The 57223-nt window shown below is 65.4% G+C and carries 51 protein-coding genes (1 of these 51 cut by a window edge); 33 read left to right on the top strand and 18 right to left on the bottom strand.

The window, feature by feature from the left end:
* The 3 genes from rpsI to DY468_RS00245 form a co-directional block, all read left to right on the top strand.
* On the top strand, positions 1-407 hold the 3' portion of the coding sequence (gene rpsI / locus DY468_RS00255; protein ID WP_164601266.1) for a 30S ribosomal protein S9. The gene continues 76 nt to the left of window position 1, outside the view; only the last 407 of its 483 coding nucleotides appear in the window; the start codon falls outside the window, past its left edge; it ends in the stop codon at positions 405-407.
* Positions 408-699: 292 nt separating this feature from the next.
* Positions 700-1935: a GGDEF domain-containing protein gene (locus tag DY468_RS00250; protein WP_164601264.1), complete on the top strand. Its 1236-nt coding sequence runs from the start codon at positions 700-702 to the stop codon at positions 1933-1935.
* Positions 1936-2018: 83 nt separating this feature from the next.
* Complete coding sequence (locus tag DY468_RS00245) at positions 2019-2321, top strand: antibiotic biosynthesis monooxygenase family protein (RefSeq protein WP_164601262.1); 303 nt, start codon at positions 2019-2021, stop codon at positions 2319-2321.
* Here the strand turns inward: DY468_RS00245 and DY468_RS00240 are convergent.
* Positions 2305-3462, bottom strand: coding sequence for an AI-2E family transporter (locus tag DY468_RS00240; RefSeq protein WP_164601260.1), 1158 nt, complete (start codon positions 3460-3462; stop codon positions 2305-2307). The two genes, DY468_RS00245 and DY468_RS00240, sit on opposite strands and share 17 nt — an antisense overlap.
* Positions 3463-3699: 237 nt before the next feature.
* Between DY468_RS00240 and DY468_RS00235 the strand changes: the two genes are divergently transcribed.
* On the top strand, positions 3700-4647 hold the full coding sequence (locus tag DY468_RS00235) for a septal ring lytic transglycosylase RlpA family protein (RefSeq protein WP_164601258.1): 948 nt from the start codon (positions 3700-3702) through the stop codon (positions 4645-4647).
* Positions 4648-4676: 29 nt separating this feature from the next.
* Here the strand turns inward: DY468_RS00235 and DY468_RS00230 are convergent, their stop codons facing one another.
* Entirely contained in the window at positions 4677-5624 is a 948-nt protein-coding gene (locus tag DY468_RS00230) for an alpha/beta fold hydrolase (protein WP_164601256.1), read from the bottom strand.
* Between the two features lie 146 nt (positions 5625-5770).
* On the opposite strand from DY468_RS00230, the gene DY468_RS00225 reads away from it, so the two are divergent.
* The 7 genes from DY468_RS00225 (at position 5771) to DY468_RS00195 (ending at position 13992) form a co-directional block, all read left to right on the top strand.
* A complete protein-coding gene (locus DY468_RS00225) occupies positions 5771-7012 on the top strand; it encodes a D-alanyl-D-alanine carboxypeptidase family protein (RefSeq protein ID WP_164601254.1) in 1242 nt (413 codons plus the stop codon).
* Positions 7013-7014: 2 nt separating this feature from the next.
* Positions 7015-7707 (top strand): dTMP kinase, encoded by a 693-nt coding sequence (gene tmk, locus DY468_RS00220; protein WP_164601252.1) that lies wholly within the window; start codon positions 7015-7017, stop codon positions 7705-7707.
* Positions 7704-8759: a DNA polymerase III subunit delta' gene (locus tag DY468_RS00215; RefSeq protein WP_164601250.1), complete on the top strand. Its 1056-nt coding sequence runs from the start codon at positions 7704-7706 to the stop codon at positions 8757-8759. Before tmk ends, DY468_RS00215 begins: the two co-directional genes overlap by 4 nt.
* 80 nt (positions 8760-8839) lie before the next feature.
* On the top strand, positions 8840-10384 hold the full coding sequence (gene metG, locus DY468_RS00210) for a methionine--tRNA ligase (RefSeq protein WP_164601248.1): 1545 nt from the start codon (positions 8840-8842) through the stop codon (positions 10382-10384).
* 5 nt (positions 10385-10389) lie between these two features.
* Positions 10390-11178: a TatD family hydrolase gene (locus DY468_RS00205; RefSeq protein WP_164601456.1), complete on the top strand. Its 789-nt coding sequence runs from the start codon at positions 10390-10392 to the stop codon at positions 11176-11178.
* Between the two features lie 25 nt (positions 11179-11203).
* Complete coding sequence (locus tag DY468_RS00200) at positions 11204-12004, top strand: MBL fold metallo-hydrolase (RefSeq protein WP_164601246.1); 801 nt, start codon at positions 11204-11206, stop codon at positions 12002-12004.
* Positions 12005-12261: 257 nt separating this feature from the next.
* Entirely contained in the window at positions 12262-13992 is a 1731-nt protein-coding gene (locus DY468_RS00195) for a putative bifunctional diguanylate cyclase/phosphodiesterase (protein ID WP_164601244.1), read from the top strand.
* 142 nt (positions 13993-14134) lie between these two features.
* Here DY468_RS00195 and DY468_RS00190 read toward each other — a convergent pair whose 3' ends face one another.
* The 3 genes from DY468_RS00190 to DY468_RS00180 are packed head-to-tail and all read right to left on the bottom strand — an operon-like array spanning position 14135 to position 18752.
* Positions 14135-15784, bottom strand: a complete 1650-nt coding sequence (locus DY468_RS00190; RefSeq protein ID WP_164601242.1) for an acyl-CoA synthetase — start codon at positions 15782-15784, stop codon at positions 14135-14137.
* Between the two features lie 54 nt (positions 15785-15838).
* A complete protein-coding gene (locus DY468_RS00185; RefSeq protein WP_164601240.1) occupies positions 15839-17722 on the bottom strand; it encodes a TRAP transporter large permease in 1884 nt (627 codons plus the stop codon).
* 10 nt (positions 17723-17732) lie between these two features.
* Positions 17733-18752 (bottom strand): TRAP transporter substrate-binding protein, encoded by a 1020-nt coding sequence (locus tag DY468_RS00180; RefSeq protein WP_164601238.1) that lies wholly within the window; start codon positions 18750-18752, stop codon positions 17733-17735.
* A gap of 686 nt (positions 18753-19438) precedes the next feature.
* On the opposite strand from DY468_RS00180, the gene DY468_RS00175 reads away from it, so the two are divergent.
* The 8 genes from DY468_RS00175 to mnhG all read left to right on the top strand — a co-directional run bounded on the left by DY468_RS00175 (position 19439) and on the right by mnhG (position 30331).
* On the top strand, positions 19439-20662 hold the full coding sequence (locus DY468_RS00175) for a metallophosphoesterase family protein (RefSeq protein ID WP_164601236.1): 1224 nt from the start codon (positions 19439-19441) through the stop codon (positions 20660-20662).
* On the top strand, positions 20659-24111 hold the full coding sequence (locus DY468_RS00170; protein WP_164601234.1) for an ATP-binding protein: 3453 nt from the start codon (positions 20659-20661) through the stop codon (positions 24109-24111). The genes DY468_RS00175 and DY468_RS00170 overlap by 4 nt, the downstream gene beginning before the upstream one ends.
* Before the next feature lie 192 nt (positions 24112-24303).
* On the top strand, positions 24304-27222 hold the full coding sequence (locus tag DY468_RS00165; protein ID WP_164601232.1) for a monovalent cation/H+ antiporter subunit A: 2919 nt from the start codon (positions 24304-24306) through the stop codon (positions 27220-27222).
* Positions 27222-27563, top strand: a complete 342-nt coding sequence (locus tag DY468_RS00160; protein ID WP_164601230.1) for a Na+/H+ antiporter subunit C — start codon at positions 27222-27224, stop codon at positions 27561-27563. Before DY468_RS00165 ends, DY468_RS00160 begins: the two co-directional genes overlap by 1 nt.
* Positions 27560-29194 carry a monovalent cation/H+ antiporter subunit D gene (locus tag DY468_RS00155; protein ID WP_164601228.1) on the top strand — a complete coding sequence of 545 codons (1635 nt, stop codon included), beginning with the start codon at positions 27560-27562 and terminating at the stop codon, positions 29192-29194. Before DY468_RS00160 ends, DY468_RS00155 begins: the two co-directional genes overlap by 4 nt.
* Entirely contained in the window at positions 29191-29679 is a 489-nt protein-coding gene (locus DY468_RS00150; protein WP_164601226.1) for a Na+/H+ antiporter subunit E, read from the top strand. The genes DY468_RS00155 and DY468_RS00150 overlap by 4 nt, the downstream gene beginning before the upstream one ends.
* Positions 29676-29957: a K+/H+ antiporter subunit F gene (locus DY468_RS00145; protein WP_164601224.1), complete on the top strand. Its 282-nt coding sequence runs from the start codon at positions 29676-29678 to the stop codon at positions 29955-29957. Before DY468_RS00150 ends, DY468_RS00145 begins: the two co-directional genes overlap by 4 nt.
* On the top strand, positions 29954-30331 hold the full coding sequence (mnhG, locus tag DY468_RS00140; RefSeq protein ID WP_164601222.1) for a monovalent cation/H(+) antiporter subunit G: 378 nt from the start codon (positions 29954-29956) through the stop codon (positions 30329-30331). Before DY468_RS00145 ends, mnhG begins: the two co-directional genes overlap by 4 nt.
* Before the next feature lie 16 nt (positions 30332-30347).
* Here mnhG and DY468_RS00135 read toward each other — a convergent pair whose 3' ends face one another.
* The 3 genes from DY468_RS00135 to pdxR form a co-directional block, all read right to left on the bottom strand.
* On the bottom strand, positions 30348-31130 hold the full coding sequence (locus tag DY468_RS00135) for a YggS family pyridoxal phosphate-dependent enzyme (RefSeq protein WP_164601454.1): 783 nt from the start codon (positions 31128-31130) through the stop codon (positions 30348-30350).
* Between the two features lie 20 nt (positions 31131-31150).
* On the bottom strand, positions 31151-32455 hold the full coding sequence (locus DY468_RS00130) for a serine hydroxymethyltransferase (protein ID WP_164601220.1): 1305 nt from the start codon (positions 32453-32455) through the stop codon (positions 31151-31153).
* Between the two features lie 154 nt (positions 32456-32609).
* Complete coding sequence (gene pdxR, locus DY468_RS00125; RefSeq protein ID WP_164601218.1) at positions 32610-34100, bottom strand: MocR-like pyridoxine biosynthesis transcription factor PdxR; 1491 nt, start codon at positions 34098-34100, stop codon at positions 32610-32612.
* A gap of 105 nt (positions 34101-34205) precedes the next feature.
* On the opposite strand from pdxR, the gene DY468_RS00120 reads away from it, so the two are divergent.
* Entirely contained in the window at positions 34206-35438 is a 1233-nt protein-coding gene (locus tag DY468_RS00120; RefSeq protein ID WP_164601216.1) for a benzoate/H(+) symporter BenE family transporter, read from the top strand.
* Positions 35435-36301, top strand: a complete 867-nt coding sequence (pdxY, locus tag DY468_RS00115; protein ID WP_164601215.1) for a pyridoxal kinase — start codon at positions 35435-35437, stop codon at positions 36299-36301. The genes DY468_RS00120 and pdxY overlap by 4 nt, the downstream gene beginning before the upstream one ends.
* Before the next feature lie 52 nt (positions 36302-36353).
* On the opposite strand, the gene DY468_RS00110 is transcribed toward pdxY, so the two are convergent.
* A complete protein-coding gene (locus DY468_RS00110; RefSeq protein ID WP_246700833.1) occupies positions 36354-37160 on the bottom strand; it encodes a DUF3471 domain-containing protein in 807 nt (268 codons plus the stop codon).
* Between the two features lie 247 nt (positions 37161-37407).
* Positions 37408-37905: a collagen-like protein gene (locus tag DY468_RS00105; RefSeq protein ID WP_164601213.1), complete on the bottom strand. Its 498-nt coding sequence runs from the start codon at positions 37903-37905 to the stop codon at positions 37408-37410.
* Positions 37906-38150: 245 nt separating this feature from the next.
* On the opposite strand from DY468_RS00105, the gene DY468_RS00100 reads away from it, so the two are divergent.
* Positions 38151-40217 carry an ATP-dependent helicase gene (locus DY468_RS00100; protein ID WP_164601212.1) on the top strand — a complete coding sequence of 689 codons (2067 nt, stop codon included), beginning with the start codon at positions 38151-38153 and terminating at the stop codon, positions 40215-40217.
* 72 nt (positions 40218-40289) lie between these two features.
* On the opposite strand, the gene DY468_RS00095 is transcribed toward DY468_RS00100, so the two are convergent.
* The 3 genes from DY468_RS00095 to DY468_RS00085 all read right to left on the bottom strand — a co-directional run bounded on the left by DY468_RS00095 (position 40290) and on the right by DY468_RS00085 (position 42510).
* Positions 40290-41033, bottom strand: coding sequence for a hypothetical protein (locus DY468_RS00095; RefSeq protein WP_164601211.1), 744 nt, complete (start codon positions 41031-41033; stop codon positions 40290-40292).
* A 343-nt stretch (positions 41034-41376) separates the two neighbouring features.
* A complete protein-coding gene (locus DY468_RS00090) occupies positions 41377-41700 on the bottom strand; it encodes a YdhR family protein (RefSeq protein WP_164601209.1) in 324 nt (107 codons plus the stop codon).
* A gap of 72 nt (positions 41701-41772) precedes the next feature.
* The gene (locus DY468_RS00085; RefSeq protein WP_164601208.1) at positions 41773-42510 is read right to left on the bottom strand and encodes a PA4824 family protein; all 738 of its coding nucleotides are present in this window, start codon (positions 42508-42510) and stop codon (positions 41773-41775) included.
* A 63-nt stretch (positions 42511-42573) separates the two neighbouring features.
* Here DY468_RS00085 and nthA point away from each other — a divergent pair, with 63 nt between their 5' ends.
* From nthA to DY468_RS00065, 4 genes are all read left to right on the top strand, one after another.
* Positions 42574-43212 (top strand): nitrile hydratase subunit alpha, encoded by a 639-nt coding sequence (gene nthA / locus DY468_RS00080; RefSeq protein WP_164601206.1) that lies wholly within the window; start codon positions 42574-42576, stop codon positions 43210-43212.
* Positions 43209-43865: a nitrile hydratase subunit beta gene (gene nthB / locus DY468_RS00075; protein ID WP_164601204.1), complete on the top strand. Its 657-nt coding sequence runs from the start codon at positions 43209-43211 to the stop codon at positions 43863-43865. Before nthA ends, nthB begins: the two co-directional genes overlap by 4 nt.
* Positions 43865-44254, top strand: a complete 390-nt coding sequence (locus DY468_RS00070) for a nitrile hydratase accessory protein (protein ID WP_164601202.1) — start codon at positions 43865-43867, stop codon at positions 44252-44254. The genes nthB and DY468_RS00070 overlap by 1 nt, the downstream gene beginning before the upstream one ends.
* Before the next feature lie 156 nt (positions 44255-44410).
* Entirely contained in the window at positions 44411-45547 is a 1137-nt protein-coding gene (locus tag DY468_RS00065; RefSeq protein WP_164601200.1) for a GNAT family N-acetyltransferase, read from the top strand.
* Here the strand turns inward: DY468_RS00065 and DY468_RS00060 are convergent.
* Both DY468_RS00060 and queC read right to left on the bottom strand, forming a co-directional pair.
* Positions 45520-46803 carry a serine hydrolase domain-containing protein gene (locus DY468_RS00060; RefSeq protein WP_205511731.1) on the bottom strand — a complete coding sequence of 428 codons (1284 nt, stop codon included), beginning with the start codon at positions 46801-46803 and terminating at the stop codon, positions 45520-45522. The genes DY468_RS00065 and DY468_RS00060 overlap by 28 nt on opposite strands.
* Positions 46804-46890: 87 nt before the next feature.
* The gene (gene queC / locus DY468_RS00055; protein WP_164601198.1) at positions 46891-47604 is read right to left on the bottom strand and encodes a 7-cyano-7-deazaguanine synthase QueC; all 714 of its coding nucleotides are present in this window, start codon (positions 47602-47604) and stop codon (positions 46891-46893) included.
* Between the two features lie 115 nt (positions 47605-47719).
* Here queC and mazG point away from each other — a divergent pair, with 115 nt between their 5' ends.
* From mazG to DY468_RS00040, 3 genes are all read left to right on the top strand, one after another.
* Complete coding sequence (gene mazG / locus DY468_RS00050) at positions 47720-48544, top strand: nucleoside triphosphate pyrophosphohydrolase (RefSeq protein WP_164601196.1); 825 nt, start codon at positions 47720-47722, stop codon at positions 48542-48544.
* A gap of 78 nt (positions 48545-48622) precedes the next feature.
* Entirely contained in the window at positions 48623-49918 is a 1296-nt protein-coding gene (locus tag DY468_RS00045; protein ID WP_164601193.1) for a hemolysin family protein, read from the top strand.
* The gene (locus DY468_RS00040) at positions 49915-50280 is read left to right on the top strand and encodes a hypothetical protein (protein WP_164601191.1); all 366 of its coding nucleotides are present in this window, start codon (positions 49915-49917) and stop codon (positions 50278-50280) included. Before DY468_RS00045 ends, DY468_RS00040 begins: the two co-directional genes overlap by 4 nt.
* Positions 50281-50396: 116 nt before the next feature.
* On the opposite strand, the gene DY468_RS00035 is transcribed toward DY468_RS00040, so the two are convergent.
* A complete protein-coding gene (locus DY468_RS00035) occupies positions 50397-50900 on the bottom strand; it encodes a single-stranded DNA-binding protein (protein ID WP_164601189.1) in 504 nt (167 codons plus the stop codon).
* 478 nt (positions 50901-51378) lie between these two features.
* On the opposite strand from DY468_RS00035, the gene DY468_RS00030 reads away from it, so the two are divergent.
* The 4 genes from DY468_RS00030 (at position 51379) to DY468_RS00015 (ending at position 56499) form a co-directional block, all read left to right on the top strand.
* Positions 51379-52140, top strand: a complete 762-nt coding sequence (locus DY468_RS00030) for an outer membrane protein (RefSeq protein WP_164601187.1) — start codon at positions 51379-51381, stop codon at positions 52138-52140.
* A 268-nt stretch (positions 52141-52408) separates the two neighbouring features.
* Complete coding sequence (gene uvrA, locus DY468_RS00025; RefSeq protein WP_164601185.1) at positions 52409-55498, top strand: excinuclease ABC subunit UvrA; 3090 nt, start codon at positions 52409-52411, stop codon at positions 55496-55498.
* 96 nt (positions 55499-55594) lie between these two features.
* A complete protein-coding gene (locus DY468_RS00020; RefSeq protein ID WP_164601184.1) occupies positions 55595-56137 on the top strand; it encodes a hypothetical protein in 543 nt (180 codons plus the stop codon).
* A gap of 152 nt (positions 56138-56289) precedes the next feature.
* Complete coding sequence (locus DY468_RS00015) at positions 56290-56499, top strand: hypothetical protein (RefSeq protein WP_164601182.1); 210 nt, start codon at positions 56290-56292, stop codon at positions 56497-56499.
* Here the strand turns inward: DY468_RS00015 and DY468_RS00010 are convergent, their stop codons facing one another.
* Together DY468_RS00010 and DY468_RS00005 are read right to left on the bottom strand one after the other, a co-directional pair.
* On the bottom strand, positions 56500-56844 hold the full coding sequence (locus DY468_RS00010; protein WP_041807294.1) for a DUF5615 family PIN-like protein: 345 nt from the start codon (positions 56842-56844) through the stop codon (positions 56500-56502). It lies immediately after the preceding gene.
* Positions 56841-57068, bottom strand: a complete 228-nt coding sequence (locus DY468_RS00005; RefSeq protein ID WP_013502391.1) for a DUF433 domain-containing protein — start codon at positions 57066-57068, stop codon at positions 56841-56843. Before DY468_RS00005 ends, DY468_RS00010 begins: the two co-directional genes overlap by 4 nt.
* Positions 57069-57223: the final 155 nt, after the last annotated feature.

Raw genomic sequence — 57223 nt, 5'->3', positions numbered from 1 at the left:
ACACCAAGAAGGTCGACAAGTTCGGTCGCGCCTACGCGACCGGCAAGCGCAAGGATGCGGTCGCCCGCGTCTGGATCAAGCCGGGCGCCGGCAAGATTATGGTCAACGCCCGCGAGGTCGAGGTCTATTTCGCCCGTCCGGTGCTGCGCATGATGATCCAGCAGCCGCTGGTCGCCGCGGCCCGTGCCGGCCAGTACGACGTGATCTGCACCGTTGCCGGCGGCGGTCTGTCCGGCCAGGCCGGTGCGGTTCGCCACGGCATCTCCAAGGCGCTCACCAATTTCGAGCCGGAGCTGCGCAGCGTGCTGAAGAAGGGCGGCTTCCTGACCCGCGACAGCCGCGTCGTCGAGCGTAAGAAGTACGGCAAGGCCAAGGCCCGCCGCTCGTTCCAGTTCTCGAAGCGCTGATCTTTCCCGGTCTCACCGGTCGATCAAAAGGGCGTCCTGCGGGGCGCCCTTTTTTGTTGCGGGCGAAGAGCCGGCGAGGGGCTGCACACATCATTGATCCGAAGCGACCGGCGAGCCGCGCTTTGCAAGCAAATTGTCGGAAATTTCCGGCGAGTTATCGGATAAATCGGAGCTTTTGCACAAACGCGATTTCAATCCAGCCTGGGTCAAATCGGCAGCATGAGGGGATCAGTGCCGCACCCGCGGTGTTGAAATGCCGTCACCGGAAAAGTCACCCACCGAGTACCCCACTATGTCACTCGACATTTCGACACTGTTCCTCGTCGCAACCCTGATTTGCGCGTTGCTCGGTGTCATGCTGCACTACTTCGGCCGCCAGGAAAAAATCCCGGCATTGAATTGGTGGGGCAATGCATATCTGCTCGGTGCCCTCACCGTGGCGCTCTGGACGGTTCTCCGCCCGGTCTTCGGTGAGACCGTTACTTTGGCGATGGCCGGCGGTGGCTTTATCGCCTGCGGGATGGTGTGGAACGCCGCGCGGGTCTTTCATGGCTTGAAGCCGAGCTGGCCTGGGCTGCTGCTCGGCGCGCTGGTCTGGTTCGCCGCCGTTGCCAGCCTGCCAGCCGAGCAGGAAGCACTGCGGATGACGATCGGGGCAGCGATCGTTGCTGTCTACGCCGGATTGACTGCGAACCAGCTCTCTGCCGAGCGGCGCAAATCGATGCAGCGGCGCTGGCCGACCATCGTGGTGCCGCTGCTGCACGGCACGGTTCTGATGCTTCCGATCGTGCTCGCCGATTTGTGGCCGTCGTCGCACTCCGGATTCGTCGGCAATGCCTGGGTGACGTTGTTCGCGGTCGAACTGGTGCTGTACGCGATCGGCACCGTGTTCGTGATCTTCATGCTGGTCACTGAACGCACCGTCACCATGCACAAGACCGCCGCTTCGATCGACCCGCTCACCGGAATGCTCAACCGGCGCGGCTTCTCCGAAGCCTGCGCGCGGATGATCGACCGCGAGGCCAATGCAGGGCGCCCGGTTTCCGCGATGATCTTCGATATCGACCACTTCAAATCGATCAACGACCGGTTTGGTCACCCGGCCGGCGACGAAGTGCTGAAGCTGTTTGCCGCCATCGTCGCCAGCTCGCTGCGGATCTCGGACCTGTCGGGGCGGATCGGCGGCGAGGAGTTCGCAGCGTTGTTACCCTGCTCGATCGACGAGGCGGTGACTGCAGCCGATCGGGTGCGCGAGGCTTTCCAAAATTGCGGTATCGAGGTTGACGACGCCCCGGTGGCGACCACCGTGTCGATCGGCGTCGCCGGCGGACCGGCTGGCGTCGAGCTCGACGTGCTGCTCGCCGCAGCCGACACCGCGCTGTATCAGGCTAAACGTGGCGGCCGGAATCGCGTCGTCGCAACGGCTGAGCAGCCGGTGTCGCTGGAAGAGAGCCGGCGCAAAGCGGCGCAAACGCGCGAACATCAAGTAGTGGCACGCGGCGGTTCGGTCGGGCAGGCGGTCGCCTGAATCTGACCTTCGTTCGATCCGCTTCAATTGCGACGCGCTGTGCGATAAAGACGCCCGTCCCATCACCGACGAGGCGCAGACGCATGATTACGGAAATCGCACAGATCGACGTCAAACCCGGCAGCGAGGCGGAGTTCGAAGCCGCAGTCGCCAAGGCGCGCGAGGCATTCGGCCGCTCCAAGGGGTTTTGCGGCTTCGAGCTGCATCGGTCGATCGAGAAGCCGCAGCGTTACCGGCTGATGGTGAAGTGGCAGACGCTGGAAAACCACACTGTCGATTTCCGCGGCTCGGAGAACTTCACCGAATGGCGCGGTCTCGTCGGCGGGTTCTTCGCAGCGCCGCCGGATGTCGAGCACACCGAGACGGTGCTTACGTCTCAGGTGTAACGGCGAGCGCCATCGGGGCGGTGGCGGCCGGTGCGGCGGACTCGTCCGGCTCTTCGCCGCGCAGATGGTCGATCACCACCCGGCCGATCGCCATCAGTGGCAGCGCCAGCGCAAGCCCCCAAAGACCGAACACGATGCCGAGCAGGATCTGGGTGGCAAACAGCGTCGCCGGCGGGATATCGATCGCCTGGCGCTGGATCAGCGGTGTCAGGATGTAGCTCTCGAGCGCATGGACGCCGAGGAACAGCACGAAGGCGCTGACCACTGCGATCCATCCGGAGCCGATCGCGGCGAGCACGATGACCAGCCCGCCGAGAATTGCGCCGACGGTCGGAATGAACGCGAGCAGGCCGGCCTGGATGCCAAGGATGAACGCGCCGGGAATCCCGATCAGCGACAGGCCGATTGCCGTGACCGCGAACACCGCGATCATGGTGATGAGCTGAGCCAGCAGCCAACGCTTGAGCATCTCGCCGGTGTCGCTGACGATGACCTCCGCTTGGCTCCGGTGGCGCCGAGGCACCATCCGCACCAATCCGTTGCGGTACACCTCCGGCTGCGCCGCGAAGGCGAGGCCGAGAAACAGCACGATGAAGAAGTTGCCGACGGCTCCGATGGTGCCGAGGATCAGCTTCAGCGTCTGGCTGACGATGGCGCCGCCGCCGGAGGCGATTTCGCCTGCGCTCGGCAGGTTACGCGGCTGCGCCGGAGCCGTCTCCGAATGGGCGCCGCCGCCGTTGCCGCCACCCAGCTCAAGGAAGCTGGTGTCGACGCCGTTCCGCTCGAGCAGAGCCTTCACATTGACGATCTGCGTCTTGATCGTGCCGGACAGCGCCTTGGCCTGCTGGCTGATCGTGTTGCCGCCGAGCACGGCGATGCCGAAGAACAGGCCGCTCAGGACCACACAGACCAGCGCCAGCCGAAGCCCGTGCGGACCGCCGACCAGTTTGCCGGTCAGTTCGGTGAGGGCGTTGAGAAAAACGCCGAACAGCACCCCGGCGAAGATCAGGAACAGCGTGCCGGCGAATTGCCAGGCGCCGTACAGCAGTGCCGCGAACGACACGGTGGCGATGCCGCCGAGGGCGATCGCCCAGGTAAGGTCGGTACGGGACGGAACGCGATCGGAAAGAGGGGCGGTCACATGCGGTCCTTTCGGCTGTCGACACTCAGTGTTCGCGAATCGCCATGTCAGAGCAAGCTCCTGATTCCCTTATCAGACCTTGGTAACCATACTTCCGCCAAAACCTGTTCGTCCCATTTTCGCCTTGTTCGCTCTGCGATATGGTCATGCTTCGATGCGGAAGTGGGTGTGCGTCGAGGTCGCGACCGGGGAAGGTCCATCTTGGGCCGATGTCGCGAGAATGGTATTTGGGGACTTATGGGGATTCGCGAGCGAGATTCGTTGGGCCGCGCCGCGCGGGTGGCTTTCGCCGCTGGCGCCTGCCTCGCCCTCGCCAACTGCGCGCAAAACGGCGCCTTCAGCCGGGTCGACCCGAAGTACGGCGTGTCGTCGAGCCCCCGCGTGGTCGCGTTCGGCGAGCCTGTGCCGAAAGGCGGCGGGACCTATCGGGTCGGCAAGCCCTATGTGGTGGCCGGCCGCACTTATGTTCCGGAAGAGAATCCGCATTACCGCGCCGAAGGACTGGCGTCCTGGTACGGCACTGATTTCCATGGCCGGCTCACTGCCAATGGCGAAGTGTTCGACATGGCGTCGCTGTCTGCGGCACACCCGACGCTGCCGATCCCGAGCTATGCCCGGGTCACCAATCTGGCCAACGGACGTTCGCTGATCGTGCGCATCAACGACCGTGGCCCGTATCACGGCAACCGGCTCATCGACGTGTCGAATAAAGCCGCCGAACTCCTTGAATTCAAACACAGGGGCACCGCGCGGGTGCGGGTCGAGTATGTCGGCCGGGCACCGCTCGAAGGCTCCGACGACCGCCAGTTGATGGCGACGCTGCGTCAGGGCGAGCCGGCACCGGCGCCGACCGGCGTGCGGATCGCTTCCGCCAAACCTTTCGTTCCGGACTTCGGAGCAGGCAGCGGCGGTGGGCGGATTCGCGGCGACGTGCCGATGCCGGAAGGCCGGCCGTATTCGCTCGGAAACACTTCGGTGGACGTCGCCTCGGTCGCCGCGACTTCGGAAGTCTCAGCCTCGCGCAGCACACGATCGAACCGCCAAACGCTTGCGCCCAATCCGCGCGCGGTCTCCTACGACGCCGATGCCCGAGAGGCGAGGGCGGAGTACCGGCCGGTCAGCACCGCACCGTCCCGCGGCAATGACGAGATCGGCAATCTGCTGTCGGCCCGCGGGCTCTACTAACCCGCGAACCCGGGCGGGCTGCGGCTCTCTCAATAGTTCTCCTTCAGAAACGCGGTCAGCGCCGCATTCACGTCGGCGGGCTTCTCCTGCTGGATCCAGTGGCCGGCGCCGTCTATGATCAGCTTGTGCTTCAGATTGGGCAGCACCCGCTCGATCGCGGCGAGATGCTTGCCGCTCATTTTGTCGGAGATCACCGGATCGTTGCTGCCGGCGATGAACGCTGACGGCTGCCGGATCTGCGCGCCCTGCCAGGGGGCGGTCAGCTCCCAGTTTCGGTCAATGTTGCGGTACCAGTTGAGGCCTCCGCGGAAGCCGCTTTCTTTGTAGCGCTCGACGAAGAAGGCAAGTTCGGCCTCGCTCAGCCATCCCGGTAGCGGAAGCGTTGCGGCCGAGCGGCCGATGAAGCCGCGACCTTCCGGAACGAACAACGACCGCGCCGGATCGGCGAACCCACCGCACAGCATGCCGCGCATCGTCGCGGCGACGTCGCGCTCGAATTCGGCCTCGGCGACGCCGGGCTTCTGGAAATACTGCCAATAGAAATTGGTGATGCCCGCGGCGCGCAGCAGCTCCAGCGGCCGGCCCTTGCCGCGCCACGGCGGCGGTACGCTGAGGCCCGCCACCGCGGCGAACAGGTCCGGCCTGAACAGCGCGGCGTGCCAGGCCACCGGTGCGCCCCAGTCATGGCCAATGATTGCGGCGCGGGTTTCACCGAGCTCGCCCACCAGTCCGACCATGTCGCCGACCAGATCGAAGATGCTGTAGGCCTCGACCGGTTGAGGAGCCGAGGACCGCCCGAAGCCGCGCATATCCGGCGCCACCACCCGATATCCGGCATCAGCCAGGGCTGCGATCTGATGCCTCCAGGAGTACGACAATTCCGGCCAGCCGTGGCACAGGATCACCAGCGGACCCTGTCCCTGTTCACGCAGGAACAACTCGATGCCATTGACGGTGATCGTGCGAGTGGAAGCCATGATGTGTCCGCCCTGTTTGATTTTTTGAGTTGATCTGGAAGCGAGCTTGCGCCCACGGTAGGATCGATCGTCCGTACCTACAATTGAAAACGGCCGTGTCGGTTGCCTTGCCGACGCGGCCGCAAATCTAGTTGGAAATCCGATCGATGGCCCTCCCGTCTTCGCTGTTTCCTCCGCGCTCGTCGCTCTGGCGCGGCCTGTTGGCGGGCCTGATCGCCGTCGCGCTCGGGACAGGCCCGGTGACGGCCGCCAATCAGAGCGTCCAGGGCGCCAAGAAGGACGACGGCGGATACGAGACCGAGGCGCCGACCGCGATCCTGATCGACGCCGAAAGCGGCAGCGTGCTGTTCGAAAAGAACGCCGACGAATTGCGTGCGCCCTCCAGCATGATGAAGCTGATGACGGTGGAGGTGGTATTCCACCTGCTCCAGACCGGCGAATTGCAGCCGACACAGGAATACCGCGTAAGCGAGAACTCCTGGCGTTACGGCGGCGCTCCGGCCGGCAACTCGACGATGTTCGCGGAGATTCACAGCAGCATCTCGGTCGACAATCTGCTGCGCGGGGCCGTGATCCAGAGCGGCAACGATTCCTGTATGGTGCTCGCCGAAGGCATCGCCGGCAGCGAGGCGTCGTTCGTCGAGCTGATGACCAAGCGCGCACGGCAGATCGGGCTGACACAGTCGACCTTCGGCAATTCCACTGGGCTGCCCAATCCCGAGAACAAGATGAGCGTGCGCGAGCTGGCCAGACTCGCCCGCCACATCATCCTGACCTATCCGGAATTCTATCCGCTGTTCGGCGAGAAGGAGTTCACCTGGAACAAGATCAGGCAGACCAACCGCAACCCGCTTTTGAATTCGCTGGCCGGCGCCGATGGCTTCAAGACCGGCTACACCAAAGAAGGCGGTTACGGCATGGTCGGCTCCGCGGTCCAGAACGGGATGCGGCTGATCGTGGTGGTGAACGGACTCGAGGATGCCGACGACCGCGCCAGCGAGGCCAAGAAGCTGCTGGAATGGGGCTTCCGCAATTTCGAGTCACGGGCGTTGTTCGCCGATGGAGCAACACTCGGCTATGCCCGGGTGTTCGGCGGCCAGACCCGCTACGTGCCTCTGACCCCGGCCAACCCGGTGCGGGTGATGGTGCGCAAGAACGGCAGTGACAAGCTGATCGCACGGATCGTGTATCAGGGGCCGGTGCCGGCGCCGGTCGAGGCTGGGCAGCGCATTGGTCTGGTGCGGGTGTGGCGCGGCCCCAATGTCGCCGTGGAGGTGCCGTTGAAGTCGGCTGAGGCCGATCCGGTCGGCTCGACCATGCGGCGCGCGGTCGACGGCGCCAGCGAGCTGATGATCGGTGTGCTGCGCGCCGGTATGGCGAAGCTCTGAACATGGTTGAAAAGAAGCCGATAAAGTCTTCGATGCGCGGGCGCTTCATCACCTTCGAGGGCGGCGAGGGCGCCGGCAAATCGACCCAGATCCGGCTGCTGGCGAAGCGGCTGGAAAAGGCGCGGCTGCGCGCGCTGGTGACCCGCGAGCCGGGCGGCTCGCCCGGCGCCGAGGCGATCCGCAGCGCGCTTCTCGCCGGCATCGGCAAGCTGATCGGCGGCGCCGACGCCGAGGCGCTGTTGTTCGCCGCTGCGCGCGACGATCACGTCCGCACCCTGATCGAGCCGGCGCTGACGCGTGGCGAATGGGTACTTTGCGACAGGTTTTACGATTCGACCCGCGCCTATCAGGGCAAGCTCGGCGCCGTCAGCCTCGGACTGCTCGACGCCCTGCAACAGGTGACGATCGGAGACATGAAGCCTGACCTCACCGTGATCCTCGATATTCCGGTCGAGATCGGGCTGGCGCGCGCCGCGGTTCGCCGAGGCAGCGACACACCGGACCGGTTCGAGTCCGAAGCGATCGATTTTCATCGCGGCCTGCGCGAGGTGTTTCGCCAGATCGCAGTGGACGAACCCGAGCGCTGCGTCCTGATCGACGCCAATGCGGAGCCGGAGGAGGTCGCCGACCGGGTCTGGCAGGCGGTGCGCTTGCGCCTCCTCGAACCAGCGCGCGCCGGGGCGAAAACGGCATGAGCGCGCGCAAGACCGCCGCTAAGGCTCAGCCGCAGGAGTCCGCCGTCCGCCATCCGCGCGAGACCATGGCGTTGTTCGGCCATCATGCCGCCGAACAGGCGTTGCTCGATGCCTATCGCGGCGGCCGGATCGCGCATGCTTGGCTGATCGGTGGCGCACTGGGCATCGGCAAGGCGACGCTGGCCTACCGCATGGCTCGGTTCGTTCTGGCGCATCGCGAGCCGCAGTCGGAGGCCGTGCAGGGCGCGGCCTCACTGGCGGTCGATCCCGACCATCCGGTGACGCGCCATATCGCCGCCGAGGCGCATGGCGGCCTGCTGACGCTGGAGCGGTCGGCGAACGAGAAGGGCGTGCTGCGCAACGTCATCACCGTCGATGAGTCGCGCGAGACGATTTCGTTCTTCGGCGCCACCGCCGCGGTCGAAGGCTGGCGGGTGTGCATCGTCGATACAGTCGACGACCTCAACGCCAACTCGGCCAACGCGTTGCTCAAGGTGATCGAGGAGCCGCCGCAACGTTCGCTGTTTCTGCTGCTGTCGAATGCGCCGGCGCGGGTGTTGCCGACGATCCAGTCGCGCTGCCGCAAGCTGATGCTGCGCCCGCTCGCGACTGCCGATGTGATGGCCGCGGCGATCGATGCGACCGGTCTCGACCCCGACGATCCCCAACTCGCCGAGGCAGCCGCCGCGTCTGAAGGCAGCGTCGCGCGGGCGCTGATGCTGATGGGCGGCGGCGCGCTCAGCCTGCAGCAGACCACGACCGCGCTGCTCGACAGCCTGCCAAACGTCGATCCGCGGGCGCTGCATGCGCTCGGCGATGCGATCGGCGGCACCGACCGGGCGACCCTGGCTGCGTTCATCGACGGCATCGACCGCTGGGTCGCCGCGCGGCTGCGCACGCCCGATCCCAACGCGGAACTGCCGCGCCTTGCACGCTTGGCGGAGGTATGGGAAAAGATCGGCCGCGCCGCACGCGACACCGAAGCCTACAATCTCGAGCGGAAACCGCTGGTATTTTCGGTGTTCGGGCTTCTCGCGGAGGCGGTGCGCTGACGCCGATCCGGCGATCGATCGCCCGGCATGGTCAGCGCCGCCGCGCTCAACCGATCCAGATTTGAAAGGCGTCCGCGCAGATGGCGCAGCGAAATTCTTTCTACATCACCACCGCGATCGCGTACCCGAACGGCGCGCCGCATATCGGCCACGCCTACGAGGCGATCGCGACCGACGCGCTGGCGCGCTTCCAGCGGCTCGACGGCAAGGACGTGTTCTTCCTGACCGGCACCGATGAGCACGGCCTGAAGATGATCCAGACCGCGCAAAAGGAGGGCCTGACGCCGCACGCGCTCGCCACCCGCAATGCCGGCCGCTTCCGCGAAATGGACGACCGCCTCGGCGTCTCTTACGACCGCTTCATCCGCACCTCCGAAGAGCAGCATCACGCATCCGTCCAAGAAATCTGGAAGCGGATGCAGGCGAACGGCGACATCTATCTCGACAGCTATTCCGGCTGGTACTCGGTTCGCGACGAAGCCTACTACGCCGAGGACGAAACCGTCGTCGGCGAAGACGGCGTCCGCCGCGGTCCGCAGGGCACTCCGGTCGAATGGGTCGAGGAGAAGAGCTACTTCTTCAAGCTCTCGGCGTATCAGGACAAGCTCCTCAAGCTCTACGAGGAGCAACCTGATTTCATCGGCCCGGATTCGCGCCGCAACGAAGTGGTCAGCTTCGTCAAAGGCGGGCTGAAGGATCTGTCGGTGTCGCGCACCACCTTCGACTGGGGCGTCAAGGTGCCGGGCGATCCGGAGCATGTGATGTACGTCTGGGTCGACGCGCTGACCAATTACATCACCGGCGTCGGCTTCCCCGACGAGGCCGACGCCAAGTGGCACTATTGGCCTGCCGACGTCCACGTCATCGGCAAGGACATCATCCGCTTCCATGCGGTGTACTGGCCGGCGTTCCTGATGTCGGCGGGCATTCCGATCCAGAAGCGCGTCTACGCCCACGGCTTCCTGTTCAACAAGGGCGAGAAGATGTCGAAGTCGGTCGGCAACATCGTCGACCCCTTCAATCTCGCCGACCAGTACGGCGTCGATCAGGTGCGCTACTTCTTCCTGCGCGAGGTGCCGTTCGGCTCGGACGGCAGCTACAATCACGAGGCGATCGTCAACCGCATCAACGCCGATCTCGCCAACGACCTCGGCAATCTGGCGCAGCGTTCGCTCACCATGGTGGCCAAGCAGTGTGAGGGCAAGGTGCCTGAGCACGGCGCGTTCAGCGAGTCCGACAGCGCCATCCTGGCGATGGCCGACGCCATGATCGGGCAGGCGCGGACCGCGATGGCGACGCAGCAGATTCATCAGGCGCTCAACGCGGTGTGGGCGGTGGTAGCGGAAGCCAATCGTTACTTCGCCGGCGAAGCACCGTGGGCGCTCGCCAAGACCGATCCGGCGCGGCAGAAGACGGTGCTGTACGTCACGGCGGAAGTGCTGCGGCAGATCGCGATCCTGGCGCAGCCGGCGATCCCGACCTCTGCGGCGAAGCTGCTCGACATCCTCGGGATCGCGGAAGGGTCGCGCGACTTCGCGGCGCTGGCGACGCGGATCGTACCGGGTACGCCGCTGCCCGCGCCTGCACCGATCTTCCCGCGCTATGTCGAGCCGGCGACTGCATGATGCCGATGCTGGTCGACAGTCACTGCCATCTCGACTTCCCCGACTTTGCCGACGACCTCGCCGGCATCGTCTCCCGCGCGGAAAGCGCCGGGGTGGGGCGCATGGTGACGATCTCGACGCGGGTGCGGAAGCTGCCGGACCTGCTGGCGATCGCCGAGCGGTTTCCCAACGTGTATTGCTCGGTCGGCACCCATCCGCACCAGGCCGATGAGGAAGACGGCATCACCACGGAAGAACTGGTGAAGCTGGCACAGCACCCGAAGGTGGTGGCGTTCGGCGAGGCCGGGCTTGATTACTTCTACGAGATGGGCTCGCGTGACGCGCAGGAGCGCGGCTTTCGCGCCCATATCGCGGCCGCGCGCGAAACCGGCCTGCCGCTGGTGATCCACACCCGCGAGGCGGATGAGGACTGCGGCAAAATCCTCGAAGACGAGATGGGGAAGGGAGCTTTTCGCGCGGTGCTGCATTGTTACACCGGCGGTCGCGATCTCGCGATGCAGGCCATCGACCTCGGACTGATGATTTCCTTCACCGGCATTCTCACCTTCAAGAAGTCGCAGACGCTGCGCGATCTCGCCGCCGAACTGCCGGCTGACCGCGTCATGGTCGAGACCGACTCGCCGTATCTGGCGCCCGGCAAATATCGCGGCAAGCGCAACGAGCCGTCTTACGTTGTCGAAACCGCCAAGGTGCTGGCCGAGGTCCGGGGCGTGCCGCTCGACGAGATCGCGCGCCAGACGACCGAGAACTTCTTCCGCCTGTTCGGCAAGGTGCCGGCGCCCGCCGCCACATGACGCCTTTGATATCCGGGGTCGCCGCATGACGCTGACGCTCACCATCCTCGGCTCGGGTTCCTCCGCCGGCGTGCCGCGCCCGGCACTCGGCTGGGGTGCCGCCGATCCGTCCAATCCGAAGAACCGGCGCCGTCGCTGCTCGCTGCTGGCCGAGCGCGTCACGCCGGACGGCATCACCCGGGTGCTGATCGACACCTCGCCCGACTTGCGCGAGCAACTGATCAGCGCCGACGTCGATCATGTGGACGCAGTGTTCCTCACGCACGAGCATGCCGACCAGACCCATGGCATCGACGACCTGCGCTCGGTCGTGATGGCGATGAAGCGACGCATTCCGGTCTATCTCAACCAATCGACCGGCGAACACGTGCTGTACCGCTTCGCCTACTGTTTCGAACAGGCGCCGGGCAGCTCGTATCCGGCGATCCTTGAGTCGCGCAGCATCGAGGCCGGCGAGAGCAAGACCATCGCCGGCGCAGGTGGCGACATGACGCTGACCGCGTTCCTGCTCCAGCACGGCGACATCCCGGCGCTCGGCTATCGCATCGCCGGCGCGGCCTACACACCCGACGTCCACGACATTCCGGACGCGAGCTTCGCCGCCCTCGAAGGCCTCGACCTCTGGATCATCGACGGCCTGCGCTACAAGCATCACGCCAGCCACTTCAACATCGAAACTGCGCTGAAGTGGATCGCCCGGTTCCAACCGAAGCGCGCCGTGATCACCAACATGCACGCAGACATCGACTATGAGACGCTACGCAAGGAACTTCCGGACGGCGTGGTGCCAGGGTTCGACGGGATGCGTCTCGACATCGCCGGCTGACGCTTCGCTCGTGCGATCAGGCTCGGCCCATCATTCTGCGCTAACCGAACAGCGCGCCCAGAGAGGCACCTTTGATACGCGGTCTGGTTCCGCCCAGTATCGTGAATTAGACGTCCGAATTCGCGAGACATTCCGATGATTTCGCGCAGATGCGGATGTCAGATGCGCCCGACGCAGACCGGGCCGGACGTTGGTCGTTCTCTCTTTTTCAACCGGTCTTCGGCCTAAGTGGACCTTCGGACAACGGAGGACGGGGCGTGCGCGACCTGTGGTTCTACGACTGGATGTCTCGGCGGGTGCGACTGAGCTATCGCCTGAAAATCATGACCGTCGCCTTCATCGGCACGCATATGCCCCTGATTGCGGTGGCGATCTACATTGCGGCGGCCCATACGTCGGACTGGTCGGACTTCGTCTCGACCGTGCTGACGACGCTGGTCGCGACGGTCGCGGGAACCGCGTTGACGCTGTTCGTGCTCGATCAGTTGCTGCGTCCGGTTTTGCTGACTGCGCGGACGCTGGAGATCTATCGGAACGCCCGCGAGGTGAGGGCGCTGCCGCGGCACTACACCGATGAAGCCGGCTTGTTGATGGCGTGCGCGGCCGACACCATCGTACATCTCGAGCAGACTCTCGATCAGATCGAGAACCGCGACGACGGCACCGGCCTGCCAAACAGCAAACAGCTGCTGTCGATGATGGCCACGTTCATCGCCGACCGCGCGCCGTTCGCCCTGGCGATCGTGCGGTTCACGGACTATCAGCGGGTGAAAACCGCCTATGGCAAAGACGAAGCCGAGCTGGCGATGTCACTGCTGGCCCGCCGGCTGTCGTCGCGAGTCGCCGAAGGCAAGGTTCTGGCGCGCCCCGGACGCGCCGAGCTGGCAGTCCTCGGACCGACCGACGAAAACGCGATCGCGCACGCTGCGCTCGCCGGACGCATCCGCGACGTGCTGGAATCGGCCGCAGGCGAACTGGCGATCGGTTCCGTCGTCTTGGAGCCGGAACTACAAACCGGCCTTGCGTTCTATCCAGCGGACGGCGAGAGCGCCGAGGCTCTGCTCGACGCCGCGTCCGCCGCGGCGCTGCGGAGCAGCCCGGCAGCACCGCTGGTATTGCATTCGGACGCCGACCGCCGCGCGGCGCAGTCGCGCTTCGAGCTCGAACAGGATCTGCGCCGCGCGGTGACGGACGATCAGTTCACGCTGTACTACCAACCGGTCGTCGATCTCGCAGCCGAACGCATCATCGGCGCCGAGGCGCTGCTGCGCTGGCGCCATCCGGAGCGCGGCATGGTGTCGCCGACGGAGTTCATTCCGATTGCCGAAGCGACCGGCCTGATCCAGCCGATCGGGCTGTGGGTGCTGGACCAGGCTTGTCAGCAGATCCGCAACTGGTCAGACAGCTCGCTCGGCGACATCAGAGTTGCGGTCAATCTTTCGGCGCGCCAGTTCCTCGATCGAGACTTGCTGCGGCATGTGCGTGGTGCGCTCGACGGCGCGGGGGTCACGCCGGACCGGCTCGAGATCGAGCTGACCGAGACCGCGGCAATGGCCGACCACTCCCACACCCGACGCATGTTCGCCGCGCTGCGCGATCTCGGCGTCGGCATCGCGATCGACGATTTCGGCGCCGGCTACGCCAGCATGAGCTACTTGCGCAAGCTGCCGTTCAACAAGCTGAAGATCGACCGCGAATTCGTCAGCCACGTCGACGCCTCTTCGGAAAGCCAGGCGATCTGCGACGCGCTGATCGCACTGTCGCGCGGGCTCGGCCTCGACGTGCTGGCCGAAGGCGTCGAGCGCGAGGAGGAGGTGCGGCATCTCTATGCACGCGGCTGCACTGTCTTCCAGGGCTATCTCTTCGCCCACCCGGTCCCGGCCGACGAGATCGAGCACACCATCGGCGTCGCCCAGCTCAGAATGCTGCGCCGGAAGATGGCGCCACGCGAGCAAGCTCCGGCACTCCGCAAACGGGACGCAGGCTGAGCGCACAACGATGAACTCGCGGAGCTACCTGCTCGCTGCGATGAACGACTTTTACGCCGTGCTCTTCAGCTCGTCATTCCGGGGCGCGAGCCAGCTCGCGAACCCGGAATCCATATGTCGCAGCGGCGCGATATGGAAGTAATCACTCCAAGATCGCCTTCGCCGACTTCACCTGATCGCGCAGCATGAACTTCTGGATCTTGCCGGTCGAGGTCTTGGGGATCGACGAGAACACGATGCTCTTCGGGGTCTTGAAACCGGGGAGATGTTCGCGGCAATAGGCGATGATCTCGGCTTCGGTGGCGCTGGCGCCGTCCTTCAGCTCGACGAACGCGCAGGGGACTTCGCCCCATTTCGGATCAGGCTTGGCGACCACCGCGGCGAACAGGATCGCCGGGTGCTTGTACAGCACATCCTCGACCTCGACCGACGAGACGTTCTCGCCGCCCGAGATGATGATATCCTTGGAGCGGTCCTTGATGATGACATAGCCGTCGGCATCGAGCACCCCGAGATCGCCGGTGTGAAACCAGCCGCCGGCGAGCGCTTCCTTGGTGGCCTTCTCGTTCTTCAGATAACCCTTCATCACGATGTTGCCGCGGAACATGACTTCACCGATGGTCTCACCGTCGCGCGGCACTTCCTGCATCGTCTCCGGATCGAGCACGGTGACGGCTTCCTGCATCGGGTAGGGCACGCCCTGGCGCCGCTTCAGCTTGGCGCGCTCGCCGACCGGCAGATCGTCCCAGCCCGGCTGCTCAGCACAGACCGAGGCGGGGCCGTAGACTTCGGTCAGGCCATAGACGTGGGTCAGCTTGATGCCGATGGTCTCGGCGCCGGCCAGCACCGCCATCGGCGGTGCGGCGCCGGCGATCAGGCCGACGACGGGCTTGGCCGCAGCGCCCTTCGGCGCTTCCGGCGCATTGATCAGCGCGTTGTAAACGATCGGCGCGCCGCACATGTGGGTGACGCCGTGCTTCGGGATCAGCTCGAAGATCTTGGCCGGATCCACCTTGCGCAGGCAGACGTTGATGCCGGCCGCGGCCGCGAGGGTCCACGGGAAGCACCAGCCGTTGCAGTGGAACATCGGCAGCGTCCACAGATACACCGGATGCTGGCCGAGATTGCCGGCCAGGATGTTGCTGACGGCGTTGAGATACGCGCCGCGGTGATGCGTCACCACGCCCTTCGGATTGCCGGTGGTGCCGGAGGTATAACCGAGCGAGATCGCGTCCCATTCGTCCTCGGGGCGATGGCCCGCAAAGGTCGGATCGCCGGACGCGACGGCGTACTCGTATTCCAGTTCGCCGATGCGGTGACTGCCGGGATACATCTTGTCGTCGACGTCGATCACCAGCGGCTTCGGCTTGGTCATCAACGTCAGCGCCTCGGCGACGACGCCGGCGAATTCCGGATCGACCAGGATGATCTTGGCGCCGCCATGGTCGAGCTGGAACGCGATCGCCGTGGAATCGAGCCGGATATTCAGCGCATTCAGCACCGCGCCGGCCATCGGCACCGCGAAGTGAACCTCGACCATCGCCGGCACGTTGGGCAGCATCACCGCGACGGTATCACCGCGGCCGATGCCGCTCCGGATCAGCCAGGACGCGAAGCGGCGGCAGCGCGCGCGGGTCTCTTTCCAGGTGTAGTGGCGGCCTTCGTACACCACGGAGGTCAGCTCCGGGTAGACGTTGGCGGTGCGCTCCAGGAAGCTCAGCGGAGACAACGGCACGAAATTGGCCGGGGTCTTGTCCAGACCGATGCTGTAGTGACCTTGCGGGGTGCTCATGACGACCTGCCTCTCACTTCACGACGGCGCCGCTGCGTTCTCCCCGCAGCGCCTCTACAAGAATCCAATCGAGATCCACGGGATCGCCGCGACCACGATCAAGCCGATCAACAGCGCCAACAGATAGCCCCAAATCGGGCGCATGCCTTCGGCGGGATCGACGCGGCCGATCGCGCAGGCTGCATAATAGCCGACGCCGAACGGCGGCGCGAACAATCCGATGCCCATCGCCAGGATCACCACCATGGCGTAGTGCACCTCGTGGACGCCGACGGCGCGGGCGATCGGAAACAAGAGCGGCCCGAACAGCACGATCGCCGGAATGCCTTCCAGCACGCTGCCGAGGATCACGAAGGCGACGATCGACACCGCCAGGAACGTTGCCGAGCCGCCGGGCAGGCCGGTCATCGCCGCTGCCAGTGAGCGCGAGAATCCGGACTGCGTCAGGCCCCAGGCCATGCCGGTAGCGGTACCGATGATCAGCAGGATCGCCCCGGACAGCGCCGCAGTCTCGACCAGCATCGGCCGCAGCCGGCGCCAGTCGAACTTGCGGTACACCAGGATGCCGACCACCACGGCATAGACGATGCCGATGGTCGAGACCTCGGTGGCGGTAGCGACGCCTTCGACCACGGCGGCGCGGATCACGAACGGCAGCGCCAGCGCGGGCAGGGCAACGATGAAAGCCTTGCCGATCTCGCTGCCGCGGGCGCGTTTGACGTGGCTGAGGTCTTCGCCGCGATAGCGCCACCACACCAGGCCGCACAGCATGATCGCCAGCACCACGCCGGGCAGCAGGCCGCCGGTGAACAGTGCCGAGATCGAGACGCCGGTGACCGAGCCGATGGTGATCAGCACCAGGCTCGGCGGAATGGTTTCGGTCTGGGCACCGGTGGCGGAGAGCAGGGCGACCAGATCGCCCGGTTTCGCGCCGCGTTCCTTCATTTCTGGAAACAGCACCGGCGCCACCGCGGCCATGTCGGCGGCCTTGGAGCCGGAAATGCCGGACACCAGATACATCGCGCCGACCAGCACATAATGCAGGCCGCCGCGAACATGGCCGAGCAGGCTGGCGAGAAACGCGACCATCGCCCGCGCCATCCCGGTCATCTCGATCAACAGGCCGAGGAATACGAACAGCGGCACCGACAGCAGGATGAGGTGGCTCATGCCCTCGTCCATCCGCCCGACCAGGATCAGCAGCGGCGTCGTGGTGGTCAGCGCCAGATAACCGTAGATCGCCAAGCCGAAACCGAATGCGATCGGCACGCCGGCGAACACGCAACACGCGACAACGCCGACGAAGAAGATCACCAGATTGAGGTTGCCGAGCGGCTTGAACAGCGGCTGCGCGACATAGAACGCGCCGATCAGCAACAGCACCGTCAGCGCAGCGCCGAACACCAGCTTCAGATCACCGAACCGGATCAGCCGAAACAGCGCAAATAGCGCCATCAGCGCAATGCCGACCGGCAGCGCCGCGGCGCGCCAGCTATTGGCGAGCGACAGCGCCGGCGTGGTGATGTAGCTCTCTTCGTAGGCGTATTCGTAGGCCGGCGCGGCGATCAGCAGCAGAAACGCCAGCGCCGCGCAGATGCCGACCAGATCGAGCCAGGCGCGCAGGCGCGGGGAGGCCCCCGCCACCATCGCGGTCATCCGCATGTGCTCGCCGCGACGGAACGCCACCGCAGCGCCGAGCATCGCCAGCCACAGAAACAGGATCGACGCCAGTTCGTCGGACCAGATCAGCGGGCTGTGGAAGACGTAACGCGATACCACGCCGGCAAACAGCACGACGACCTCGACGACGACCAGGATCGCCGCCGGAATCTCGACCAGCAGGCCGAGCGCAGCCTCCAGCGCGCCAATCAGCGTCTTGCGCTGCGGCGCGTGGAGCCGTTCACCGGCGGTGAGCTCGGAAGCGTCGGCGCTCGCCATCGGCCAGCCGTTACGCCAGCTTGCCGACGGACTTTTCGAGCAGCGACCACGCCTGATCGCCGTATTTGCCTTTCCACTCGGCATAGAAGCCGGCGCTGCGCAGCTTATCTCGGAACGGCATCACCGCCGGCTGATTGAAGATCAGGCCCTTGGCGGTCAGCTCTTCCTTGACGGTGGCGTTGAGCTTGGCTGTGTCTTCGCGCTCCTTCACCGCAGCGGCGTTGATGTTCTTGGCGACGATCGCGCGGACGTCGGGCGGCAGCTTTTCCCAGGCACGGCGGTTGGCCAGGAACCAGAAGCCGTCCCACATGTGGTTGGTCAGCGAGCAGTATTTCTGAACTTCGTACAGCTTGGCGGTCGAGATCAGCACCAGCGGGTTTTCCTGGCCTTCGACCACCTTGGTCTGCAGCGCCGAATAGACTTCGCTGAAATTGATCGAGGCGGGGGCCGCATCGAACGCCTTGAACATCGACGTCCACAGCGGCGACACCGGCACGCGGATCTTGAAACCCTTGAAATCGTCCGGGCCGTTGATCGGCTTGGTCGAGGAGGTGGTCTGGCGGAATCCGTTGTCCCAGATCTTGTCCATCACCATCAAGCCGGCCTTCTGGATCTCGCCGCGGACATGGGCACCGAGTTCGCCATCCATGGCCTTCCAGACCGTCTCATAGTCCGGGAACGCAAAGCCGATGCCGTTGATCGAGGCCGCCGGCACCAGGGTCGACAGGATCAGACCCGACAGCGTGAAGAACTCGACGCCGCCGGCGCGAATCTGGCTCAGCATGTCGGTGTCGGAGCCGAGCTGGTTGTTCGGGAAAACGTCGATCTGGACCTTGCCGTCGGTCTCGGCCTTGATCGCCGCCGACATCTCGCGGGCGCGAACGTTGAGCGGATGGGTGTCGGGCAGGTTGTTGGCGTATTTGTATTTGAACTCGGCTTCGGCCGCGCGCGCCACCCAAGGCGCACCGATGCCGCCGATCGCGGCTGCCGCCGCCGACGCCTTCAACAAGCTCCTGCGTGAAAAACTCATCTCGCTTCCTCCTGCCCGCATGTTCTTTTTTGTGAGAACGCAACCGAAATGTCGACGCGCCCTTGGTCATCATTTCGACTGGTCCGGTCAAGCGATTTTGAGCCATCGGTGGACGGCCGGGCTATCGGCTCCGCCAGGGTGACGCCAGGCAGGCTTGGCGCGCCGGACCGAGACGGACCGGAGTTGGCGGACGCCGCAGGCTCCGGGCGCCGGAGGCCGGACGGCTTGGGCCCCAGATCGCGCAAGCCGCCAGAGGCTCGGCTGAGCCGGCCGCAACGCGGCGGCATCGCCGAGCCTCGCGCATGATTGCGCGCTCTCGGATGGTCGCAGATCGGGTGGTCGAAGAGTTGTCGCGACCGCTGCCAGCATTCGGAGACCACGGTCTGAGGCTCGCAGCTTCGACAAAGCGGAAAGCCCGAACCGTTGAGCGCTGCACAAGCAAAACCTTGCGTATGCCAGACAAGGTATTGGCAGATATGGAATATTCATATATTCCATAATATACCTTATGCGAATTTTGGATTGGCTGGACTGGGGCTGGTTCGCCAAAAGTGCTTTGTGCGTCGCTTGATCTCTCCATTGTGGCGTTCGAACTGGTCGTGCTCGGCCATGCGAGTTCAGCAAGGCCGCACCATTAGATCCAGTTCATTGACCCAAGCCGCCATTACGCTGAAGTTCGTTTCATCATGCGATTCACCTTCATTCACGCCGCCGACCTCCACATCGACAGCCCGCTGGCCGGGCTCCGGACCAAGGACGAGGATGTCGCCCAGCGGTTCGCCGCGGCCGGGCGCAAAGCCGTCCAGGCGCTGGTCGACGAGACCATCGCCAGTGACGCCGCATTCCTGATCATCGCGGGCGACATTTTCGACGGAGACTGGAAGGACGTCACCACCGGGCTGTTCTTCGTCGGTGCGCTGGGCGCGCTGAATCGCGCCGGGATTCCGGTGTTCATCGTCAAAGGCAATCACGACGCCGAAAGCCGAATGTCGCGCGAACTGCGTTACCCGGACAGCGTCACGGTGTTTCCGACCAAGGCTGCGACGGTCGAACTCGAACGCTATCGCGTGGCACTGCACGGCCGCAGTTTCGCCGACCGGGTCAATGCCGATTTCGTCGACGGCTATCCGGCGCCCCGCGCAGGCTGGCTCAACATCGGCGTGCTGCACACCTCGCTCGACGGCACCCGCGGCCATGAAGGCTACGCGCCGTGCAGCCTCGATGACCTCAAGCGGTTCGGCTACGACTATTGGGCGCTGGGCCACGTCCACGCCGCCGAGATCGTCAGCCGCGATCCGTGGGTGGTGTTTCCGGGCAATCTGCAAGGCCGCAGCGTGCGCGAAACCGGCCCCAAGGGCGCAATGCGCGTCACCGTCGAGGATGGCCGCATCGTCGACGTCACGCCGCTGGCGCTCGACGGCGCCCGCTGGGCGCATCTGACGATTGACCTGTCCGGCTGCACCGAGGAAACGCAGATTCCCGTGCTCGTCGGCGAACGGCTCACCGAGCTGCATGGACGAAGCGAAGGCCGCGCGCTGGCGGTCCGGGTGACGCTGACAGGCGTGACGCCGCTGCACGACAAGTTGCTGGTGCACCGTGAGACGCTGCAGGACGATCTGCGCGCCGGAGCGCTGCAGCTCGCCTCCGATTGCTGGATCGAGCAGCTCAAGATCAAGACCTCGATGCCGGAGCGCGCCGCGACCACTGAACCGAACGGCGACGACATCGATGTCGCCGCCCTGCTCACCCAAGGCATGCAGGACCCCGGCTTCGCTGCGGCGCTCGCCGAACTGACCGAGACCATCAAGGCCAAGCTGCCGCGCGATCTGCACGAGGAGTTCGAGGCCTCGGACGCACTTGCCAGCCTGAGCGACGACGCGAGCGCGCTGCTGAGCGGAGAGCTGTCGTGAGGATCGAGCAACTGACGCTGGAGCGCTACGGCATCTTCACCGACCGCGTGCTGTCGTTTGCGCCGCAGGCCTCGCTGCACGTCGTGCTCGGCGCGAACGAGGCCGGCAAGACCTCGGCGTTGACCGCGATCGGCGATCTGTTGTTCGGCTTCGGGGCGCGCACCGACTACGATTTCAAGCACGACAGCAAGCTGCTGCGGATCGGCGGCAGCTTCCGGCACTCTGATGGTCGCGTGATCTCAGGTCGTCGGCGTTATGGCAGGAAGAACACGCTGCTCGATGCCGACGATCGCGCCCTGCCCGATGATCACTTGGCGGCCCTGCTCGGCGACGTCTCGCGCGTCACCTTCGACCGCGAATTCGGTATGACCGCGCAGGCGCTGCGCGAAGGCGGCACCAAGCTGCTCAGCGCTGGCGGCGATCTCGCCGAGACGCTGGCGGCGAGCTCGGCCGGCATGGCCGAGCTGTCGCGGATCAAAGATCGCCTGCAGCAGCAGGCCGATGATCTGTTCACGCCGCGCAAATCGGCGAGCAAGCCGTTCTATCTCGCAGCCGACCGCCGCGACGCCGCCGACAAAGAGCTGCGCGACGCGATCGTGACCCGCGAGGCGCTGCGGCAGCTCGAAGCTGCGGTGCAGGACGCTGAAGCAGAGCTGGAACGGCTGAAGACCGACCATGCCGCCTGCGGCGGCAGGCTGGCGCGCTGGCAACGGACGTTGCGGGTGCGCTCGCAACTCGCCCGGCTCGACCGCATCGAGACCGAGCTGACTGCGCTGGCCGATCTGCCGGCCGTGGCCGAACCGATCCTCGCCGAATGGCGCACCGCGCTCGACAGCAAGACCGCGCTCGAGGCCGAAATCGCGGCGCTCGATACGGCAGCGGCGGCGGATGCCGCCGAGCTTGCGACGATCGACGTCGACGAGGCGCTGCTGGCGGAAGCCGGCGCGATCGAGGCGCTGCGCGAGCGGCTCGGCGCGGTACGCAAGGCCGCGACCGATCTGCCGCGGCGCCGCCACGATCGCGCCGTCGCCGAAGCAGCGCTCGACGACAGCGCGCGGCGTCTCGGGCTCGCTTCGCATGTCGAACTATTGGCTTCGCTGCCGACCGAACCGGCGCTCGCAGATGCCCGCGATCGCATCGAGAAGATGCGACGCGCCACTCAGGAGCTGGCTGAACTCGAAGGCAAACACGCGCGAGCGAAGCGTGAGCTCGACAGTGCCGCCGCGACCGGCGATGACCCTCATCTCGTCGATCTGGAGCCGCTGCGCCAGCGCTTCGAGGCGCTCGGCGATGTTCCGGCGCAGGAGGATCGTTTGCGCCGGGAACGGGCCGCGCTCGCGGTTGAATTCGAAGCGCTCGGCAACGCCCTCGCCGCGCTCGACCCGGCACCGGGCCCGCTCGACCGTGTGCGCGGGCTGCCCGTGCCCGAGCGTGCCATCATCACCAAATTCGCCAGCGCTTTCGACCTGAGCGAGACCGAATTGAAGCGGCTCGATGCCGAGATCGCCAAGCTGGACGAAGCGATTACAGCTTCCGAGGCGGAGCTGGCGAAGCTGTCGAGCGCCGGCGCGGTGCCGACCAAGGCCGATCTGATCGCGGCCCGGCAGACTCGGGACGACCGCCTCGGTGCGCTCTATGATGGGCTCGATGGCGATCGCGGCGAGCGCCGGCTGCGGTTCGACGACGTCGCCGAGGCGTCGCGCAACATCGACGACATCACCGACTCGCTGCTGACCGACACCCAACGCGCAGCCCTGCACGAAGACGCACTGCGGCGGCTTGCGGACACGCGCGGCGAACGCGAGCGCGTGACCGCCAAGCGCGCCGGTTTGCGGCAGGGACTTGCTGACATCGCCGAGGGCTGGACCAGAGCCTGGGCGGCATCCGGAGTACATCCGGCGGGCGCGGCCGAGATGCTGCGCTGGCGCGACCGGCTCGACGAGATCATTGCCAAACTCGCGAAGTGCGACCTGCAACGAGCGGACATCGCCGCGCAGGAGATCGCGCTCAGCGACGGCAAGATTGCGATCATCGGTTTTCTCGACAGCGTTGGCCGCAAGCCCGACGCCACCGCGCCGGCGGGCGTGCTGTATCGCGAAGCCAAGGGCCGGTACGATCAGTTGGTCGCGGCCTGGAGCGACGCCAAGGCGCGCGCCGCAACCCGCGACCGGATCGCGCGCGATCTGGCCGAGGCCGAGACCGCGCGCGCAACCTGCGAGCAGCGGCTTGCCGAGCTGCGTCAGCATTGGCCGCAAGTCATGCGCGCGATCGGGCTTGCCGACGATGCGTCGCCCGCTCAGGCCGAAGCGGCGCTGGCGGTGTGGAGTGCGGTCGGCGTGCCGCGCGCCAGTTTCGAGCGCGAAGGCCGCAGCGTCGACACGATCGCCTCGGACCTGCAGGAATTCGAGCGCGACGTCGCCGACATCGTTGGTCGCGTCGCGCCGGATCTGAGCAGCCTCGCGGCCCAGGAAGCCGTGCTGCGCGTCGCCGAGCGGCTGGTCGAAGCGCGCCGCGCCAGCGAAGCCGGCCGCCGCCTGCACGACAATGCCGGCAAACGCGCGATTACTCGCGGCGCACTGGCGGCCAAGCTCGGCGCGAGCACCGAGACGCTGCAGCGCGCCGGCGAGACCTTGGGGGCCGATATCTCAGCGGTCCCGGAACGGCTGTCGCGGCTGGTTTCGCGGCTCCAATTGCAGACTGAACAGGCCGAGCTGCGCAAGCACCTGCTTGAAATCGCCGACGGGCATGACGAGACCGCGCTTCGTCAGGAGCGTGAGGGGATCGATTTCGACCGACTGCAGGCCGACATCACCAGCGCGACCGAACAGCAGGAGCAGTTGCTCAAGGACATCTCGGACGCATCCGCGACCCAGCATCAGCGGCAGCGCGAATTGGAGGCGCTCACAAAGGGCCGCGACGCTGCGGGTGCCGCCGGCCGGCGCCGCGAGGCCGCCGCCGAGCTGCTGGCGATCTCAGAAGACTGGTTGCTGCGCTCGGCCGCAGCGCTGCTGGCCCGCCGCGTCGTCGAACTGCACCGTGGCAAGGTGCAGGATCCGATGGTCGCACGCGCCGGCGAACTGTTCGCGCTGGCGACAGCGGATGCCTTCGCCGGCTTGGGCATCGACTACAGCGACCAGGACGAGCCGACGCTGGTGGCGCGTCGCGCCTCGGGCGAGCGCGTCCCGCTTGCCGGGTTGAGCGAAGGCACGCGCGATCAGTTGTTCCTGGCGCTGCGGCTGGCGCTGCTCGAACGCCGCGCCTCCGAGCCGCTGCCGTTCATCGGCGACGATCTGCTCGCCAGCTTCGACGACAGGCGGACCCTGGCGACGCTGCGCCTGCTCGCCGAGGCCGGCCGGCAGCGCCAGATGATCCTGTTCACGCATCACCGCCATGTCGCCGAGCTCGCACAATCCCTGCCCGATCATCAGGTCGATCTCGTCGAGCTGTAGAGCTTCGGCTGCCGGCGCGGCACGCGTGAGCCAAAACGTCGCATCACTCAACAGGGCCTGCGCGATGCCGCGCGGGTTCGACGCGGCTCATTGGTCTTGCTCCGGACGCTTCCAAACCCCATAAAATGAACCATAGCCAAGAGCGTTGCCGAAAGGGCTGCGGAACGACAAACCGGATCGGAAGGACCAAGAATGCCGCAGAATGTCTATCTTCTCGCGGTCATCCTTCTTCCTTTCGCCGGCAGCCTGATTGCAGCCCTGCTGCCGGCCAATGCACGCAACGCCGAGGCTTGGCTCGCCGCCGCGGTCGCGCTCGGCTGTCTGGGGCTGCTGGTTTTCTTGTACCCCGGCGCTGGCGCCGCACCGGTCCGCTATCAGCTCGACTGGCTGCCGCAAGCCGGCCTGAGCTTCACGTTACGGGTGGACGGCTTCGCCTGGGCGTTCGCCTGCCTGATTACCGCGATCGGTGCCCTGGTCGTGCTGTACGCACGCTACTACATGTCGCCGTCCGATCCGGTGCCGCGGTTCTTCTCGTTCCTGCAGGGATTTATGGGTGCGATGCTCGGCATCGTGCTGTCAGGCAATCTGATCCAGCTGGTGTTCTTCTGGGAACTGACCAGCCTGTTCTCGTTCCTGCTGATCGGCTACTGGCATCATAACGCCGCGGCCCGCGAAGGTGCCCGCGTGGCGCTGACGGTCACCGGGACCGGCGGATTGTGCCTGTTTGCCGGTGTCATCCTGCTCGGCCATATCGTTGGGAGCTACGATCTCGACGCCGTGCTGGCGGCCGGCGCCGAGGTCCGCGGTCATGCGCTGTACGTGCCGACTCTGATCCTGATTCTGCTCGGCGCGCTGACCAAGAGCGCGCAGTTTCCGTTCCACTTCTGGCTGCCGCGGGCGATGACCGCGCCAACCCCGGTGTCCGCCTATCTGCACTCCGCCACCATGGTGAAGGCCGGCGTATTCCTGTTGGTGCGACTATGGCCGGTGCTCGGCGGAACCAATGAATGGCTTTGGATCGTCGGCACCGCCGGGCTCGCGACCTTCATCGTCGGTGCCTATCTCGCGGTGTTCCAAAACGACCTGAAGGGTCTGCTCGCCTACTCCACCATCAGCCATCTCGGTCTGATCACGCTGCTGATCGGGCTCGACCGTCCGCTGGCGCTGGTCGCGGCGATTTTCCATGTCTTCAACCACGCGACGTTCAAGGCGTCGCTGTTCATGGCGGCCGGCATCATCGACCACGAAACCGGCACGCGCGACCTCCGCCGCCTCAGCGGCTTGCGCAAGTTCATGCCGAAGACCGCCGCGCTGGCGATCGTCGCCGCCGCATCAATGGCCGGCGTGCCGCTGCTCAACGGCTTCCTCTCCAAGGAGATGTTCTTCGCCGAGACGATCGAGACCCATGACGGTTCACTGCTCGACGACGCCCTGCCCTATATCGTCACGCTCGCCAGCATGCTTACCGTGGCCTACTCGCTGCGCTTCATCCGCGAAGTGTTCTTCGGGCCGCCGCCCACAGACCTGCCACGCACGCCGCACGAGCCGCCGCGCTGGATGCGGTTTCCAGTCGAGCTGCTAGTCCTGACCTGTCTGGTGGTGGGCATCGTGCCGTCGCTGACGATCGGACCGTTTCTCCAGCTCGCGGTCCATTCGGTGCTCGGCTCAGCGACGCCGTATTACAGCCTCGCGATATGGCACGGCTTCAACTGGCCGCTGCTGATGAGCGTGATCGCGTTGGTTGGCGGCGTAGTTCTATACCTTTTATTGCGCAAACCGCTGCAGCATGGGCTGCGAAGTTCGCTCTTTGCCGGGCGGTTCAAGACCCAGCGGCTGTTCGATCTCGTGCTGGTGACGGTATCTTGGCGCTGGGCACGCAGCATCGAGCGGGTATTCGGCACCCGTCGGCTGCAGCCGCAACTCCTGCTGCTGGTCAGCGTCGCCCTGGTGGCCGCGGCATTGCCGGCGCTGCTTCATGGTCTGAGCCTTGCTCCCGTCGCGCTCGATGGGATCGATCCGGCGCTGGCGTTGGTCTGGGCCGTCGGCATTGCCTGCGCGCTCGGCGGTACTGCACTGGCCAAATTCCATCGCCTCGCTGCGCTTATCCTGATCGGCGGATCGGGCCTGACGACCTGTCTCACCTTCGTGTGGTTCTCGGCTCCGGATCTGGCCTTGACCCAGATCGGTGTCGAGATCGTCACCACGGTCCTGCTGTTGCTCGGGCTGCGCTGGTTGCCGAAGCAGCTCGAAGCCGGCGTCGTCACCGCCAACATGAGTGTCCTCAAACGCGTGCAGCGGCTTCGCGACCTTGCGGTCGCGACCGCCGCCGGCGCCGGTGTCGGCCTGCTGGCCTATGCGGTGATGACGCGTGCTGCGCCCGACAGCCTGTCGCGGTTCTTTCTCCAGCACGCTTATTCCGACGGCGGCGGCACCAACGTGGTCAACGTCATCCTGGTGGACTTCCGCGGCTTCGATACGCTCGGCGAGATTACGGTGCTCGCCGTGGTGGCGCTGACGGTCTTCGCGCTGCTTCGCCGCTTCCGCCCCGCCGCCGACAGTATCGATATCCCAGAGCAGCAGCGGCTGCAGGACGAACACGACGATGCCGCCGCCGATCGGAGCAAGGGCGACACCATCGCCGATTATCTTGAAGTGCCGGCGATGATCATGCAGCTGTTGTTTCCGTTCATCTTCATCGCAGCGATGTACCTCCTGCTGCGCGGCCACGATCAGCCGGGCGGCGGCTTCGTCGCCGGCATCGCGATGGCCGCGGCGCTGATCCTGCAATACATGGCGGGCGGCGCCCGATGGATCGAGGCGCGGCTGCGCATCCACCCGCTGCGCTGGATCGGCATCGGCCTGCTCCTGGCGCTGTTCACCGGTGCCGCAGCGCTGCCGCTGGCGCGCCCATTCCTGACCTCGGCCTTCGCCTATGCCGACATCCCGTGGATCGGCAAGGTGCCGCTCGCCAGCGCGGCGCTGTTCGACCTCGGCGTGTTCTCGCTGGTGGTCGGCGCGACCGCGCTGATGCTGCTGGCGCTGGCGCACCAATCGATCCGCGGTCATCGCCGCCCCGCACCCGGCCGCGCCTCAACGCCCGAGACCAACTGATGGAACTGATCGTCTCACTTGCCATCGCCGTGCTGACCGGCTCCGGAGTCTGGCTGTTGCTGCGGCCGCGCACCTTCCAGGTGATCATCGGCTTGGCGCTGCTGTCCTATGCGGTCAACCTGTTCATTTTCAGCACGGGCCGGCTCAAGATCGGGGCCGCCGCGATCTTGGAGAAAGGTCAGATCGGCGCTCCGCAGGCGTTCGCCGACCCGGTGCCGCAGGCGCTGGTGCTCACCGCCATCGTCATCAGCTTCGCCACCACTGCGTTGTTTCTGGTGGTGCTGCTGGCCTCGCGCGGCCTCACCGGGAACGACCACGTCGACGGCCGGGATCCCGAATGACGAGCTGGACCGACCATCTGATCATTCTGCCGATCCTGCTGCCGCTGTTCATCGGCGCAGCGATGCTGCTGATCGACGAGCGCCATCAGCAGATCAAGGCGTTCGCCAATCTTGGCTCGATCGTGCTGATGGGCATCATCGCGCTGCTGCTGATGCGCGCAGCGGATACCCCGACCGTCACCGGAGCCGCGCCGATTGCGGTGTACCGGCTCGGCGACTGGCCGGCGCCATTTGCGATCGTGCTGGTGGCGGACCGGCTGTCGGCGCTGATGCTGGCGCTCACCAGTCTCCTTGCCTTCGCCGCCACGGTGTTCGCGACAGCCGGATGGCAGCGGCTCGGCGCGCATTTCCATTCGCTCGTCCAGTTCTTGCTGATGGGGCTGAACGGCGCGTTCCTGACCGGCGACCTCTTCAACCTGTTCGTTTTCTTCGAGCTGCTGCTGGCCGCGTCCTACGGTCTCGTGCTGCACGGCTCGGGGCCGGCGCGGGTGCGCGCCGGGCTGCAGTACATCGCCGTCAACCTCACCGCCTCGGTGCTGTTTCTGATCGGCGTCAGCCTGATCTATGCGGTCACCGGCACACTCAACATCGCCGATCTCGCCATCCGAATTCCGCAAGTGGCGGCGCAGGACCGCGCACTGCTGGAAGCCGGCGCCGCAGTGCTCGGCGTTGCGTTCCTGGTCAAGGCCGGGATGTGGCCGCTGTGCTTCTGGCTGCCGACGACCTACGCCGCGGCCGCCGCGCCGGTCGCCGCGATCTTCGCGATCATGAGCAAGGTCGGCATCTACATCCTGCTGCGACTGTCGCTGCTGTTCTTCGGCGCGGACAGCGGCGCATCGGCGATGTTCGGCGCCAACTGGCTGATCGCCGCCGGCATCGCCACCATCCTGTTCGGACTGATCGGCGCGCTGGCGTCGCAGGAAATCTCGCGGCTCGCCGGCTATGCCGTCCTGGTGTCGTCCGGCACCGTGCTGGCGGTCGCAGCCGCAGCCGGCCAGCCTGCCGTGACCGCCGCGGCGCTGTTCTATCTGGTCAACTCGACGCTGGCGATCGCCGCCTTCTTCATGCTGATCGAGCTGCTCGAACGTGGCCGAGATCCCGGCGCCGACATGCTGGCGGTGACCCGCGAGGCCTATGGCGAGGACATGCCGGATGACCCGGACGCCGAGGAAGTCGGCCTGGTGATTCCGGCCTCGATGGCGATCCTCGGCTGGTGCTTCGTCGGGTGCGCCGCGGTGATCGCCGGCCTGCCTCCGGTGTCGGGCTTCATCGCCAAATTCGCAATGCTCACGGCGCTGCTCGGCGACGATGCTGCAGCCGGTATCTCGCCGCTGAGCTGGACCCTGCTGGCGCTGTTGATGCTGTCCGGCCTGACCATGCTGATCGCCATGACCCGCGCCGGCATTCGCACGCTGTGGTCGCCGACCGAGCGCGCCGACCCGCGGGTGCGGCTGGCGGAGATCGTGCCGATCGCGCTTCTGCTGCTCGGCTGCGTGGCCATGACCGTTCAGCCGCAGCCCGCGCTGAGCTACATGCAGGGCGCGGCCAATTCGCTGCACGCGCCTTCGGCCTATACCGACAGCGTGTTGGCGCCGACGCCGTCGCGCATCAAGACCGGAGGCGGCTCATGACCAGGCTGTTGCCGTTTCCGCTGATCTCGCTGTGCCTGCTGGCGATGTGGCTGTGGCTCAGCCAGAGCCTGTCGCTCGGCCCGATCCTGCTCGGCAGCCTGTTCGCCCTGATGGGCGGCTGGCTGTTGCGGTTGTTGCAGTCCGATGCCGACCGCGTGCGCAATCCGAGCGCGATCATCCAGCTCGCCGGCTTGGTGCTGATCGACGTGATCCGGTCGAATATCGCGGTCGGCAGCATCATCCTCGGCGGCCAGCGCAACAACATCACCTCCGGCTTCGTCGATATCCCGCTCGATCTGCGCAGCCGTCAGGGGCTCGCGGTGCTGGCCTGCATCATCACCTCGACGCCCGGCACGCTATGGGTGAACTTCACCCGGGAGACCGGCGTGCTGCAGCTTCACGTTCTCGATCTCGTCGATGAGAGCGAGTGGGTCGAACGCATCAAAGGGCGCTACGAACGCCGGCTGTTGGAGATCTTCGAATGAGCAGTGTGGTTCTGACTTGGTCGGTCGTGATCGCGCAGATGATGCTCGCCGTCGCCATGGCCTGCGCCGCCTATCGGATGCTGGTCGGCCCGCGCGCCCAGGATCGCGTGCTCGGACTCGATACGCTGTACGTCAACGCCATGCTGATGATGTTGACGGTCGGCATCCGCACCGGCAGCGACGTGTATTTCGAAGCGGCCTTGGTGATCGCCCTGCTCGGCTTCGTCGGTACGGTGGCACTGGCCAAATTCCTGATGCGCGGCGAGGTGATCGAATGACCCATGCGGCGGAACTTCCGGCCTGGGCGGCGTGGTGCGTGGCGCTGCTGTTGCTGCTCGGCGCCGGCATTACCCTGATCGGGTCGCTCGGAATGCTGCGGCTCGACGGGTTCTATCAGCGCGCCCACGCGCCGACCCTCGGCACTACGCTCGGCACCGCCTTCATCTGCGGCGCATCGATGCTGTGCTTCTCGCTGCTGGCGTCGCGACCGCTGCTGCACGAGGTGCTGATCCTCGGCTTTGTTACCATCACCACCCCAGTGACGCTGATGCTGCTGGTGCGCGCAGCCCTGTTCCGCGACACCGCAGAAGGGCACATCGACGACATCGTCCGGCGCGCCAAGCAGACGCCCGGGGACGAGGAGCTGCGCTGACCCGGCTTTGCCGCACCTACCGATCGACGTTCATTTCCGGCCAGTAGTACTGATCGCTGGTCGGCCGGGCGCCAAAGATCGCCTGTCCGACCCGCACCACCGTCGCCCCCTCCTCGATCGCGATCTCGAAATCACCCGACATGCCCATCGACAGATGCGTCAATCCGGGGTGAACGTCGGTGGCGTGATCGCGCAGGTCGCGGAGCAGCCGGAAGCAGTTGCGAACACGTTCTTCATCGGCACTGAAGATCGCGAGCGTCATCAGACCGCGTGGCTTGAGCCTCGGATACTCGGTCAAACGCTGAACGAACGGAACAAGATCACCAGGCGAAAGTCCGTACTTGCTCGCCTCGCCCGAGGTGTTGACCTGCACGAACACGTCGAGGTCCCGTCCCACCGCATCCAGGCGACGATTCAGTTCATCTGCGAGGCGCAGACTGTCGAGGGCATGGAATTCGTCGGCAAATCTGACGAGATACTTCACCTTGTTGGTTTGAAGGTGGCCGATGATCGACCAGCGGATCGGCAGATCCGCGAGGATAGCCCGCTTGTCGCGGGCTTCCTGAAGCTTGTTCTCGCCGAAATCGGAAATGCCGGCCGCATAGGCTTGGCGAAGCACACTGGCCGGCACAGTTTTGGTGACGGGCAAAAGACGCACGTCATCGGGGCGCCGCCCGCAGCGCTGGCAGGCTGCCGCGATGCGATCCCGAACAAGCGCCAAGTTCGTGGCAAAGGCCACGGCAGGATCGGCGCCGAAACGTGCGACCTCGTCCGGCGAGAGCTCGACACTGGCAGGCATCATGATGCGAAGCGTCCCGATCAGTAAGGCAGCGGAAAGCGCGCGACGAGCCGGCGCACACGCGCGTTGATCTCGATCCGCTCTGCGTCCAACGTCCCATCGCGGACAGCGTGCAGCGTGTCGAGCACAAGGCTGGCGATCTCGCGATATTGGTCCGCGCCGAAGCCGCGGGACGTGCCGGCGGCCGTACCGACCCGAATGCCCGACGTCACCATCGGCTTCTCCGGATCGTTCGGAATTGCGTTCTTGTTGAGCGTGATCCCCACCGACTCCAAGGCCTGCTCGGCGATATTGCCGGTCACGCCGAATGGCCGCAGGTCGACAACGGCGAGATGGCAGTCGGTGCCGCCGGAGGTGATCGTCAGTCCGCCATCCGCAAGCGCTTGGGCCAGGACACGGCAATTCTCGACGACGGCCTTCGCATAATCTTTGAATTCCGGTTGCAGCGCTTCGCCAAAGGCGACAGCCTTGCCGGCGATGACATGCATCAGCGGGCCGCCCTGAAGCCCAGGGAACGTCGCCGAGTTGATCTTCTTGGCAATGTCCGCATCATTGGTCAGAACGAACCCGCCGCGCGGCCCGCGGAGCGTCTTGTGCGTGGTCGAGGTGACGACATCGGCAAAAGGAACGGGCGACGGATAGACGCCGCCAGCGACAAGGCCCGCGAAATGCGCCATGTCGACCATCAGGATCGCCCCGACCTCGTCGGCGATCTTGCGGAAGCGGCCGAAATCCATGATCCGCGGATAGGCCGAGCCACCGGCAATCAGCAGCCGTGGCCGGTGCTGGCGCGCAAGCTCGGCGACCCGATCCATGTCGATGCGATGGGTATCGGGGTCGACCCCATAGCTGACAGCCTTGAACCAGCGGCCAGACATGTTGACCGCTGCGCCATGAGTCAGATGGCCGCCGGCCTTCAGATCCAGGCCGAGGATCGTATCACCGGGTGCGAGCAACGCGAGAAACACCGCCTGATTGGCCTGGCTTCCCGAATGCGGCTGGACGTTGGCGTGGGCGCTGCCGAACAGCTGATTGACGCGCGCGATCGCCAGATCTTCGACAGCGTCCACATGCGCGCAACCGCCGTAGTAGCGACGATGCGGATAGCCTTCGGCATATTTGTTGGTCAGCACCGATCCCTGCGCATCGAGAACCGCCCTGCTGACGAAATTCTCCGAGGCGATCAGCTCGATAGATTCGCGCTGACGGGCTTCTTCGTCGATGATCGCGGCAGCAACAGCGTGATCGGCCGCGACCAACCGGGCGGCGCTTACCCCCGGATATGTGAGAGAGGGAACGGGGAACGGCGCGACCGATGTGCCCATGGCTGATCTCCTTGACCTGGACGACTGTGCCGCGCGCAGCGAAGAGTGCTTGCGGCTTCGATACTCAGCACCTAGCACGGGTTCGGTCTGGACATCCCCTCCAATTCTGGGCTCTCGACCCAACCATTTGAACGCAGCGGGACGCGTCGCTGGCTTAGCGTTTCGTCATTGTCCGTAGCACTTTGGCGAGCTTCTTCACGGCGGCCTCGATCTCGAGCGGCGTGTAGGCAGCAAAGCCCATCAAAAAGCCAGGCGCGCCGTCCCGGGCGTGATGCAACCCCGATAACCCCAGCAGCTCGATCCCTGCGCTGCGTGCGGCATCGACCACAGCTCGCTCAGGCAGGTCACATGTCAGCATACAAGGGAGTTGCAGGCCGCCGACCGGAATACGTGGCGCGACGAAGTCGGACAGATGCTTGCCGACGAAACGGGCCAGCACGTCGAGGCGCTCGGCATAGACGCCGCGCATCGTGCGAACATGTGCGCCGAAATGTCCGCCTTCCATAAAACGCGCCAGCGTGAACTGTGCCATCGAGGCGCTGTGACCGTCCAGCAGCGTGCGGGCGACGGTCATAGGCATCACGAGCTGAGGCGGCAACACGACGTAACCGATCCGCAAGCCCGGAAACAAAGACTTGGTGAAGGTACCGATGTAGATGGTCCGGTCGTGCGGATCGAGACCTTGCACGCAGGCCGTCGGCTTGCCGGCGTAATGGAATTCACTGTCGTAGTCGTCCTCGATGATCCAAGCCTGATGCCGCGCCGCCCATTCGATCAGTGCGAGACGGCGATCCAGCGCCAGCGTCGCGCCGGTTGGAAACTGGTGGGACGGCGTGAGAAAGACGGCCTTGGCGCGGCGCGGCTGGGCCGTGATCTGTTCGACGATAAGACCCTGCCGATCGACCGGAATCGGAACGCACTCCAGACCCGCAGCATCGAACGCCTTACGCGCGCCGTAATAGGCCGGGTCCTCAATGAAGATACGATCCCCGGGATCGAACAGCACATTCGCGCACAGCGACATCGCCTGCTGCGAACTGGTGAGCACCAGAACCCGCTCCGCCGAAGCGCGTCCGCCGCGCTCGAGATTTACGTAGTCGGCGATCGCGCGGCGAAGCGGCTCGGTGCCCTGCGGATCGCAGTGAAGCAGCGTCTGAACACCCAGCTCCTTTCTGACTTGGCGTTCCAGGCGATCCCAGAGCTGAACTGGAAAGGTGCGTGTTTCGGGCACACCATGGACGAACGGCCGCGGCGATAGCTGCTCGCGAACGCCGCCGCCGCCGAACATCGCAGCGCCGCGCTTGCTGAGTTTCGGCGCCTGGTTGCGGCTCAGCGCGTCCCGCTGCGACAGCCGCCGGCCCGGTGCGAACTCCGTCATCTCCGACACGAAGCTGCCGCTGCCCACCCGCCGCTCGATGAAACCCTCCGCATGCAGCTGGCCGTAAGCCGCTTCGATCGTATCGCGCGACACCCCCAATGATTGCGCAAGCGCGCGGGATGCAGGCAGCGGCTTGCCTGCCCCCAGCGCACCTTCGACGATCAGTTGTCGGATGGCTCGCTGCACCCGAGCGTGCAGCGGCATCGCCGCGTGGGCCGGATGCGCGACCCAGGCTTTGACGGATTCGAGCTGCGAGTGCTTGAACAAATGGTCTGCCTCTATGGCGAAGAATGGCCGGGTACATCAGGCCACCTATTGGCTAGATGTCAATCCATCCAGCTCGTCTGGCTTCCAGCAGAGGATTGCGACCGCATGACCTCCCGCCCTCCGTCTTCTCCGGTCCGCCTCGGCGACCTCACCCACCCGATCGTCGCCGGCCTGATTTCCGTGATCGTCAACTACGGCGGCACCTTCATCCTGGTGTTTCAGGCCGCCAAAATCGCCGGCCTCAGTCCTGAGCTGACGGCATCGTGGGTCTGGTCGATTTCGATCGGAGTCGGACTGACCGGGCTATTCCTCAGCCTGCACTATCGCGAGCCGATCATCACGGCCTGGTCCACTCCGGCGGCCGCATTCCTGGTCACCGCTTTGGCGACGACGCCGTATGCGGAGGCGATCGGCGCCTACATGATCTCGGCGGCTGCGTTCGTCCTGCTCGGCCTGTCCGGCTATTTTGAGAAGGTGATCCGTCTGATTCCGCCCGGAATCGCATCGGGCCTGCTCGCCGGCATTCTGTTGCAATTCGGCATCGGCGCTTTCGGCGGCGCCAGCGTCGATCCGTGGCTGGTCGGTCTGCTGATCGCCGCTTACGTCGCATTCAAGCGGTTCTCCGCGCGCTACGCCGTGGTCGGGATTTTGCTGCTCGGCCTCGCGTTCCTGCTGACGCAAGGCCGTGTCGATCTGTCCGGCCTCAAGCTCGTGTTCGCGGCACCGGTGTTCAGCATGCCGGAGTTTTCGCTCAACGCCCTACTGTCGGTCGCGCTGCCGCTGTTCCTGATCACGCTCACCGGTCAATACATGCCGGGGATGTTGGTGTTGCGGAACGACGGGTTCAAGACCAGCGCCAATCCGATCGTGACCGTCACCGGCCTCGGCTCGCTGATCATGGCGCCGTTCGGCTCGCACGCGTTCAACATCGCCGCGATCACCGCTGCGATCGCCACCGGCCGGGAAGCCCACGAAGACCCGTCCAAGAGATGGATTGCCGGCATCGCGGCGGGCTGCTTCTATGTGCTGGTCGGCGTGTTCGGCGTCACGCTCGCTGCGGTGTTTATGGCTTTTCCCGCCGCCTTCATCACCACCCTCGCCGGCCTCGCCCTGCTCGGCACCATCGGCGGCAGTCTTGCCGGGGCGATGGCAGATCCGACCTCGCGGGAGGCCGCATTGATCACCTTTCTGGCGTCCGCCGCGAATATCAAACTGCTCGGCATTGGCGGAGCATTCTGGGGCCTGGTGATCGGTGGACTCGCCTATGTTGTGCTCAACGGCCGGATGCCTTATCGCGCGACCACTGATCGCCGGGTGACTGAGGCGGCAGCGAAATGAACCACGAGACAGCGCCGATGACGACTTCCATCATCTCGATCCAAAGCCAGGTCGTGCACGGCCACGTCGGCAACAGCGCCGCCGTTCTGCCGATGCAGGCGCACGGGCTGAACGTGGCGGCGGTGCCGACGACGCTGCTCTCCAATCATCCGGGTCTCGGTAGCACGCGCGGCCGGGTGTTGGACGCCGAGCTGGTCGGCGAATTGCTGCGCGGGATCGAAGAACGCGGGCTGATCGAAACCAGCCGCTACATCGTGTCCGGCTATCTCGGCTCCAGCGCCAACGGCGAGGTGGTAGCCGCTTTCGTCAAACGCGCCCGACAACTCAATCCTGCCATCACTTATATCTGCGATCCGGTGATGGGAGATTCCCATGTCGGGGTGTTCGTTCCCGATGAGGTTTCCGCGTGCATTTGCAACGAACTCGTCCCGCTCGCTGATCTGCTGACGCCAAACCATTTCGAGGCCGGACTGATCGCCGGCCACCCGCTGGCGACATGGTCCGAGCTCAAGGCCACGGTCGACAAGATGCAGGCTTGGCGGGGAGCCCGTGTCGTTGTCACCAGTTGCAGGCTGGCGGATACGCCGGACGACGCGCTCGAGAACATCGTGTTCGAGGGCGGGACCTCGACCCGACTAGCCTCGCCGCACCTGGAGCTGGCAGCGGCGGGAACGGGCGATCTCTACACCGGCCTTCTCACCGCGGGCCTCGCCCGCAATCTCAGTCTGGTCGATGCGGCCCGTCGCGCCGCCGCCATCGTGCTCGACGTCTTGAAGCGAACCATGGCCGCCGGCGAGCGCGAAATGCAGCTTGCCAGCGTCATCGATGCACTGAGCCCCGCTCTGGGCCAGCCTCCTCGATGACGCCGGACAATCCATCATCGGGCAGCACTTCGGAGTGCTGCCGCTTCGAGCCTTAAAGCCCCGGCGCGACCCACGCGGTCGAAATCGCGCCGCGGCCATCGAGGCCGATCCGCCAATACAACGGCCGCCGCTCGTGCTGCACCAGATAGACATCAACGCCGCCATTGCCGACGCCGACGAACTCGACCGAACGAGCCGGTCCGGCCTCGCCGATCTCTTCGTGTAGCGTTGCCAGTTGCTGTCTGGTGGCGCTGGCCAGCGCTTCCGTCATCTCGTCGTAGCGCGGCTGACCACTGCGGATTCCATCGATCAGTCGGCGCAGCGCATTTTCCGTGCCGGCGCTCGGCAGATGACTCGTCAGTTTCTCGGCGAGCTGCTGTTCGATGCGCCGAGCCTGGTCCGCATCGATGCGCGGCATCGGAATGTCGAGGCCGTTCTGATGCAGCACCAGCGATTGTGCCACGCCCGAAGCATCCGTCACGAAACTGATCTGGGCGTCGACCACCTCGGCAAAGAACCGCGTCGGACTCTCGGCGAACAGCGGTACGCTCGGCTGCCCGCTCAGTCGCGACACCAACCGTCCGCTTTCGCGGCTGATCGTCATCACGCCCTGATTGGCGAGCTCATAGAAACCGACGTAGCGATCCAGGATCGCCGGATCGAGCCGAACCTCCTCGCGCTCGGAGCTTCGCCTCGGCTGCCCTGCCGACTGGACGGCCGCCGACAGCACATTCCAGTTCTGGCAGCCCAGAACCTTGGCTATCAGCTCCAGGCTCTCACTTCGGGTGAGTTCGGCTTTCGGCTTGATGGCCTCGCGCAGTGTCTGCGCCATGGCCTTTGCGTCGCGGAAATCGCGCATCATAAACCCTCTGCAGGGCGAACTGATCAGGTCAGATGCTTGCGTTACTGACGCCGTTCGCCTTGGCAAAAGGGGGCACGGGTCGCTCTGATACGTTCACCATTCCCTGAGGGGCGCAAGCGGCGGGTCGTATCCACCCGCAGCGACACTCGCGCGCGCCGGGCTCGATGTCAAACGCGGGTGTGCCCCGCACAGGATCTCGGCCGCGCGGCGTGATGCCGCGCAGCCGGATCGCATGCAAGCTCGATCAGTTCTTCGGCGCGGCTTCGCCGGCTTCACCCTTCGGGCCGGCCGGGCCAACGGCGCCTGAGGGACCAGCCGGGCCGGCAGGTCCCGCGGGACCGGCAGGACCAGCATCACCCTTCGGACCGGCGGGCCCCGCCGGGCCTGCGGGACCAGCGGGGCCCGCCGGACCCGGAGCGCCTGCAGCGCCCGCTTCGCCCTTCGGACCGCGCGGTCCGCAATTGGCGACCAGCAGGCCGGTCAAGGTTTCGGTGCCCGACTTCAGGTCGAGCTTGCAGGTCTCGGGGACGTCCGACAGCGAGAATTTGAAACGGCGCGACGACGAGCTCTTGGCCTTGTCGCCGGTGCCGACGACCTCGACCTCCTGGCCGGCCTTGGTGGTCTTGCCGGTGATCACCAGCTTGCCGCTCTCGATCGCCAGCGTGTCGATCTCCAGCGCCGAGGCCGTGCCGGAGGTCATCGCCAGGATCGCGGCTCCGACCAGAATGGATCGTCTTGCCATCAACTTCTCCCCACCTGTTGCAGTGACGCTTGCGCGTCGTGTCCATCGCCAAGGCGGCCACCGCGGTCGCCACAACCGAGGATAGCCGAATGAATGGCGGAGCATAGCCGGGGCAGCGCGACATTTTTGCTACGGAGCGCACAGTCCGCCGCGGACACCGGCATGCGAACACCCGCGCCACGCCGGGATTGCGAACAAAGCAGGAATCTGGGAGCGTCTATTCTTCACCCGACAGGCGCTGATTCGTGTCCTTGCCCGCTCCGATCCTCGATGGCCTCAATCCCGAGCAGCGCTGCGCCGTCGAGCACGGCGCGGGGGCAACTGCCTGCCCGCCACTTCTGGTGATCGCGGGCGCCGGCAGCGGCAAGACCAACACGCTGGCTCACCGGGTCGCGCATCTCGTCGTCGGCGGCGCCGACCCGTATCGCATCCTGCTGATGACGTTCTCGCGCCGCGCTGCCGCCGAGATGACCCGCCGGGTCGAGCGGATCGCCCGCAAGGTGCTCGGCGACCGCGCCTCTGCACTGAGCGGCGGGCTGCATTGGGCCGGCACCTTCCACGGCATCGGCGCCCGGCTGCTGCGCGACTATGCCGAGCGCATCGGGCTCGATCCCGGCTTCACCATCCACGACCGCGAAGACTCCGCCGACCTGATGAACCTGGTCCGCCACGACCTCGGCTTTTCCAAGACCGACAGCCGGTTTCCGGCCAAGGCGACGTGCCTGTCGATCTACTCGCGCTGCGTCAACGCCGGCCAGCCGCTCGATGTTGTGCTTGGCGCGAACTATCCGTGGTGCGCCGGCTGGGCGGCCGAGCTGAAGCAACTGTTCGCGGCCTATGTCGACGCCAAGCAGCGCCACAACGTGCTCGATTACGACGACCTGTTGCTGTACTGGGCGCAGGTGATGGAAGAGCCGGCCTTCGCCGCAGAGATCGGCGGCCGGTTCGATCACGTGCTGGTCGATGAGTATCAGGACACGAACGCGCTGCAGGCGCGGGTTCTGCTGGCACTCAAACCCAATGGCGCCGGACTCACCGTGGTCGGCGACGATGCCCAGTCGATCTACTCGTTCCGCGCCGCCACGGTGCGCAACATCCTCGACTTCCCGAAGGCCTTCAATCCGTCCGCTCGCGTGGTCACGCTCGACCGCAATTATCGCTCGACCCAGGCGATCCTGTCGGCCGCCAATGGCGTGATCGATCTGGCACGCGAGCGCTTCACCAAGAACCTGTGGACCGACCGCGCCGAAGGAGCACCGCCATTACTGGTCGGCGTGCGCGACGAAGCCGATCAGGCGCGCTACATCGTCGAGCGCGTGCTCGACGCCCGTGAAGGCGGCGCGACGCTGAAGCAGCAGGCGGTGCTATTCCGCACCTCGTCGCATTCCGCTCCGCTGGAACTCGAGCTGACCCGGCGCAACATCCCGTTCGTGAAATTCGGCGGGCTGAAGTTTCTCGACGCCGCCCACGTCAAGGACATGCTGGCGCTGCTACGTTTCGTGCAGAACCCGCGCGACCGTGTCGCCGGCTTCCGGGTGATGCTGCTGATGCAGGGCGTCGGCCCAGCGTCGGCGCAGAAGGCACTGGATGCAATGACAGTCGCGGCCGACCCGCTCGGCTCACTCGCCGCCCTGCCCGCGCCGCCGCGCGCCGGCGCCGACTGGCGCGGCTTCGTCGAGGCAGTGCAGGATCTGCGCAGCGGCGATGCCGGCTGGCCGGCGGAGATCGAGCGCGCGCTGATCTGGTACGCGCCGCATCTCGATCGCATTCATGAGGACGCTGAAACCCGCAGGGCCGACCTGGTACGGCTGGCGCAGATCGCCTCGGGCTATCCGTCACGCGAGCGCTTCCTCACCGAACTGACGCTCGATCCGCCGGACGCGACGTCCGATCAGGCCGGCGTGCCGACGCTCGACGACGACTATCTGATCCTGTCAACGATCCATTCCGCCAAGGGCCAGGAATGGAAACAGGTGTTCGTGCTCAACGTCGTCGATGGTTGCATGCCGTCCGACCTCGGCACCGGCACCTCGGCCGAGATCGAGGAAGAGCGCCGCCTGCTCTACGTGGCGATGACCCGGGCGAAGGACGATCTGCATCTCGTGGTGCCGCAGCGGTTCTTCACCCACGGCCAGAACGCCCAAGGCGATCGCCACGTCTATGCGTCCCGCACCCGCTTCATCCCCGACCGCTTGCTGCCGCTGTTCGAGCGCACCAGCTGGCCCCGCGTCGCCCCGGAAGCGACCGCGGCCGCTGCGCAACGCGTCCCGCGCATCGACATCAACTCGCGGATGCGGCGGATGTGGACGTGAGCACACTGCTCGTGTGGGAATGTGGGAGCGAAGACCCGGCCCTGTTCAGAGCCGGGCGTCGCTGCGCATCCGTCAATGAATTGCGTTCCGCATCACGCTGAAATGCGGTGTTTGGGCTGCGTTGACGAACGACAATATTGCGATCACCGGCACCGTGATCACCTGTGCCTGATTGACGATCGAAGCGTCCGAATAATGGCCGCGGTAATTCTCATCGACGTACTTGGCCACGATCCTGCTGTGCGGTTGGATCACCACCTCGTCGGGCGGCGTCACGATCAATTCGAGCAGCAGGATCGACAACTCGTTGCCCATTTTCAGCGGTCGCAGCGTCGCGGTGAACCCGGGATTCGGCACCTCCACCATGCAGCTCACCGTCAGAGTGGTGTGCTCGCCGATCAGATCGGACGTCACAACGGCAGACACCGTTTCCGGCACGATCGGGTATTTCGGATCGTCGGTGCGGAGCAGCGCCTGCAGGGTGGCGAGCGGCGGGAATGCGATCGCCGCCTGCCCCACCACCTTGCCGCCGATCACGACGTATACCGCCAGCGAACGATGCCCCTGATCAGGCTCCAGGTCGGACTTGATCGCCGTGACGTATTGCTCGGCCTGCGTGCAGATGCCCGAACGCTCCTCGATCTCGAACGTGAACGATCGCGTTTCCGGCAACTGTGCGGTGTTGGGAGGCGTACCTTCCGAGAATTTTCCGGCGCTGTAGCAGCCATTCGGCACGAGCACGCGCACCCTCAGCGTAAACTGTCCATCTGCTTCGACGGTCAAAGATAATTCGGGATGGAATTCGGATCTGAACATGGCAACCTCCTGGAGATGACGGATCAAAACCTGCCGCGCGTGGAGCTCTCGCCCACGCGGCCTTCCCACTCTCAGTTCGGTACCTGTAAACGCCCTGACACAGGCTTATGCGACACGCGATGCGGCCTTAACCTCGAGCAGTGTCACTCTCGGCGGCGGCGCGGCCGGTATTAAGTAATAAGTCAGCCTGCCACGCAGCCGGTTCAAAGTAAACCACGACAGCCGCAACTTCGCGAGCCTCTAAGTGGGCCAGCAACGCTGACCCAATGCCTTGCTGCACCTGGCGCGACTGCCGAGATGCAACGTCGACGAAGCGGCGGATCGCTGCGATCATGATCCGCGTTCACGCGGCCGCGCTTGTGGTAATCGTACCGCCGTCGGCGTTGTCGACGATGACAGGGCTGTCGAACCAGCTCATCACCGGCTCTGTGCCGTACAGGGCGGTGACGCGGGCGCGCCATTCGCCGCCATAGACGGCTTCGGCAGCCGCACGGCTCTCCCACAGGTAGATGCCTCCGGCGGTCGCGCCGTCCTCGGAGCGAATGTAGTATTTGCGGATCAGGCCCGGCAGCTTCTGGTATTTCGGCGCGCTGCTCTCGAACCGCTTCTTTGCCTCCTCCAGGCTGATCGGCGTCGCCATGTGAAACTGCACGACGGTGGTGATCATCGGAACCTCCTCGGATTTTTCCGGCATCTTAGCGCAATCGGCGCCACGCTGTCTCTGCCTGCTGCGGGCCGGCTATTTGAACGCTTCCGGAAACCGCACCGTGGTGCCGAGCGTGATCCAGCGGGCATTTTCGCCGGTGATGTTGTGGCCGACGATCAGGTCCATTGAGAAAATCTCATTGGGCCGCCACCGCACGCCGGCCTGCGCGCGGGGCCGGATCTTGCCGGCGCTGTCGTCCGGAGCGCCGGAGAGGCCGAAGCCCTCCAGCGTCAGTTGCAGCGTATCGGTGAACTTCCAGTCGAAGCCGACGCCGTAGCTGAGATAGTGCTGGTCGATCGTCCGATCCCACAGCCAGCCGGCATTAAGGTTGACCCGCATCGTCTCGGACAGACGGTAGGTCGCCGGCAGCGTGACGAACGCGACCGTATTGTTGCCGCTGGCCGCAACGTAGGAGCCTCCCGCCTCGATCGCCAGACCGAACCGGCCGATCGCGGTCGGCACCAGGACGGTCTTGAGCTTCGGCGACAGTGTCGTGCTCCAGTCGCCGTCGGCGCGCGCCCGGCTCGCCTGCAGCGTCAGCTCGAACGGGCGACCGAGGTCGACCACGCAGGATGGGTTCGCCACTGCTGAAAAATCGGTGTTGGTGGCACGGGACCACCAGCTTTCCAGCTTGCACGAACCGAGTTCGGAAATGTCGGTGGCATCGACCGCATAAGCGCCGTTCGCCGCCCCGGCTTCGCCCGACAGCAGCAGGACAAGCCCTATCATGGCGAGCAGCAGAGCGGTCAGGGCGCGGGTCAGCGGAAGCATGAAATCAATTTTAGCAGACAGCCGGCTCGACAGCTTCCGCGACTTCCGCCTATCCTCAACTTCATGGCCGACCATGAGCATCATCACCACCACCACGATCACGACCATTCCGAATTGTCGGAGACCGAGCTGCGGGTGCGCGCGCTCGAGACCATTCTGACCGAAAAGGGCTACGTCGATCCCGCCGCGCTGGATGCGTTGATCGAGACCTATGAGACCAAGGTCGGCCCGCGCAACGGCGCCCGGGTGGTCGCCAAGGCGTGGAGCGATCCCGCCTATCGGCAACGGCTGCTGCACGACGCCACAGCGGCGATCGCCGAGCTGGGCTACACCGGCCGTCAGGGCGAGCATGTCGTGGCAGTCGAAAACACGCCCACGACCCACAACATGGTCGTGTGTACGCTGTGCTCCTGCTATCCCTGGCCGGTGCTCGGCCTGCCGCCGGTCTGGTACAAATCGGCACCCTATCGGTCGCGCGTGGTCAAGGAGCCGCGCGCGGTGCTGGCCGAATTCGGCGTGACGCTGCCGCAGGACATCGCGATCCGGGTCTGGGATTCCACCGCGGAGATCCGCTATCTGGTGGTCCCGATGCGGCCCGATGGTAGCGACAGCCTCAGCGAAGATCAGCTCGCCGATCTCGTCACCCGCGACAGCATGATCGGCACCGGCGTCGCGCGCTCGCCTTCGGAGATCACAGTATGAATGGCGCGCACGACATGGGCGGCATGGACGGTTTCGGACCGGTGCTGCCTGAGCCGAATGAGCCGCTGTTCCATGCCGCTTGGGAACGCCGCGCCTTCGCGCTGACGCTGGCGATGGGCCGGCCCGGCGGCTGGAACATCGACATGTCCCGGTTCGCCCGCGAGAATCGCGCCCCGGTCGATTATCTGTCGATGAGCTACTATCAGCTCTGGCTCGCCGGCCTCGAAGCGCTGATGGCCGAGCGTGGCCTCGTCACAGCCGACGAGATCGCCGCCGGATCACCGCTGCATCCGCGCAAGGACGTACCTGTGCTCGGCGCGGCTGACGTTGCGCCGATGCTGGGGCGCGGTACGCCGACCGAACGCGACGCACCCGTCCCTGCCCGGTTCGGGGTCGGCGACCGCGTGCGCGCCAGGGAACTGCATCCGCGAACCCACATCCGCCTGCCGCGCTACGTCCGTGGCCGCGTCGGCACCGTCGAGCTGGTGCACGGCGCGCACGTCTTTCCCGACAGCCACGCCCATGGCGGCGGTGAACAGCCGCAATGGCTGTACACCGTGGCGTTCGAGGCTCGCGAATTGTGGGGCGACGACGCCGATCCGGCTTCCCGGGTCTCCGTCGACGCCTGGGATTCCTATCTGGAGCCGGCATGATGAGTAGCCAGACCGAAGCGGCGGCGATCGCTGCCCGCAGCGTTCCCGGCCTGCCGCGCGACGACGACGGTCCGGTGTTCCGCGAGCCATGGGAGGCGCACGCCTTTGCGATGGCGGTGACGCTGCACGGCCGCGGGCTGTTCACTTGGCCGGAATGGGCGGCGGAACTCGCCGCTGAAATCCGCCGTGCCCAAGCTGCCGGCGACCCCGATTGCGGCGACACCTACTACCGCCACTGGCTGGCGACGCTGGAGCGGCTGGTGGCCGCCAAAGGCCTCGCGAGCGCCGAGACCCAGCTCCGCTACCGCGATGCCTGGGACCGCGCCGCCGATCGCACGCCGCACGGCAGGCCGATCACGCTCGATCCAAGCGACTTTTCGCCCGCCTGACCCGCGATTGGCTGCAGAATCCGCCACGTTAACGTTGACGGAACAAGTTTGTCTCGCGATTGAACCCAATCAACAGGGTGAGAACCATTCGGCGCTAAGGTGCCTTGCGTCCGCACCTTGAGAGGGTGCCGACGTCCGGCGGCAGCGGGTTGAATGATGGCGCAGATCGACGTGATGGAACGGCCGATGCGGTGGACGGCGAACGCCGCCGGCCGCTATGTGGCCGAAGCCAGTACCGATGCCGATCAGTTTCTGCAACGCGCCGCGGCCCTCGGCCCCTCCGCTTCTATCACGCCGTTCCAATCGACCGAATGGCTCCGCGCATGGCTGGCAGTGGTCGGGCCTTCGGCGGCCGTGGAGCCACTTCTGATTACAGTGCGCGATACGCTTCGCGATGAGATCGCGATGCTGCTGCCGCTGGTGGTGCGCAGGCTGTGCGGCGTGGCGCTGGTCGAGTTCGCCGACCTGTCGGTTTCCGACTACAACATTCCCCTTCTCGGCCCCGCAGCGCCATCGACCCCCGGAGCGGCGGCGGCGGCGTTCGAGGCGGCATTGGCTGCGATGTCCGAGGTCGACGTCGTTCGGCTTTGCAATCTGCCGCTCACGGCTCACGGCCGAGTGAATCCGCTGGCGCTCGTCGCATCGACGCCTTCGACCTCGGTCCGCAACGTCACCACGCTGCCGCGGACCTGGGACGATTACCTCGAGTCCCGGTCGCGCAAGTTTCGCAAGGCGCTACGTCAGCATCACCGTGCGCTCGACGCGTTGGGCGGCGTGCGGGTGCGGATGATCACGTCGCCGGGGGACGAGGCCACGCGTCTGTTCGGCAAACTCGACGAGTTTCAGCGGGCGCGGATCACGGCGCTGGGCAAGCGCTATGTGCTCGACCGGCCGTGTTATGCGAAGTTCTATCGCGAGGTGTTCACGCGCGGTCGGGCGATGCTGTCGGTCATGGATTCCGGTGATAGAGTCGTGGCGATCGCCTACAGCCTGCTGCACCGACAGAGCTGCACTACGGTCCGCCTCGCCCATGCCGGAGCCGAGTGGAATCGCGGTTCGCCCGGCATCGTACTGGCCAGCGAGATCATTCGCTGGCTGATCGAGCGCGGCGTCGAGCAATTCGATCTCGGCGCCGGCGGCTACGACTACAAGAAACAGCTCGGATGCGAAGCGCAGCCGTTGCTTACTGTCGAAAAAGCGCTGACGCTAAAGGGCCGCATGGCATTGTCGGCGTGGTCGACCTATTCGGGCGGCCGTTCGCTGGTTCAGTCGCTGACCGCAAAGGCGTCGTAGACCAGCTTCTTGAACATCGGGACTACGCGGCCGCGTTCGGTCTCGGTCTGTTGCATCAGGATGTAGATCATATCCAGCTTCGGATCGACGCCGAAATAAGTACCGCTGCCGCTGTCCCATTTCAGTTCGCCGATCGATCCCGGCGCCGGCGGCCTCGCCTCGCCAGGCTCGACCCGCACCGCTAACCCGTAGCCGTAGCCGAAGCCGTCGCCAGGGAAGTAGAAGTAATCACGCTCGACGCTGGAGCCCGGGCCGATCTGGTCGGTGGTCATCGCCTTGAATGCGGCCGGGCTGAGATAGCGCCGGCCGTCGAGCACGCCGCCTTCGAGCAACATCTGCGCGAACCGTGCGTAGTCGGTGACGGTCGACAGCAGACCGCCGCCGCCCGACTGCCACTCCGGATGCGCGCGGCGCTGCCGCTCGGACTCGACCAAAACCGTATCGGCAGGAAACACCGCCGCCATCCGCGCCCGCTCCGCCTCCGTCCGCAGCACGAATCCGGTACTGGTCATACCGAGCGGATCGAACAGCCGTTGCTTGAGAAACGCGTACAGCGGCTCGCCCGACACGATCTCGATGACACGGCCGAGCACGTCTGTGGAATGGCCGTAGCGCCACAGCGTGCCGGGCTGGCGCGCTAGCGGCAGGCGGGCGATCCGATCGGCAAAGACGGCGTTGTCGAACCGGCCGGCGAACAGATGCGCTTGCTGGTAAGCTGCCATGATCAATTCGCCGCCGATATACTCGTAAGTAATCCCCGACGTGTGCCGCAGCAGGTCTTCGATCGTCACCGGGCGATGTGGCGCCACCAGTTTCAACGCCGGTTTGCCGTGTCTGGTCGTCTCGATTCCCACCTTCACGCGCGCGAACGCCGGGATGTATTTCGACAGCGCATCGTGCAGTGCCAACCGCCCTTCGTCGATCAGCATCATCGCCGCGACGCTGGTGATCGGCTTGGTCATCGAATGCAGCGCGAAGATCGTATCCGGCGTCATCGCATGCCGCCGCGCCGCGGTGCGCCAGCCGAAACAACGTTGGTACACCGGCTTGCCGTGCTGTTGGATCAGCACGACGGCGCCCGGCAGTTTGCGGGCCGCGATCTCGTGATCGAAGAAGGCGGTCAGCCGCGCCAGCTTGTCGGGATTCGGCACCGGCACCGAAGGCGCGGCTTGCCCCGGCAAAGGCGACATCGCCAGCATTGCGCCGAGGCCTCGCAGAACTTCGCGACGGCTGATCAAAACGAAGGGTGACGGCATGGCGAAGCGGTCCTTGGCGGCCCCAGGGAACCCCGGTCTTTGCACGCGCACCCCGGTCGGCTCGATCATACTGCGGGGTACGGTCGGTCAGGCCCCTGCTGCGTATTCATTCCAGCCCTTGGCGCGCAGCTGGCACGCCGGGCATTCGCCGCAGCCGTAGCCCCAATCGTGGCGCGCCCCACGCTCGCCGAGATAGCAGGTGTGGGAGTCCTCGCGGATCAGATCGACCAGCGGATCGCCGCCGAGGTCCTGGGCGAGCTGCCATGTGGCAGCCTTGTCGCGCCACATCAGCGGCGTGTGTAAGGTGATGTCGCGCGCCATGCCGAGCGACAGCGCGGTCTGCAGCGCCTGGATGGTTTCGTTGCGGCAATCCGGATAGCCGGAGTAATCGGTCTCGCACATTCCGCCGACGATGTCGGTGATGCCACGCCGATACGCCAGCGCCGCCGCGAAGTTCAGGAAGATCAAATTGCGGCCGGGCACGAAGGTGTTCGGCAGGCCGTCGGCGCCCATCGCGATCGCGACGTCGCGGGTCAGCGCGGTGTCGGAAATTTCCGCCAGCGTCGGGATCGTCAACGTGTGATTGTCGCCGAGCTTGGCGGCCCAGTCGTCGCTGATGGCGCGGAAGCCGTCGAGCAGCCGCGCGCGGCACTCCAGTTCGATCAGATGCCGCTGGCCGTAATCGAAGCCGATGGTCTCGACCTTGGCGAAGCGCGCCAGCGCCCATGCCAGACAGGTTGCGGAGTCCTGCCCGCCGGAGAACAGCACCAGCGCGGTCTTGTCGGAAGAATGCTCGGTCATGGCGCAGCCTCTAGCACTGTGGGGCGCCTCCGCCAATCCGGCGCGGTTTTCGCTGGGATGGCGGCGCCGGTTGCGGCATACGAGACGGGACTTCCTCATGCCTTGGACCCACCCGATGACCCCTTCCCGCGATATCGCCCGCCTGATCGAGATCATGGCCGCGCTCCGCACTCCGGTGACCGGTTGCCCGTGGGACCTCGAGCAGGACTTCGCCAGCATCGCGCCTTACACCATCGAGGAAGCATTCGAGGTCGCCGAGGCGATTGCCCGCCATGATCTCGACGACCTGCGCGAAGAGCTCGGCGATTTGTTGCTGCAGGTGGTGTTTCACGCCCGGATCGCCGAGGAGCGCGGCGCGTTCGCATTCGGCGACGTGGTCGAGGCGATTACCCGCAAAATGATCCGCCGCCACCCGCACGTCTTCGCCGACGCCAATGGCAATCTGACACCGTCGCACGTCGAGGGCGTCTGGGACCGGATCAAGGCGGAGGAAAAGGCCGAGCGCGCCGCCCGCCGCGGCCTGACCGAACAGCCGTCCAGCTCGGTGCTGGCCGGCGTCAAATCCGGCCAGCCGGCGCTGTCACGGGCGATGGACCTGCAGCGCAAGGCCGCCAAGGTCGGGTTCGACTGGAACGACCCGCGCGCCGTGCTGGCCAAGATCCGTGAGGAGACCGACGAGATCGAGGCCGCGCTCGACCGCGGCGATCAGGCGCACATCACCGAGGAGACCGGCGATCTGCTGTTCGCCCTGGTCAACCTCGCCCGCCACGCCAAGGCCGATCCCGAGATCGCGCTGCGCGGCGCCAACGCCAAATTCGAGCGCCGTTTCGCCTATATCGAGCAGGCGCTGGCGGCCCAGGGCCGTACTCCCGACGACGCCACGCTCGCCGAAATGGACGCGCTGTGGAACGAAGCCAAGGCGACCGAAGCGACGAAATAGCGTCGACCGGTTCCGATTCCGCCCGCGACTTCCTATCTATACTCGCACGAAAATAATGCAGGGGGTCGCGCGAGCATCATGCTCTCGGTGGAATTGGCAATCGTTGTCGTTCTGATCGTCGTCAACGGTCTGCTTGCTATGTCCGAACTGGCGATCGTCTCGTCGCGGCCGGCGCGGCTCTCGATCCTGGCGCAGCGCGGCGTTCTCGGGGCCCGGCAGGCGCTCAAGCTGAGCGAAGACCCGGGCCGGTTTCTTTCCACCGTCCAGATCGGCATCACCCTGGTCGGCGTCGCCTCCGGTGCGTTCTCCGGTGCGACGCTGGGCCAGCGCCTGAGCGAATGGCTGTCGGCGTCCGGCGTGCCGTTCGCCGATATCATCGGCGTCGGTCTGGTGGTGACCCTGATCACTTACGGCACGCTGATCATCGGCGAACTGGTGCCGAAGCAACTCGCCCTGCGCGATCCCGAAGCGGTTGCGGTGAAGGTCGCGCCGGCGATGGCGCTGCTCGCCAAGATCTCGCTGCCGGTGGTGGTGGTGCTCGACGTCTCCGGCAAGGCAATGCTGGCGCTGCTCGGCCAGAGCGGCCGGCCCGAGGACAAGATTTCAGAAGAAGAGATCCACAGTCTGGTGCTGGAAGCCGAAACCGCCGGTGTACTCGAGCCCGGCGAGCGGCAGATGATCGCCGGGGTGATGCGGCTCGGCGACCGTCCGGTCGGTGCCGTGATGACGCCGCGCCCGGAGGTCGACATGATCGACCTGTCCGATCCGCCCGAAGTCATCCGCGCCGCGTTCATCGAGAGTCCGCATTCGCGGCTGCCGGCGACCGACGGCGACCGCGACGACCCGATCGGCATCATCCAGGCCAAGGACGTGCTGGAAATCTATCTGCGCGGCGACACGCCCGATTTCCGCACGCTGGTGCGTGACGCGCCGGTGATCCCGTCCTCGGCCGACGCCCGTGATGCGCTGCTGATGCTGCGCAACACCTCGGTGCATATGGGGCTGGTGTACGACGAATTCGGCGGCTTCGAGGGCGTGGTCAGTACCGCGGATATTCTGGAATCGATCGTCGGCGCGTTCAGCTCCGAAGACGGCCCGCCAGAGCCCGCCGCGGTGCGCCGCGACGACGGCTCCTATCTGATCGCGGGTTGGATGCCAGTCGATGAATTCGGCGATCTGCTCGGCATTCTGGTGCCGACGCCGCGCGATTATCACACCGTCGCCGGCCTGGTGCTGGCGCATCTCGGCGCGCTGCCCGGCGTCGGCGACAAGTTCGACTTCCAAGGGTGGCGGTTCGAAATCCTCGACCTCGACCACCGCCGGATCGACAAGATCCTGGCGAGCCGCCTGCCCGACGACGAAGCCTCGCCATGACCGGGCAGCCGCTGCGGCGTGGACGAGGCGACGCGCGCGCCCTCGCCGCCGTGCGGCTGCTGCACACCGCAATCTGGGCGTTCTTCGCCTCGTCGATCGTCGCCATCCCGGTCACGGTCTGGTTCGGTCAACTGGTCGCCGCGCTGTGGCTGAGCGTGTTCGTGTGGGGCGAAGTGTTTGTGCTGCTGCTGAACCGGATGCGCTGTCCGCTGACGACGCTGGCGGCGCACTACACCGACGACCGCGCCGACAATTTCGACATCTGCCTTCCGCGCTGGCTGGCCCGGCATAACCAGCGGCTGTTCGGCACGTTGTTCGCCCTCACCCAACTGCATCTCGGCTGGGCGCTGCTGGCGCGCTGACCGCTTGGCGGGCCCCAAAACGGCGACGGCCGCCGCGATCGGGGCGCGGCGGCCGTCGGCTCGTATCCCACCCCGGCCGGGCGCGGCCGGAATGGAATGGCTGAGAGGGTTTGGGCTTAGAACGGAATGTCGTCGTCCATGTCGCTGCGGCCGCCACCGCTGCTGACCGGCATCGGCCGCCGGCCGCCGCCGCCCGACGGGCCGCTGGAGCCGAAGTCGCCGCCGGAATTGTCGTCGCCATAGCCGCCGCCACCTCCACCGCCGCCGCTGCGGCCGTCGAGCATGGTCAGGTTCGAGTTGAAGTTCTGCAGCACAACCTCGGTGCTGTAGCGCTCAGCGCCGCTCTGGTCGGTCCATTTGCGCGTCTGCAGCTGGCCTTCGATGTAAACCTTCGCGCCTTTTCTCAGGTACTGCTCGGCGACCTTGCACAACCCTTCGTTGAAAATCACTACGCGGTGCCACTCGGTCTTTTCCTTGCGCTCGCCGCTGGCGCGGTCGCGCCAGGACTCCGAGGTGGCGATCCGCAGGTTGGCAATCGGACGCCCGTCCTGGGTCCGCTTGATCTCCGGATCGGCACCGAGATTCCCGACCAGGATCACCTTGTTCACGCTGCCCGCCATCGACGTCTCCTCTCAAAATCCACCAACTGCTCGGCCGCTAAGGCGCGCCCACCGGCACCGCCGCGGTCCTCCGCCCAAGCGCTTACGCTGTCGGCGCCGCGTCGCCCATACGTCCGCGCGCGAAAATACCCGCATCGCCCGCGTTATCCACCGCAGCGAGCAACCCCATTATGTTCTATTTTTGTTCCAATGAGAAGCGCAAAGTCCGCCACCTGCGAGACGCCCCCGAACCGGCGAGTAGTACCGGCGGTGGCCAGATCGGTATCCTGCTGCAATTCCAGCAGGATCTTCGTTCCGCTATGACAAGTTTCAGAACATGATTTTTGCGCGCGACTGTTGCAGTTCGGAGACGGCGCACGCACCACGACGCGCGTATAGTCGCAAGCGGAATTTGAGATGGGCGCTCGCGCTTCCTTCGTTCCGCAGCGGGACAACTGGCGGATCAGGAACCGGTGAAGCAAACAACCGGAGAATTGCGATGAAGAAATTTCTGTTGGGGACCGTTGGCCTGATTGCGTTGGGTGGTCTGATTGCGACGAGTGCGGCGCCGGCGATGGCCGCTGATCTCGCCGCCCGCCCCTACACCAAGGCACCGCCGATAATTCCGGTAGTTTACAACTGGTCCGGCTTCTACGTCGGCGCCAACGGCGGTTGGGGCAGCAGCCGCAATTGCTGGGACTTCGCCGGCACCGCGGCTGCGCCGCTCGCGGCCAACATCTCCGAAGGTTGCCACGATTCCTCCGGCGGCACGGTCGGCGGCCAGATCGGCTACAACTGGCAGATGGGCACCTGGGTGTTCGGTCTCGAAGCTCAGGGCAACTGGGCCGATTTCAAGGGCTCGAACATCAGCACCTCGTTCCCGGCCTTCACCAACGAGAGCAAGGTCGACGCCTTCGGCCTGTTCACCGCCCGCGTCGGCTACGCCTGGGACAATGCCCTGCTCTATGTGAAGGGCGGCGCGGCGGTGGTGAACACCAAGTACAGCCGCTACCTCACCGCGAGCGGCGTGCTCAACGACGATGCCAAGGAAGCCCGCTGGGGCGGTACGGTCGGCGGCGGCCTCGAATATGGCTTCACGCCGAACTGGTCGGTCGCGGTCGAATACGACCACGTCTTCCTCGACAGCCGCGACACGAACTTCTCGCCGACTACCAATGTCGACCGCATCAAGCAGGATGTCGATCTGGTCACCGCCCGCATCAACTATCGCTGGGGTGGTCCGGTGGTGGCGCGCTACTGAGCTTATCGTCGGCCGCCACGGCCAACGTTCCGGAAGGCCGGCCTCGCGCCGGCCTTCTTGCGTTAAGGGCCAGTTCCCGCCGCCCCGGCTTCCGTCCTGCGGGGCGCCCGCGCGCCACCGGCTGCAACAATCCGGTTGATGGCGCGCCGAGGCTCTGGCAATCGCGCCTCGTTCTTCCTATGTTCCAGTCTCAGCCTCATCCGGCGTCAGCCCCGGTCGCTCCGGCGCGCGCCCCAATCGGCGCGTTGTCACGCGTCTGGACACCCGCATGGACGAAGTGATCAAGGCCAAGCGTCAGACCCCCGCGGCCTCGAGCCGGACCGCCATCACCATTCGCGGCGCCCGCGAGCACAATCTCAAGAACGTCGACGTCACCATCCCGCGCGACAAGCTTGTGGTGTTCACAGGACTGTCCGGCTCCGGCAAGTCGTCGCTGGCGTTCGACACCATCTATGCCGAGGGCCAGCGCCGCTACGTCGAGTCGCTGTCAGCCTATGCCCGGCAATTCCTTGAGATGATGCAGAAGCCGGATGTCGACCAGATCGACGGCCTGTCGCCGGCGATCTCGATCGAGCAGAAGACCACCTCGAAGAACCCGCGCTCGACCGTCGGCACCGTCACCGAGATCTACGACTACATGCGCCTGCTGTGGGCCCGCGTCGGCGTGCCCTATTCGCCGGCGACCGGCCTGCCGATCGAAAGCCAGACCGTGTCGCAAATGGTCGACCGGGTGCTGGCGCTGCCGGAAGGCACCCGGCTGTATCTCTTGGCGCCGGTGGTGCGCGGCCGCAAGGGCGAGTACCGGAAAGAACTCGCCGACTGGCTGAAGAAGGGCTTCCAGCGCGTCAAGATCGACGGCAGCTTCCACGAGCTCGCCGAAGCGCCGACGCTCGACAAGAAATTCCCGCACGACATCGACGTCGTGGTCGACCGGATCGTGGTGCGTCCCGACATCGGCCAGCGCCTCGCCGAGAGCTTCGAGACCGCGCTGAAGTTGGCGGAAGGGCTGGCGGTGATCGAGTTCGCCGATGCGCCGACACCGCCGCCATCCTTCGAGACGCGCCCTGCGGGCGCTCCTCAGGATGAGGACGGCAAACGCGGCAAGGCCAAGAAGGGAGCCCCCCACCCTGAGGAGGCGCAAAGCGCCGTCTCGAAGGGTGAGGCTGCGACGAAGAAAGTCGCCAAGATCCACGACAAATCCGGGCCGGAACGCATCCTGTTTTCGGAAAAGTTCGCCTGCCCGGTGTCCGGCTTCACTATTCCGGAGATCGAGCCGCGGCTGTTCTCGTTCAACAACCCCTACGGCGCCTGTCCGGAATGCGGCGGCCTCGGCATCGAGCAGCACATCGACGCCGACCTGGTCGTGCCGGACAAGGAGCTGACACTGCGCAAGGGCGCGATCGCGCCGTGGGCGAAGTCGTCCTCGCCGTACTACCTGCAGACGCTGACCGCGCTCGGCAAGCATTACAAGTTCACGCTCGACACCAAGTGGAAGGACCTCCCCAAGAAGGTCCAGAACGTCCTGCTGCACGGCTCCGGCGACGACGAGATCAAGTTCTCCTACGAAGACGGCGTCCGCTCTTACGACACCAAGAAGCCATTCGAAGGCGTCGTCACCAATATCGAGCGCCGCTTCCGCGAGACCGAGAGCGAATGGGCGCGCGAGGAACTGGGCAAGTACTTCTCCGACGTGCCGTGCGACGCCTGCCACGGCCATCGTCTCAAGCCCGAGGCGCTGTGCGTCAAGATCGGGGGGAAGCATATCGGCGAGGTCTCCGAGCTATCGGTCAAGGCCGCCGGCGACTGGTTCACCTCGGTGCCGAAGCTGCTCAACACCCAGCAGAACGAGATCGCCGTTCGTATCCTGAAGGAGATCCGCGACCGCCTCAGCTTTCTGCTCGACGTCGGCCTCAACTATCTGACGCTGTCGCGCTCGTCCGGCACGCTGTCGGGCGGCGAAAGCCAGCGCATCCGCCTCGCCTCGCAGATCGGCAGCGGCCTCACCGGTGTGCTCTACGTGCTCGACGAGCCGTCGATCGGTCTGCACCAGCGCGACAACGCCCGGCTGCTCGATACCCTGAAGCGGCTGCGCGACCTCGGCAACACCGTGATCGTGGTCGAGCACGACGAGGACGCCATCCTGCTCGCCGACCATGTGCTCGACATCGGCCCCGGCGCCGGCGTCCATGGCGGCCACATCATCGCCCAAGGCACGCCCGCCGAGATCATGCGCAATCCGAAATCGCTGACCGGTAAGTATCTCACCGGCGAATTGTCGGTGCCGGTGCCGGAGCGCCGGCCGCCGAACCATCGCCGCACGCTGAAGCTGGTCAACGCCCGCGGCAACAATCTGAAGAACGTCACCGCCGAGATTCCGCTCGGCCTGTTCACCTGCGTCACCGGCGTCTCCGGCGGCGGCAAGTCGACGCTGTTGATCGACACCTTCTACAAGGCGATCGCGCGCAAGCTGAACAACGCCTCCGAGCCGCCGGCGCCGCATGACCGGATCGAGGGCCTCGAGCACATCGACAAGATCATCGACATCGACCAGTCGCCGATCGGCCGCACCCCGCGCAGTAACCCCGCGACCTACACCGGCGCGTTCACGCCGATCCGCGAGTGGTTCGCCGGCCTGCCGGAATCCAAGGCACGCGGTTACGAGCCGGGCCGGTTCTCGTTCAACGTCAAGGGCGGACGCTGCGAGGCCTGCCAGGGCGACGGCGTCATCAAGATCGAGATGCACTTTTTGCCCGACGTCTACGTCACCTGCGACGTCTGCAAGGGCAAGCGCTACAACCGCGAAACCCTCGACGTGCTGTTCAAGGGCAAGTCGATCGCCGACGTGCTCGACATGACGGTCGAGGAAGCCGCCGAGTTCTTCAAGGCGGTGCCGCGCGTCCGGGAGACCTTCAAGACGCTGCAGCGCGTCGGCCTCGACTACATCCATGTCGGCCAGCAGGCCACCACGCTGTCCGGCGGCGAAGCCCAGCGCGTCAAGCTCGCCAAGGAACTGTCCAAGCGCGCCACCGGCCGCACGCTCTACATCCTCGACGAGCCGACCACCGGCCTGCACTTCCACGACGTCGCCAAGCTCCTCGAAGTGCTGCACGAGCTGGTCGCGCAGGGCAACACCGTGGTGGTGATCGAGCACAATCTCGAAGTCATCAAGACCGCCGACTGGGTCATCGACCTCGGCCCCGAAGGCGGCGACGGCGGCGGCGAAATCGTCGCCTGGGGCCCGCCGGAAGACATCGTCAAGGCTCCAAGGAGCTACACGGGCAAGTTCTTGAAGCCGGTGCTGGAGAAGAAGGGGCCGGCGAAGGCAGTGAAGAGGAAGGCGGACGAGGCGGCGGAGTGAACTCCGAGAACTTTGAACAATTAATAAATCGAGAAGAGAATTACTCTCCGAAGATGCGTCGGCGTTGATGCATGGCGAGAATTAAAGGCGAAATCAGTGAGCAAATTTGAAGAACTTACCAAGCTGTTTGATCCATGGCGAAAGAACTGGATAGAGCAATTTCGAGAGCATCAGCTTCTTGCTCCTCGAATTGCCAAATCCTTCCAAGAGTATTTGGGATGCCCTGAAACCTTCAACGAACCGGGCATGCAGTCGAATGATCAAATCAAATACGTCTCACCAGCTCGGGCAATTTGGGACGAACACAAGAACCAATTTCATCTTAAAGCTCATGATGAGCTTCTGCCGGATCTAGACCGTAGGGACGATGGCTTCTTCTATTTTGGTTTGCGCGTTTTTCTGGAGCATGGGCCGAACGTTTGGCCCAAAGAGGCATTTTGGTTTTTGCTGAGATGTAGATTTGACGGCTCACGATTTTTCGTGAGGGAGCAACGATCTAAAGCGGAGTTTGATCTCGGATTTCATCCTCTTGAATTGCAGGCTCTCAGCGAGCACCTATTCGTTCTTCTCAAGGAAGAGCTCAACACCAGTCGAATGGTCAGCGACTTCACCAGTCCGAATAAGATTGGCTTTGTTTGATTTGGCAGCCGTAGCGTGGATGGGTAGCAAGCGTAGCCCGGGTGAGTGAAGCGACACCCGGGAGTTCGGCGCTCCCCGCATCTCGCTGCGCTCATGCGGGCCACCGGCCGCACGTTCGGATTTGAAATCGTCCCTTCACTAGGACCATCGTGATGCCTCGAACACGACTCGAACTCATCCATGAAGGCCACTACGCAGCAGAGGTCCCCGTGGAGCGCGGCGAGGAAGGCGCGTGGGCGCCTTACCTTTCGCCGGACGACGTGCGCAAGCTCGAAGCGGTTCGATCGGCGCTGCGAAGCGGCGACCTCGCCGAGGCGGCAAAGTATGGCCGCATTTTCGAACTCGTGCCGATCTCGACCTGATCAGCGACGAGCCGACACCTCGATCACCGCTTCTTCCCGTGCGATCGCGGCGAGGATCGCCGGCAGCGCGCCGGTAATCAAGTCAAGCAGCTCGCGATTGCTCGCATTTCCCGATCTGATCCAGACCACCGTGGGCCCACTGTCGGTAGCAGCACGTAGCATCAGAAAGTCCCGGTCTTTGGTCACCAGGGCCGCCGACTTAGCAATTGCCGCTCGCCAAATCTGATGATCGGTCGCGGAAAGTAAGCCGATATCTGCCACGTGAACGGCGTCGAAACCGGCACGCCTGAACGCCTCCGCCAGCGCCGGCGGAAGTTGCGCATCGATCATGAAGCGCGGGCTCATTCCGCCGCGATGATGGGGTGATCCGCCTGCTTTGCTGCAAAGGCCAGCACCGCGTCGATATCCGCGTCTTCCAGATACGGATAGTCGTGCAGGACATCGTCGCGCGACGCTCCCGACGAGAGCTGCGCCAATACGTCGGAGACGCTGATCCGCATGCCGCGAATGCAGGGGCGGCCGTGGAGCACATTCGGATCAATCGTGATGCGTGCGAGCAGGTCTGACATCGGTGATCTCCTCGTAAATCCTAGCATTCACGGTGCCCATTGTCAGCCAGCGGAGCGCGGTTGCGCGAGGCGCAAGCCGGGCGGGCGGATCATAGAGCCCCGCATTCCGCTTCGCTTCATGCGGGCTACGGCGCATCGCTCCCCCTACCCGAATG

Source organism: Rhodopseudomonas sp. BR0M22, assembly GCF_010907035.1.
In the GTDB taxonomy this organism is placed as follows: domain Bacteria; phylum Pseudomonadota; class Alphaproteobacteria; order Rhizobiales; family Xanthobacteraceae; genus Rhodopseudomonas.
This window is presented reverse-complemented; position numbering and strand designations above follow the sequence as displayed.

Coding starts and splice junctions, on each gene's coding strand:
- DY468_RS00200 (WP_164601246.1), top strand. CDS start 11,204: ATGACGCTGACGCTCACCATCCTCGGCTCGGGTTCCTCCGCCGGCGTG.
- nthA (WP_164601206.1), top strand. CDS start 42,574: ATGGCCGACCATGAGCATCATCACCACCACCACGATCACGACCATTCC.
- DY468_RS00135 (WP_164601454.1), bottom strand. CDS start 31,130: ATGCCTGCCAGTGTCGAGCTCTCGCCGGACGAGGTCGCACGTTTCGGC.
- DY468_RS00060 (WP_205511731.1), bottom strand. CDS start 46,803: ATGCCGTCACCCTTCGTTTTGATCAGCCGTCGCGAAGTTCTGCGAGGC.
- DY468_RS00180 (WP_164601238.1), bottom strand. CDS start 18,752: ATGAGTTTTTCACGCAGGAGCTTGTTGAAGGCGTCGGCGGCGGCAGCC.
- DY468_RS00175 (WP_164601236.1), top strand. CDS start 19,439: ATGCGATTCACCTTCATTCACGCCGCCGACCTCCACATCGACAGCCCG.
- metG (WP_164601248.1), top strand. CDS start 8,840: ATGGCGCAGCGAAATTCTTTCTACATCACCACCGCGATCGCGTACCCG.
- DY468_RS00150 (WP_164601226.1), top strand. CDS start 29,191: ATGACCAGGCTGTTGCCGTTTCCGCTGATCTCGCTGTGCCTGCTGGCG.
- DY468_RS00130 (WP_164601220.1), bottom strand. CDS start 32,455: ATGGGCACATCGGTCGCGCCGTTCCCCGTTCCCTCTCTCACATATCCG.
- DY468_RS00040 (WP_164601191.1), top strand. CDS start 49,915: ATGACCGGGCAGCCGCTGCGGCGTGGACGAGGCGACGCGCGCGCCCTC.
- DY468_RS00155 (WP_164601228.1), top strand. CDS start 27,560: ATGACGAGCTGGACCGACCATCTGATCATTCTGCCGATCCTGCTGCCG.
- DY468_RS00095 (WP_164601211.1), bottom strand. CDS start 41,033: ATGTTCAGATCCGAATTCCATCCCGAATTATCTTTGACCGTCGAAGCA.
- DY468_RS00085 (WP_164601208.1), bottom strand. CDS start 42,510: ATGCTTCCGCTGACCCGCGCCCTGACCGCTCTGCTGCTCGCCATGATA.
- DY468_RS00235 (WP_164601258.1), top strand. CDS start 3,700: ATGGGGATTCGCGAGCGAGATTCGTTGGGCCGCGCCGCGCGGGTGGCT.
- DY468_RS00045 (WP_164601193.1), top strand. CDS start 48,623: ATGCTCTCGGTGGAATTGGCAATCGTTGTCGTTCTGATCGTCGTCAAC.
- DY468_RS00250 (WP_164601264.1), top strand. CDS start 700: ATGTCACTCGACATTTCGACACTGTTCCTCGTCGCAACCCTGATTTGC.
- DY468_RS00245 (WP_164601262.1), top strand. CDS start 2,019: ATGATTACGGAAATCGCACAGATCGACGTCAAACCCGGCAGCGAGGCG.
- DY468_RS00110 (WP_246700833.1), bottom strand. CDS start 37,160: ATGCGCGATTTCCGCGACGCAAAGGCCATGGCGCAGACACTGCGCGAG.
- DY468_RS00165 (WP_164601232.1), top strand. CDS start 24,304: ATGCCGCAGAATGTCTATCTTCTCGCGGTCATCCTTCTTCCTTTCGCC.
- uvrA (WP_164601185.1), top strand. CDS start 52,409: ATGGACGAAGTGATCAAGGCCAAGCGTCAGACCCCCGCGGCCTCGAGC.
- DY468_RS00205 (WP_164601456.1), top strand. CDS start 10,390: ATGCTGGTCGACAGTCACTGCCATCTCGACTTCCCCGACTTTGCCGAC.
- DY468_RS00035 (WP_164601189.1), bottom strand. CDS start 50,900: ATGGCGGGCAGCGTGAACAAGGTGATCCTGGTCGGGAATCTCGGTGCC.
- DY468_RS00090 (WP_164601209.1), bottom strand. CDS start 41,700: ATGATCACCACCGTCGTGCAGTTTCACATGGCGACGCCGATCAGCCTG.
- DY468_RS00065 (WP_164601200.1), top strand. CDS start 44,411: ATGGCGCAGATCGACGTGATGGAACGGCCGATGCGGTGGACGGCGAAC.
- DY468_RS00120 (WP_164601216.1), top strand. CDS start 34,206: ATGACCTCCCGCCCTCCGTCTTCTCCGGTCCGCCTCGGCGACCTCACC.
- DY468_RS00015 (WP_164601182.1), top strand. CDS start 56,290: ATGCCTCGAACACGACTCGAACTCATCCATGAAGGCCACTACGCAGCA.
- DY468_RS00230 (WP_164601256.1), bottom strand. CDS start 5,624: ATGGCTTCCACTCGCACGATCACCGTCAATGGCATCGAGTTGTTCCTG.
- DY468_RS00160 (WP_164601230.1), top strand. CDS start 27,222: ATGGAACTGATCGTCTCACTTGCCATCGCCGTGCTGACCGGCTCCGGA.
- mnhG (WP_164601222.1), top strand. CDS start 29,954: ATGACCCATGCGGCGGAACTTCCGGCCTGGGCGGCGTGGTGCGTGGCG.
- tmk (WP_164601252.1), top strand. CDS start 7,015: ATGGTTGAAAAGAAGCCGATAAAGTCTTCGATGCGCGGGCGCTTCATC.
- DY468_RS00215 (WP_164601250.1), top strand. CDS start 7,704: ATGAGCGCGCGCAAGACCGCCGCTAAGGCTCAGCCGCAGGAGTCCGCC.
- pdxY (WP_164601215.1), top strand. CDS start 35,435: ATGAACCACGAGACAGCGCCGATGACGACTTCCATCATCTCGATCCAA.
- DY468_RS00070 (WP_164601202.1), top strand. CDS start 43,865: ATGAGTAGCCAGACCGAAGCGGCGGCGATCGCTGCCCGCAGCGTTCCC.
- DY468_RS00190 (WP_164601242.1), bottom strand. CDS start 15,784: ATGAGCACCCCGCAAGGTCACTACAGCATCGGTCTGGACAAGACCCCG.
- mazG (WP_164601196.1), top strand. CDS start 47,720: ATGACCCCTTCCCGCGATATCGCCCGCCTGATCGAGATCATGGCCGCG.
- DY468_RS00005 (WP_013502391.1), bottom strand. CDS start 57,068: ATGTCAGACCTGCTCGCACGCATCACGATTGATCCGAATGTGCTCCAC.
- DY468_RS00105 (WP_164601213.1), bottom strand. CDS start 37,905: ATGGCAAGACGATCCATTCTGGTCGGAGCCGCGATCCTGGCGATGACC.
- DY468_RS00225 (WP_164601254.1), top strand. CDS start 5,771: ATGGCCCTCCCGTCTTCGCTGTTTCCTCCGCGCTCGTCGCTCTGGCGC.
- nthB (WP_164601204.1), top strand. CDS start 43,209: ATGAATGGCGCGCACGACATGGGCGGCATGGACGGTTTCGGACCGGTG.
- DY468_RS00030 (WP_164601187.1), top strand. CDS start 51,379: ATGAAGAAATTTCTGTTGGGGACCGTTGGCCTGATTGCGTTGGGTGGT.
- queC (WP_164601198.1), bottom strand. CDS start 47,604: ATGACCGAGCATTCTTCCGACAAGACCGCGCTGGTGCTGTTCTCCGGC.
- DY468_RS00185 (WP_164601240.1), bottom strand. CDS start 17,722: ATGGCGAGCGCCGACGCTTCCGAGCTCACCGCCGGTGAACGGCTCCAC.
- DY468_RS00010 (WP_041807294.1), bottom strand. CDS start 56,844: ATGAGCCCGCGCTTCATGATCGATGCGCAACTTCCGCCGGCGCTGGCG.
- DY468_RS00145 (WP_164601224.1), top strand. CDS start 29,676: ATGAGCAGTGTGGTTCTGACTTGGTCGGTCGTGATCGCGCAGATGATG.